Annotated in this window: 47 protein-coding genes, 1 rRNA gene, 2 pseudogenes and 1 riboswitch; of the genes and pseudogenes, 19 read left to right on the top strand and 31 right to left on the bottom strand. The window is 71.9% G+C overall.

Annotated features, from left to right (window positions below):
• A pseudogene (locus ACFWA7_RS24350) lies at positions 1-225 on the bottom strand (patatin-like phospholipase family protein); the annotation flags it as partial.
• A 130-nt stretch (positions 226-355) separates the two neighbouring features.
• On the bottom strand, positions 356-1,525 hold the full coding sequence (tuf, locus tag ACFWA7_RS24345; protein ID WP_385825175.1) for an elongation factor Tu: 1,170 nt from the start codon (positions 1,523-1,525) through the stop codon (positions 356-358).
• 785 nt (positions 1,526-2,310) lie between these two features.
• On the opposite strand from tuf, the gene ACFWA7_RS24340 reads away from it, so the two are divergent.
• Both ACFWA7_RS24340 and ACFWA7_RS24335 read left to right on the top strand, forming a co-directional pair.
• Positions 2,311-3,192 (top strand): TVP38/TMEM64 family protein, encoded by an 882-nt coding sequence (locus ACFWA7_RS24340; RefSeq protein ID WP_385825173.1) that lies wholly within the window; start codon positions 2,311-2,313, stop codon positions 3,190-3,192.
• A 120-nt stretch (positions 3,193-3,312) separates the two neighbouring features.
• Positions 3,313-4,191, top strand: coding sequence for an undecaprenyl-diphosphate phosphatase (locus ACFWA7_RS24335; RefSeq protein WP_385825171.1), 879 nt, complete (start codon positions 3,313-3,315; stop codon positions 4,189-4,191).
• A 22-nt stretch (positions 4,192-4,213) separates the two neighbouring features.
• Here ACFWA7_RS24335 and ACFWA7_RS24330 read toward each other — a convergent pair whose 3' ends face one another.
• Positions 4,214-5,011, bottom strand: coding sequence for a crotonase/enoyl-CoA hydratase family protein (locus ACFWA7_RS24330; RefSeq protein WP_385534813.1), 798 nt, complete (start codon positions 5,009-5,011; stop codon positions 4,214-4,216).
• A gap of 109 nt (positions 5,012-5,120) precedes the next feature.
• Here ACFWA7_RS24330 and ACFWA7_RS24325 point away from each other — a divergent pair, with 109 nt between their 5' ends.
• Both ACFWA7_RS24325 and lnt read left to right on the top strand, forming a co-directional pair.
• Positions 5,121-5,606, top strand: coding sequence for a nuclear transport factor 2 family protein (locus ACFWA7_RS24325; protein WP_385534811.1), 486 nt, complete (start codon positions 5,121-5,123; stop codon positions 5,604-5,606).
• 150 nt (positions 5,607-5,756) lie between these two features.
• Positions 5,757-7,361: an apolipoprotein N-acyltransferase gene (gene lnt / locus ACFWA7_RS24320; RefSeq protein ID WP_385825169.1), complete on the top strand. Its 1,605-nt coding sequence runs from the start codon at positions 5,757-5,759 to the stop codon at positions 7,359-7,361.
• Here lnt and ACFWA7_RS24315 read toward each other — a convergent pair.
• Positions 7,285-8,190, bottom strand: coding sequence for a Gfo/Idh/MocA family protein (locus ACFWA7_RS24315; RefSeq protein WP_385534807.1), 906 nt, complete (start codon positions 8,188-8,190; stop codon positions 7,285-7,287). The two genes, lnt and ACFWA7_RS24315, sit on opposite strands and share 77 nt — an antisense overlap.
• Before the next feature lie 149 nt (positions 8,191-8,339).
• On the opposite strand from ACFWA7_RS24315, the gene ACFWA7_RS24310 reads away from it, so the two are divergent.
• The 3 genes from ACFWA7_RS24310 (at position 8,340) to ACFWA7_RS24300 (ending at position 10,053) form a co-directional block, all read left to right on the top strand.
• Positions 8,340-8,861, top strand: a complete 522-nt coding sequence (locus ACFWA7_RS24310; protein WP_385825167.1) for a DinB family protein — start codon at positions 8,340-8,342, stop codon at positions 8,859-8,861.
• A 109-nt stretch (positions 8,862-8,970) separates the two neighbouring features.
• A complete protein-coding gene (locus ACFWA7_RS24305; protein WP_385534803.1) occupies positions 8,971-9,417 on the top strand; it encodes a hypothetical protein in 447 nt (148 codons plus the stop codon).
• Between the two features lie 162 nt (positions 9,418-9,579).
• Positions 9,580-10,053 (top strand): hypothetical protein, encoded by a 474-nt coding sequence (locus tag ACFWA7_RS24300; protein WP_385534801.1) that lies wholly within the window; start codon positions 9,580-9,582, stop codon positions 10,051-10,053.
• Between the two features lie 56 nt (positions 10,054-10,109).
• Here ACFWA7_RS24300 and ung read toward each other — a convergent pair whose 3' ends face one another.
• The 6 genes from ung to ACFWA7_RS24270 all read right to left on the bottom strand — a co-directional run bounded on the left by ung (position 10,110) and on the right by ACFWA7_RS24270 (position 15,732).
• Positions 10,110-10,793 carry a uracil-DNA glycosylase gene (gene ung / locus ACFWA7_RS24295; protein WP_385534799.1) on the bottom strand — a complete coding sequence of 228 codons (684 nt, stop codon included), beginning with the start codon at positions 10,791-10,793 and terminating at the stop codon, positions 10,110-10,112.
• A 109-nt stretch (positions 10,794-10,902) separates the two neighbouring features.
• Positions 10,903-12,438, bottom strand: coding sequence for an ABC transporter substrate-binding protein (locus ACFWA7_RS24290; protein WP_385534978.1), 1,536 nt, complete (start codon positions 12,436-12,438; stop codon positions 10,903-10,905).
• A 235-nt stretch (positions 12,439-12,673) separates the two neighbouring features.
• The gene (locus ACFWA7_RS24285; RefSeq protein ID WP_385825165.1) at positions 12,674-13,441 is read right to left on the bottom strand and encodes an SDR family oxidoreductase; all 768 of its coding nucleotides are present in this window, start codon (positions 13,439-13,441) and stop codon (positions 12,674-12,676) included.
• Positions 13,442-13,458: 17 nt separating this feature from the next.
• Positions 13,459-14,220 carry a 3-oxoacyl-ACP reductase FabG gene (gene fabG, locus ACFWA7_RS24280; protein WP_385534796.1) on the bottom strand — a complete coding sequence of 254 codons (762 nt, stop codon included), beginning with the start codon at positions 14,218-14,220 and terminating at the stop codon, positions 13,459-13,461.
• Positions 14,221-14,473: 253 nt separating this feature from the next.
• A complete protein-coding gene (locus ACFWA7_RS24275; RefSeq protein ID WP_067155391.1) occupies positions 14,474-14,857 on the bottom strand; it encodes a DUF3037 domain-containing protein in 384 nt (127 codons plus the stop codon).
• Positions 14,854-15,732: a HipA family kinase gene (locus tag ACFWA7_RS24270; RefSeq protein WP_385825163.1), complete on the bottom strand. Its 879-nt coding sequence runs from the start codon at positions 15,730-15,732 to the stop codon at positions 14,854-14,856. Before ACFWA7_RS24270 ends, ACFWA7_RS24275 begins: the two co-directional genes overlap by 4 nt.
• Before the next feature lie 64 nt (positions 15,733-15,796).
• On the opposite strand from ACFWA7_RS24270, the gene ACFWA7_RS24265 reads away from it, so the two are divergent.
• A complete protein-coding gene (locus ACFWA7_RS24265) occupies positions 15,797-17,890 on the top strand; it encodes a prolyl oligopeptidase family serine peptidase (RefSeq protein ID WP_385534792.1) in 2,094 nt (697 codons plus the stop codon).
• Between the two features lie 67 nt (positions 17,891-17,957).
• A complete protein-coding gene (locus ACFWA7_RS24260) occupies positions 17,958-18,446 on the top strand; it encodes a Rieske (2Fe-2S) protein (protein WP_385534790.1) in 489 nt (162 codons plus the stop codon).
• 19 nt (positions 18,447-18,465) lie between these two features.
• Here the strand turns inward: ACFWA7_RS24260 and ACFWA7_RS24255 are convergent, their stop codons facing one another.
• Complete coding sequence (locus ACFWA7_RS24255; protein WP_385825161.1) at positions 18,466-19,116, bottom strand: isochorismatase family protein; 651 nt, start codon at positions 19,114-19,116, stop codon at positions 18,466-18,468.
• A gap of 141 nt (positions 19,117-19,257) precedes the next feature.
• On the opposite strand from ACFWA7_RS24255, the gene ACFWA7_RS24250 reads away from it, so the two are divergent.
• Positions 19,258-19,752 carry a pyridoxamine 5'-phosphate oxidase family protein gene (locus tag ACFWA7_RS24250; RefSeq protein ID WP_385534786.1) on the top strand — a complete coding sequence of 165 codons (495 nt, stop codon included), beginning with the start codon at positions 19,258-19,260 and terminating at the stop codon, positions 19,750-19,752.
• A gap of 144 nt (positions 19,753-19,896) precedes the next feature.
• Here ACFWA7_RS24250 and ACFWA7_RS24245 read toward each other — a convergent pair whose 3' ends face one another.
• Positions 19,897-20,802 carry a LysR family transcriptional regulator gene (locus tag ACFWA7_RS24245; protein ID WP_385825159.1) on the bottom strand — a complete coding sequence of 302 codons (906 nt, stop codon included), beginning with the start codon at positions 20,800-20,802 and terminating at the stop codon, positions 19,897-19,899.
• Between the two features lie 74 nt (positions 20,803-20,876).
• On the opposite strand from ACFWA7_RS24245, the gene ACFWA7_RS24240 reads away from it, so the two are divergent.
• Positions 20,877-21,851 (top strand): DMT family transporter, encoded by a 975-nt coding sequence (locus ACFWA7_RS24240; protein ID WP_385825157.1) that lies wholly within the window; start codon positions 20,877-20,879, stop codon positions 21,849-21,851.
• A 28-nt stretch (positions 21,852-21,879) separates the two neighbouring features.
• Here the strand turns inward: ACFWA7_RS24240 and ACFWA7_RS24235 are convergent, their stop codons facing one another.
• Positions 21,880-23,211, bottom strand: coding sequence for an aminotransferase class I/II-fold pyridoxal phosphate-dependent enzyme (locus ACFWA7_RS24235; RefSeq protein ID WP_385825155.1), 1,332 nt, complete (start codon positions 23,209-23,211; stop codon positions 21,880-21,882).
• A 36-nt stretch (positions 23,212-23,247) separates the two neighbouring features.
• On the opposite strand from ACFWA7_RS24235, the gene ACFWA7_RS24230 reads away from it, so the two are divergent.
• Positions 23,248-23,910 (top strand): pyridoxamine 5'-phosphate oxidase family protein, encoded by a 663-nt coding sequence (locus ACFWA7_RS24230; RefSeq protein ID WP_385534778.1) that lies wholly within the window; start codon positions 23,248-23,250, stop codon positions 23,908-23,910.
• A 91-nt stretch (positions 23,911-24,001) separates the two neighbouring features.
• On the opposite strand, the gene ACFWA7_RS24225 is transcribed toward ACFWA7_RS24230, so the two are convergent.
• The 3 genes from ACFWA7_RS24225 to ACFWA7_RS24215 form a co-directional block, all read right to left on the bottom strand.
• The gene (locus ACFWA7_RS24225; RefSeq protein ID WP_385825152.1) at positions 24,002-24,961 is read right to left on the bottom strand and encodes a DMT family transporter; all 960 of its coding nucleotides are present in this window, start codon (positions 24,959-24,961) and stop codon (positions 24,002-24,004) included.
• 161 nt (positions 24,962-25,122) lie between these two features.
• Complete coding sequence (locus ACFWA7_RS24220) at positions 25,123-26,175, bottom strand: DMT family transporter (protein WP_385825150.1); 1,053 nt, start codon at positions 26,173-26,175, stop codon at positions 25,123-25,125.
• A gap of 31 nt (positions 26,176-26,206) precedes the next feature.
• Positions 26,207-26,749 (bottom strand): Clp protease N-terminal domain-containing protein, encoded by a 543-nt coding sequence (locus ACFWA7_RS24215; protein WP_385534772.1) that lies wholly within the window; start codon positions 26,747-26,749, stop codon positions 26,207-26,209.
• A 231-nt stretch (positions 26,750-26,980) separates the two neighbouring features.
• On the opposite strand from ACFWA7_RS24215, the pseudogene ACFWA7_RS24210 reads away from it, so the two are divergent.
• Together ACFWA7_RS24210 and ACFWA7_RS24205 are read left to right on the top strand one after the other, a co-directional pair.
• Positions 26,981-27,177 (top strand): annotated as a pseudogene (locus tag ACFWA7_RS24210) (hypothetical protein).
• 140 nt (positions 27,178-27,317) lie between these two features.
• Complete coding sequence (locus ACFWA7_RS24205; protein ID WP_385825148.1) at positions 27,318-27,746, top strand: SRPBCC family protein; 429 nt, start codon at positions 27,318-27,320, stop codon at positions 27,744-27,746.
• An 82-nt stretch (positions 27,747-27,828) separates the two neighbouring features.
• Here the strand turns inward: ACFWA7_RS24205 and ACFWA7_RS24200 are convergent, their stop codons facing one another.
• A complete protein-coding gene (locus ACFWA7_RS24200) occupies positions 27,829-28,425 on the bottom strand; it encodes a PadR family transcriptional regulator (RefSeq protein ID WP_385534766.1) in 597 nt (198 codons plus the stop codon).
• Between the two features lie 193 nt (positions 28,426-28,618).
• Between ACFWA7_RS24200 and ACFWA7_RS24195 the strand changes: the two genes are divergently transcribed.
• Entirely contained in the window at positions 28,619-29,434 is an 816-nt protein-coding gene (locus tag ACFWA7_RS24195) for a PhzF family phenazine biosynthesis protein (protein WP_385534764.1), read from the top strand.
• 98 nt (positions 29,435-29,532) lie between these two features.
• Here ACFWA7_RS24195 and ACFWA7_RS24190 read toward each other — a convergent pair whose 3' ends face one another.
• A complete protein-coding gene (locus ACFWA7_RS24190) occupies positions 29,533-30,336 on the bottom strand; it encodes a CPBP family intramembrane glutamic endopeptidase (protein WP_385825146.1) in 804 nt (267 codons plus the stop codon).
• Between the two features lie 162 nt (positions 30,337-30,498).
• On the opposite strand from ACFWA7_RS24190, the gene ACFWA7_RS24185 reads away from it, so the two are divergent.
• Positions 30,499-32,283 (top strand): substrate-binding domain-containing protein, encoded by a 1,785-nt coding sequence (locus tag ACFWA7_RS24185; RefSeq protein WP_385825144.1) that lies wholly within the window; start codon positions 30,499-30,501, stop codon positions 32,281-32,283.
• Between the two features lie 19 nt (positions 32,284-32,302).
• Here the strand turns inward: ACFWA7_RS24185 and ACFWA7_RS24180 are convergent, their stop codons facing one another.
• Positions 32,303-33,823 carry a glutamate--cysteine ligase gene (locus tag ACFWA7_RS24180; protein ID WP_385825142.1) on the bottom strand — a complete coding sequence of 507 codons (1,521 nt, stop codon included), beginning with the start codon at positions 33,821-33,823 and terminating at the stop codon, positions 32,303-32,305.
• Positions 33,824-34,312: 489 nt separating this feature from the next.
• On the opposite strand from ACFWA7_RS24180, the gene ACFWA7_RS24175 reads away from it, so the two are divergent.
• Both ACFWA7_RS24175 and ACFWA7_RS24170 read left to right on the top strand, forming a co-directional pair.
• Complete coding sequence (locus ACFWA7_RS24175; protein ID WP_385534756.1) at positions 34,313-34,900, top strand: hypothetical protein; 588 nt, start codon at positions 34,313-34,315, stop codon at positions 34,898-34,900.
• Positions 34,901-35,235: 335 nt separating this feature from the next.
• On the top strand, positions 35,236-35,442 hold the full coding sequence (locus ACFWA7_RS24170; protein ID WP_067155431.1) for a DUF5999 family protein: 207 nt from the start codon (positions 35,236-35,238) through the stop codon (positions 35,440-35,442).
• Between the two features lie 135 nt (positions 35,443-35,577).
• Here ACFWA7_RS24170 and gcvP read toward each other — a convergent pair whose 3' ends face one another.
• Positions 35,578-38,463: an aminomethyl-transferring glycine dehydrogenase gene (gcvP, locus tag ACFWA7_RS24165; RefSeq protein WP_385534753.1), complete on the bottom strand. Its 2,886-nt coding sequence runs from the start codon at positions 38,461-38,463 to the stop codon at positions 35,578-35,580.
• 195 nt (positions 38,464-38,658) lie between these two features.
• A riboswitch (glycine riboswitch) is annotated at positions 38,659-38,756 on the bottom strand.
• A gap of 112 nt (positions 38,757-38,868) precedes the next feature.
• On the opposite strand from gcvP, the gene ACFWA7_RS24160 reads away from it, so the two are divergent.
• Complete coding sequence (locus ACFWA7_RS24160; RefSeq protein WP_385825140.1) at positions 38,869-39,249, top strand: PRC-barrel domain-containing protein; 381 nt, start codon at positions 38,869-38,871, stop codon at positions 39,247-39,249.
• Here ACFWA7_RS24160 and ACFWA7_RS24155 read toward each other — a convergent pair.
• The 11 genes from ACFWA7_RS24155 to rrf form a co-directional block, all read right to left on the bottom strand.
• On the bottom strand, positions 39,162-40,658 hold the full coding sequence (locus ACFWA7_RS24155; RefSeq protein ID WP_385825138.1) for a DNA polymerase IV: 1,497 nt from the start codon (positions 40,656-40,658) through the stop codon (positions 39,162-39,164). The genes ACFWA7_RS24160 and ACFWA7_RS24155 overlap by 88 nt on opposite strands.
• Positions 40,659-40,715: 57 nt before the next feature.
• Positions 40,716-41,345 carry a MerR family transcriptional regulator gene (locus tag ACFWA7_RS24150; protein ID WP_385825136.1) on the bottom strand — a complete coding sequence of 210 codons (630 nt, stop codon included), beginning with the start codon at positions 41,343-41,345 and terminating at the stop codon, positions 40,716-40,718.
• Positions 41,346-41,531: 186 nt separating this feature from the next.
• Positions 41,532-42,005, bottom strand: coding sequence for a bifunctional nuclease family protein (locus tag ACFWA7_RS24145; protein WP_006123076.1), 474 nt, complete (start codon positions 42,003-42,005; stop codon positions 41,532-41,534).
• A 53-nt stretch (positions 42,006-42,058) separates the two neighbouring features.
• Positions 42,059-42,802, bottom strand: coding sequence for a MerR family transcriptional regulator (locus ACFWA7_RS24140; RefSeq protein WP_385534745.1), 744 nt, complete (start codon positions 42,800-42,802; stop codon positions 42,059-42,061).
• A gap of 56 nt (positions 42,803-42,858) precedes the next feature.
• A complete protein-coding gene (locus tag ACFWA7_RS24135) occupies positions 42,859-43,800 on the bottom strand; it encodes an FHA domain-containing protein (protein WP_385534976.1) in 942 nt (313 codons plus the stop codon).
• An 82-nt stretch (positions 43,801-43,882) separates the two neighbouring features.
• The gene (locus tag ACFWA7_RS24130; protein WP_385825134.1) at positions 43,883-44,773 is read right to left on the bottom strand and encodes a DUF881 domain-containing protein; all 891 of its coding nucleotides are present in this window, start codon (positions 44,771-44,773) and stop codon (positions 43,883-43,885) included.
• 5 nt (positions 44,774-44,778) lie between these two features.
• Positions 44,779-45,111: a small basic family protein gene (locus tag ACFWA7_RS24125; RefSeq protein ID WP_003970459.1), complete on the bottom strand. Its 333-nt coding sequence runs from the start codon at positions 45,109-45,111 to the stop codon at positions 44,779-44,781.
• Positions 45,108-46,031, bottom strand: a complete 924-nt coding sequence (locus ACFWA7_RS24120) for a DUF881 domain-containing protein (protein WP_385825132.1) — start codon at positions 46,029-46,031, stop codon at positions 45,108-45,110. The genes ACFWA7_RS24125 and ACFWA7_RS24120 overlap by 4 nt, the downstream gene beginning before the upstream one ends.
• A 95-nt stretch (positions 46,032-46,126) precedes the next feature.
• On the bottom strand, positions 46,127-48,622 hold the full coding sequence (locus tag ACFWA7_RS24115) for a sugar phosphate nucleotidyltransferase (RefSeq protein WP_385534739.1): 2,496 nt from the start codon (positions 48,620-48,622) through the stop codon (positions 46,127-46,129).
• 110 nt (positions 48,623-48,732) lie between these two features.
• Entirely contained in the window at positions 48,733-49,341 is a 609-nt protein-coding gene (locus tag ACFWA7_RS24110; protein WP_385534737.1) for a CDP-alcohol phosphatidyltransferase family protein, read from the bottom strand.
• Between the two features lie 154 nt (positions 49,342-49,495).
• Positions 49,496-49,586, bottom strand: a 5S ribosomal RNA gene (gene rrf, locus ACFWA7_RS24105); the annotation flags it as partial.

Raw genomic sequence — 49,586 nt, 5'->3', positions numbered from 1 at the left:
CGGGATCCCGCCCTCGCGCCGGGCGCGCACCCCCTCATCCAGCTGCGGCAGCCCGCTCCGCCCCGAGGTGATCTGCGCGGCGACCACCGAGCCCGCCGAGCTGCCGACCACCAGCTCGGCGCCGGTCACGTCGACGCCCGCCTCGGCGAGCCCGTACAGCATGCCGATCTCCCAGCCCACGCCGGTGATTCCGCCCGCGCCGAGCACCAGTGCCGTGTCTCCCATGCCCGAAGCATGGCGGAAGACGCGGGGCCCGCCTCCGCCGGGGGTACCGGAGGAGGCGGGCCCGTTCGGCCGCCGGTCGGAGTTCGGCCGCCGGTCAGAGTTCGGCCGCCGGTCGGAGTTCGGCCGCCGGTCAGAGGAGGCCGGTGACCGTCCCGGCGCCGACCGTGCGTCCGCCCTCGCGGATCGCGAAGCCGAGCCCGGGCTCCAGCGGAGTGTCCCGGCCCAGCGCGACGGTCATGGTGACCGTGTCGCCGGGGCGCGCCACCGCCGCCTCGCCGAGGTCCACGTCCCCGACCACGTCGGCGGTACGGATGTAGAACTGCGGCCGGTAGCCGGTGGCGACCGGGGTGGTCCGCCCGCCCTCGCGCGCCGACAGGACGTACACCTGCGCGGTGAAGCGGCGGCTGGGCGTGACGCTGCCGGGCGCCGCGACCACCTGGCCGCGCCGCACCGCGTCGCGGGGCACCCCCCGCAGCAGCAGCGCCACGTTGTCCCCGGCCTCGGCGGACTCCATCGGCTTGCCGAAGGTCTCCAGACCGGTGACGACCGTGTCCATGTCCGCGCCCAGCACCTCGACGCGATCGCCGACGCGGACCGTGCCGCGCTCGACGGCTCCGGTGACGACCGTTCCGCGGCCGGTGATGGTCAGCACGTTCTCCACCGGCAGCAGGAACGGCGCGTCGGTGTAGCGGACCGGCATCGGCACATAGGTGTCGACCGCGTCGAGCAGCGCCTCGACCGCCGCCGTCCAGCGCGGGTCGCCCTCCAGCGCCTTCAGTCCGGAGACCCGGACGACGGGCACCGAGTCGCCCCCGTACCCGTGCGCCGAGAGCAAGTCGCGGACCTCCAGCTCGACCAGGTCGGTCAGCTCCTCGTCACCCGCGTCGGCCTTGTTGAGCGCGACCACGATGTGGTCGACGCCGACCTGGCGGGCGAGCAGGACGTGCTCGGCGGTCTGCGGCATGATCCCGTCGAGTGCGGAGACGACGAGGATCGCCCCGTCCAGCTGGGCGGCGCCGGTGACCATGTTCTTGACGTAGTCGGCGTGCCCGGGCATGTCGACGTGGGCGTAGTGGCGGGTGTCGGTCTCGTACTCGACGTGCGCGATGTTGATGGTGATGCCCCGCGCGGCCTCCTCCGGCGCCCGGTCGATCCGGTCGAACGGGACGAAAGTACCGGTGCCGCGCGCGGCGAGGACCTTGGTGATGGCGGCGGTCAACGTGGTCTTGCCGTGGTCGACATGACCCATCGTGCCGATGTTGAGATGGGGCTTGGTGCGTACGTATGCCGTCTTGGGCATGGCTGTGTCCCTCGGATGCCGAATGACTCGAAGCTGCGACGGGACCCCTGGATCCGGCCGACCCTCCCCCTGCGGGGTCCGCCGGTCTCTCCGGGAAGGGTCAGCTTCGGGCGCCGCCGAGGGGCGCTGCGTCAGCGGCGATTGCCGCGATGGCGACGATGGCGGCGATTGCCGCTGCGGCGAGGGCAGCCTTCGGCGCGTCCGCGACTGCGGACGGCGCTGCGGGGAAGGCGTGCCGGAACATGCTGCCGATCATGCCCCGGCGCGGGGCGGCCGTCGAATGGTTTTCGGCGGCGGGGAGTCGGGGCGGGGGCTTGGGGGCGGGGGTTTGGCGGGGCGGCGCCGCTGTCGGCACCCGCGTCTGCCGGCGGGGGCACGGCTGCCGGGCCGCCCGCGTCGCGGCGCCATGGCATGCCCGGCGAAAGGGCCGAGCCCGGCGCCGCGTCCACGGCGCGGCCGGCGAGAGGGCCGAGCTCGGCGCGGCATCCACGGCGCGGCGCCATGGCATGCCCGGCGAGAGGGCCGAGCTCGGCGCCGCGTCCACGGCGCGGCGCCATGGCATACCTGGCGAGAGGGCGGAGCCCGGCGCGGCGCCATGGCATACCTGGCGAGAGGGCGGAGCCCGGCGCGGCGCCATGGCGTGCCCGGCGAGAGGGCCGAGCTCGGCGCGGGCGTCCCCGGCGGGGGCTCGTGCGTCTTGGATGTGGGCGCTGTCCGCCCCGCGTACGGCCATAAGGCGACGCCCGTTACGGCGATCACATGCCCCGGTCGGTTACTCTCCCCGGATGCTCGCCGACCTCGACGACCTAGTCGCCCGACCGTCCGCCGGGCTCGCCGTTCGCTGCACCAGGGCGCTGCTCTCGCCCTGGTCGCGGCTGGCCCTCCTGGTGCTGGTGCTCGCGGCGGCCGCCACGACCGTGCTGCTCCTCGAACCGCAGCGGCTGCTCGCCGACGGCTGGCCGCATCGGCTGAGCGGCGGCGCCGCGGTGGTCCTGTTCGGTGTGGCGTACGGCCTGTGCACCGCGGCGTTCGTCCCGCGCCCCCTGCTCAACCTGGCCGCGGGCGCGATCTTCGGGTCGCAGGCGGGCCTGCCGTCCGCGCTCGCCGGGACGGTGCTCGGCGCCGGGATCTCGTTCGGCCTCGGCCGGGCGCTCGGCCAGGACGCGCTCCGGCCGCTGCTGCGGGGCCGCTGGCTCAAGGCGGCGGACGGCCAGCTCAGCCGGCACGGATTCCGGTCGATGATGGCGATCCGGCTCTTCCCCGGTGTGCCGTTCGCGGCGGCCAACTACTGCGCGGCGGTCTCCCGGATGGGCTGGCTGCCGTTCCTGCTCGCGACGGGACTCGGGTCGGTGCCCAACACGGCGGCGTACGTGGTCGCGGGCAGCCGCGCCGCGTCCCCGACCTCGCCGGTGTTCCTGATCGCGATGGGGTTCATCGCGGTGTCGGGCCTGGGCGCGGCCGCGGTGGCGTGGCGCAAGCGGCACCGGTTCAGCGGGCGGGCGGAGACGCCGGAGGCACCCGCCCCGTCCGGGGCGCCCGCCGAGCCGGAGGCGCCCGCCGGGCCGGAGGCACCCGCCGCGTCGTGGGCGCCCGCCGGGCCGGGGGCCCCCACCCCCGCCACCACGCAGGTGCCCGTCGCCCCGCCCGCGCCCGACAGGACCGCATAACTCCCGCTTCATCTCGGGCCTGTACGCTGCCCTCCGACCGGCCGTCGATCACACCATCACACCGGCCGTCGGATCGTCGTGCCCGCAACCGTCTTCAGCACCCGGGATGGCCCACGCCCCATGTCTTGGTTCGAATCGTTCATACTCGGGCTTGTCCAGGGGCTCACGGAGTTCCTGCCGATCTCCTCCAGCGCGCACCTCCGCCTCACCGCGGCCTTCGCCGACTGGCAGGACCCGGGACCGGCGTTCACCGCGATCACGCAGATCGGCACCGAGACGGCTGTCCTCATCTACTTCCGCAAGGACATCGTCCGGATCATCTCGGCGTGGTTCCGCTCGCTCACCGACCGGCAGATGCGCGGCGACCAGGACGCCCGGATGGGCTGGCTGGTCATCGTCGGCTCGATCCCGATCGGTGTGCTCGGCATCGTCCTCAAGGACCAGATCGACACCACCTTCCGCGATCTGCGGGTCATCGCCACCACACTGGTCGTGATGGGCGTCGTCCTCGGCATCGCCGACCGCCGTGCCGCCCGGGACGAGGCGGGTGGCCGCCACCGCGCGGCCACGCAGCGCAAGTCGCTCCAGGACCTGAGCGTCAAGGACGGCCTGGTCTACGGCATGTGCCAGGCCATGGCCCTGATCCCGGGCGTCTCCCGCTCGGGCGCCACCATCAGCGGCGGCCTGCTGATGGGCTATACCCGTGAGTCCGCGGCCCGCTACTCCTTCCTGCTCGCCATCCCGGCGGTACTGGCGTCCGGCGTCTTCGAACTGAAGGACGCGGGCGGCGAAGGCCAGGCCCCGATGGCCGAGACGCTCTTCGCCACGGTGATCGCCTTCGGCGTCGGGTACGTGGTCATCGCGTGGTTCATGAAGTTCATCTCCAGCAAGAGCTTCATGCCCTTCGTGATCTACCGCATCCTGCTCGGCGTCATCCTCTTCTTCCTGGTCGGCGCCGACGTCCTCAGCCCGCACGCGGGGGAGGTCACGGGCGGCTGACCAGGGCCCGGGGAGGCGCGTCTCACTCCCCGAACACCCCATGCCGCCCCGCACCCCCCGCGAACCGGGCCGCCCCTTCCCCCGCCCGCTCCAGCGACCGCACGCCGTGCGCCAGTTCGTTGCGCAGGGCCTCCGGCTCGGGCAGGGGCTCCTGTTCCAGGAGGGAGAGGCGGTCCTCGCGGAGGCAGAGTTGGGGGAACGCCGCGATCTGCGACGCCAGCTTCTCGGCCGCCGCGCGGGCCGTCCCGTTCGGCACCACCCGGTCGGCCAGGCCGATCGCGAGCGCCTCGGCCGCGTCCACCGGGCGGCCGGTCAGGACCAGGTCCATCGCGCGGCCCGCGCCGATCAGCCGGGGCAGCCGTACCGTACCGCCGTCGATCAGCGGGACGCCCCAGCGGCGGCAGAAGACGCCGAAGACCGCGTCCTGTTCGGCCACCCGCAGATCGCACCAGAGCGCCAGCTCCAGGCCGCCCGCCACGGCGTGTCCGGAGATCGCCGCGATCACCGGCTTGGTCAGGCGCATCCGGGTCGGGCCCATCGGGCCGTCGCCGTCCTCGGTCACCGCGTTGCCGTGCTCGGTGCCGATCGCCTTGAGGTCGGCGCCCGCGCAGAACGTGCCGCCCTCGCCCCAGAGCACCGCGACCGCCGCCTCGTCGTCGGCCTCGAAGGCGCGGAAGGCGTCGGCGAGCGCGCGGGCGGTGGGACCGTCCACGGCGTTGCGCGCGTGGGGGCGGGAGAGCACCACGGTCGTGACGGGGCCGCTGCGCTCGCTGCGGACGGAAGCACGGGCGGAGGCGGCGGAATCGCTCGGTGCGGTCATGGCGCCCACCGGTAGCACGCGCCGCCCGACGCCCACAAGAGCGGGGCCGTCCAGGTTGTCGACCGCCGAGGCCCTTGGCCCCCCGCTCCCTCTGCCGGAGACTGTGGCGATGACCCAGCGTGTGGAACTCTCGACCGTGATGGACCGGCTCGCCATCGATGAACTCGTCACGGGCTACGCGGCCGCCGTCGACGACGCCGACTGGTCCGCGTACGGGGAGCTGTTCACCCCTGACGGGCGCGCCGACTACCGCACGGCGGGCGGTGTGGAGGGGCCGGCGGCCGAGGTGGCGGCCTGGCTCGCGGAGACCATGCGGCTCTTCCCGGTCCGCCAGCACCTGATCGTCAACCGGCTGCTCACCCTCCAGGACCTCGGCGGCTACCCGGGCGACCGGGCCCAGGTGCGGGCCGACTACCTCAATCCCATGCGGTTCGGCGCGCAGGACGACGGCGACGGCGGACCGGTGGAGCCCAACTTCGTCTCCGGCGGCCGGTACGCGTTCTCGGTGCTGCGTACCGACGCGGGCTGGCGGCTGCGCGAGGTGACCGTGCACGAGAAGTGGCGGCATGCGTCGGGGGCGCTCGGCACGGGCTGAACGGGGCGTACGGGCGCGCGACGGGGCGGACTCGCCGGGCGGGCGGGCCAGCTGGGCGGCGGCCGCCCCGCTGCCGCACACTGAGGGCGCACACTGGGGACACGCCCGGGCGGAGACCACTGCTCATGGGCGGGGGCGAGGAGGCGTGGCATGCGGGTTCCGGTCGGGCTGCGGCACGGTCTCACGGGGCTGCGGCACCGTCTGACGGTGTCGCGGTGGTGGCGGGGCACGGCGGCGCTGCTCGCCGGGGCGCTCCCGGCGCTGGCGTTCCCGGCGCCGGGCCTGTGGTGGTTCGCGTACGTCGCGCTGGTGCCGTGGCTGCTGCTGATCCGCTCGGCCCGCGACGGGCGGCGGGCCGCGCTCGACGGCTGGCTGGGCGGCACCGGGTTCATGCTCGCGGTGCACCACTGGCTGATGCCGAGCCTGACCGTCTTCATCGTCGTCCTGGCCGCGCTCCTGGGGCTGCTGTGGGCGCCGTGGGGCGTCCTCGTGCGCTCGGCGCTCGGCGGGCCCGGCGCGGGCAGGCCCTCGCCGCAGCGCGCGACCGCTGCGCTCGCCGTGCTGCCCTCGGGCTGGCTGATGGTCGAACTGGTCCGCTCCTGGCAGGGGTTGGGCGGCCCGTGGGGGGTGCTCGGCTCCAGCCAGTGGCAGGTGGTTCCGGCGCTGCGCCTCGCCTCGGTCGGCGGCGTCTGGCTGGTGAGCCTGTTCGTGGTGGCCGCCAACGTCGCGGTGACGTTGCTGCTCGTCTCCCGCCCGGCGCGTACGCCCGTGGTGGCCGCGGTGCTCGCCGGGGCCGTCGCCGCCGGAGCCGTCTGGGCGTGGGCGCCGCGTCCCGAACGGGCGGGCCGGGTGCGGGTCGCCGTCGTCCAGCCGGGCATGTACGAGGGCGCCGACGCCCGCTTCGCCCGCAGCGAGGCCCTGACCCGGGAGCTGGCGGGGCGGGACGTGGACCTGGTGGTGTGGGGCGAGAGCAGCGTCGGCTCCGACCTGACGGCCCGGCCGGACCTCGCGGCCAGGATCGCCTCGCTCTCGCGGGCGGTGGGCGCTGACATCCTGGTGAACGTGGACGCCCGCCGCGCCGACCGGCCGGGGATCTTCAAGAGCTCGGTGCTGGTCGGGCGGGACGGGCCGACGGGCGACCGCTACGACAAGATGCGGCTGGTGCCGTTCGGCGAGTACATCCCGGCCCGCTCGCTGCTCGGCTGGGCCACCTCGGTCGGCAAGGCCGCGGGCGAGGACCGGCGCCGGGGCTCGACGCCGGTGGTGATGACACTGCCGGACGGGCTGCGGATCGGCCCGGTGATCTGCTTCGAGTCGGCGTTCCCGGACATGAGCCGCCATCTGGTGCGCGAGGGCGCCCGGTTGATCGTCGCCCAGTCGTCGACGTCGTCGTTCCAGCACAGCTGGGCGCCCGCCCAGCACGCCTCGCTCGCCGCGCTGCGCGCCGCCGAGACGGGCCGCCCGGCCGTGCACGCCACACTCACCGGGATCAGCGCGGTGTACGGCCCGGACGGCGAGCGGATCGGCCAATGGCTCGGCACCGGGAGCAGCACGGCCGCGGTGTACGACGTGCCGCTCGCCGACGGCACCACCCTCTACGTCCGGTTCGGCGACTGGGCGGTGTACGCGGCGCTGCTGGTCCTCGCCGCCTACTGCGCCTTCACGGGGCGGCGCTCCCTCAGGAGGCCTGCTCCAAAGCCTCCCGTACCACCCGCTCGCACAGCTCGTGCGTCGCAAGAGCGTCCCGTGCACTGACCGGCTTCCCGGCCCGTACGGCGTCGAGGAAGGAGTGCACGGCCTGCTCGATGCCGCGCTGGCGGGCCACCGGCACCCAGTCGCCGCGCCGGCGCACGGTCGGCTGGCCCTTGTGGTCGACGACGTCGGCCAGGTTGAGCACCTGCCGCTTGGTGTCCTGTCCGGAGACCTCCAGGATCTCCTCGGTGGAGCCGTTCATCCGGTTCATCGTGCCGATGGCGGTGAAGCCGTCGCCGGAGAGCTGGAGGACGACGTGCTCCATCAGTCCCTCGCGCACCCGGGCCCGTACGACCGTGTGCTCGACGGGCCCCGGTGCCAGGAAGCGCAGGGTGTCCACGACGTGGATGAAGTCGTCCAGGACCAGCGTGCGCGGGTCCTCGGGGAGCCCGACGCGGTTCTTCTGCATCAGGATGAGCTCGCGCGGGTGCTCGGCGCACTGCGCGTAGCCGGGCGCGAGCCGCCGGTTGAAGCCGACGGCCAGGCTCACACCGCGCTCCTCGGCGAGCTCCACGAGCCGCTGGGAGTCGGCGAGTTCGTAGGCGAGCGGCTTGTCGACGTAGGTCGCCACGCCCGCTTCGAGCAGCCGGGTCACGATCGTCGGGTGCACGGCGGTCGGCGCGTGCACGAAGGCCGCGTCGAGGCCCTGCGCGAGGAGCGCGTCGAGCTCGGTGTGGCGCTGCGCGAGCGGGACGTGATGCGTGTCGGCGACCCGCGCGAGGGTGGCGGGGGTGCGGGTCTGCAGATGCAGCTCCACCCCCGGAAGGGTGGTCAGGACCGGCAGATAGGCCTTCTGCGCGATGTCCCCGAGTCCGATGCAGCCGACCTTCACGAAGTCTCCTGTCGCCGTCCGGCTTCCTGCTCCCGCTTCCTGCTTCCTTGCCTGGTCAGCATACGTGGGACGGAACGGCTGCCCGACGGCCCTGCACAGCGCCCGATAACCCGTGGCGGTGGCGGGGGCGATCCGTGAGGATGGCCGCCATGACGACGACCGAGACGCCCGAACGCCAGGAACCCGCCCTCGACGCCGACGAGCTGTCGATGCTCGTGGGCTGGCTGGAGTACCACCGCGAGACCCTCGCCCTGAAGTGTGCGGGGCTCACCGACGAGCAGCTCAGGACCGCTTCGATGCCGCCCTCCGGGCTCACCCTCATGGGCCTGATGCGGCATATGTCCGAAGTCGAACAGCACTGGTTCAGCAATGTCTTCGGCGGCGAGCAGGGCGCGCCGCACTACTACACCGACGAGGACCCGGACGGCGACTTCCACCCCGGCCCCGAGGACACCTTCGAGGAGGCGCTCGCCACCTGGCGCGGCGAGATCGCCAAGGCCCGCGCCCACGCCGAGGGACACGCCCTCGACGACCTGAGCGTCGGCACCTCGCGCGGCGGACAGCACTTCAACCTGCGCTGGGTCTACACCCACATGATCGAGGAGTACGCGCGCCACAACGGCCACGCCGACCTGCTGCGCGAGGGCGTCGACGGCGCGACCGGCGACTGACCCCGGCGCCGGCGGCGCCGCCCGGCGTCACCCTCCGCCGTCACTCGTGCGGGCCAATCCCGGCCCGCACGCGCCCACAACGGGCCCCGCACCCAGCAGAGTTGAGCGGGTGCACCGAACACGAACCACAGCGAGGCTCCTCGCCGGGGTGGCCGCCCTGGCCGTTTCCGGATGTGTCACCGTCCAGCACGGTCCCGCCCCGGGACCGCCCGCGGTGCCCGAGCGCCCGACGAGCGGGCAGGCCGACCGGAACGTCCGGCCGCAGATCGTCCAGGCCCCCGTCCGCGAGGCACTGGAGGCGGCACTGCCGCCCGCCCCGGCCCCCCGGGCCCCGGCCGCGCCACCCCCTTCCCCCGCCCCGCATCCGCACCCGCGCGCCCACCCGGCGCCGCCGCGCCCGCACCCCGCACCGCGCCCGGCCGTGCCGCGTGTGCCGCACGTGCCGACTCCCGCGCCGATCACCGGGGACGACGTCTGCGACCTGGGCAGGTCGCTGGGCGGCTGGCGTCCGGACAGCCCCGAGGCACGCATCTGCGAGGAGACGTACGGGAAGTAGGGGGCGCCCACGGGAAGTAGAGGGGACATACGGGAAGTAGCGGCGGCCTCCGGCGCGTCCGCGACAGGCCCGGGGGCCGCGCCGGAGCCTGAGCCGGATTGTCAGTGCGGGCGGCTAGCGTCGGGGCGACCGGATGCGTACGCAAGGCTCGCGGAGGCCGCAGTGACGGAGCAGCAGGAGGCGTCGGAGGACGTCGTCATGACCCGGATCGGGCAGGCGCTGATGCTCCTGCACGGCGGCGACCGGGAGGAGGCGCGCAACCGCTTCGGCGTCATCTGGGCGGAGATCGGCGAGCACGGCGACCCGCTGCACCGCTGCACGCTGGCGCACTACATGGCGGACGCGCAGGACGACGCGGGCGACGAACTCGCCTGGGACCTGCGGGCGTTGGCCGCCGCCGACGGGCTCGGCCAGGACCGGCTCGACGCACACCACCCCTCGCTCGCGGTCCGGGCCTTCTACCCCTCGCTGCATCTGAATCTGGCGGCGGACTATGTGAAGCTGCACCGCCCGGACGCCGCCCGTATCCATCTGGACCGGGCACACGCCGCCCTGGACGCGCTCGCGGACGACGCGTACGGGAACGGGGTCCGGGCGGCGCTCGACCGCCTGGAGCTGCGGCTCGACGGCGCCTGAGCGCTCGTGCCGACGGACACCTGCGGGTCCTGTCGGCGCGTGCGCCCCGGGGCGGGTCAGCCCAGGTCGGGGATGCGCCAGTCGATCGGCTCGTGGCCCTGTGCCGCGACCGCCTCGTCGATCTGGGTGAAGGGCCGCGAGCCGAAGAACCGCTTGGCCGACAGCGGCGAGGGGTGGGCGCCCTTCACCACGATGTGCCGCTCCTCGTCGATCAGGGGGAGCTTCTTCTGCGCGTAGTTCCCCCACAGCACGAAGACCGCCGGGTCCGGGCGGGTGGCGACCGCGCGGATCACCGCGTCGGTGAACTTCTCCCAGCCCTTGCCCTTGTGGGAGTTGGCCTCGCCCTCGCGGACGGTCAGCACCGCGTTGAGCAGCAGGACGCCCTGCTCGGCCCACGGCATCAGATAGCCGTTGTCCGGCACCGGGTGGCCGAGCTCCTCCTTCATCTCCTTGTAGATGTTCCGCAGCGACGGCGGCGTCTTTACGCCCGGCCGCACCGAGAAGCACAGCCCGTGGCCCTGGCCCGCGCCGTGGTACGGGTCCTGGCCGAGGACCAGGACCTTCACCTTGTCGTACGGAGTCGCGTCCAGGGCGGCGAAGACCTCCTCGCGCGGCGGATAGACGGGACCCCTCGCCCGCTCCTCCTCGATGAAGTCGGTGAGCTCCTTGAAGTACGGCTTCTGGAGCTCCTCGCCGAGGACGCCGCGCCAGGACTCGGGCAGCATGGCGATGTCGGTCACGTCAACAACCTCCGTGGGACGTTCGGTTCCCGCACCCTGCGGTGCGAGGTACCGAAAAACCTACCGGCCGCCACTGACAACGCCTCCCGCGCCCGTCCCCCCGGGCCTCCTACCAGCTGGTCTTGCGGTGCAGCTCCCACATGCACATGACCGTCTGGGGGTCGATGGCGCGCTCGCCGCCGGCGATCTCGTCGCTGGCCGCGACATAGAGCTTGCCCTGCCACAGCGGCAGCAGGCGCACGTCGTCGGAGAGCACGTCCTGGGCCCGCTCGAACTTCTTGCTGACCGCGCCCCGGTCGGAGACCTCACGGGTCTGCGGGATCAGCTGGTCCTCGATCTCCCTGGGCTCGTACGGGGTGCCGACCGCGTTCTCCTTGCCGACGAAGGGCGCGATGAAGTTGTCCGGGTCCGGGAAGTCGGGGAACCAGCCGCGCCCGAAGACGGGGTAGTCACCGGACTGCATCCCCTGGCTGTACGCCTTCCAGGGGCGGTTCTGCAGCGTCACCTGGAACAGCCCGGAGGCCTCCAGCTGCCGCTTGATCTCGGCGAACTCCAGCGCCGTGGACGAGCCGTACCGGTCGGTCGTGTACCAGAGGGTGAGCGGCACCGGGTCGGTGATCCCGGCCTTGCGCAGGATGTTCCTGGCCTTGGGGACGCTGGGCGCGCCGAAGGTGTCGAAGAAGCTCACCGTGTGCCCGGCCACGCCCTTGGGCACCATCGAGTACAGCGGTTCGGCCGTGCCCTTGTAGACCTTGGCCACCAGCGCGTCCCGGTCGACGAGCTGGGCGACGGCTCTGCGTACGGCCGGATTGGCGGCGAGGGGGTCCTTCGGGTTGAAGACCAGGAAGCGGATCTCCGTGCCGACCGTCTCGACCAGCTGGAGCTGCTTGCCCGCGGCCTTCTCGTTCTGGACGTCCACGACCTCGTCGGCGGTCAGGCCCCGGTAGGTGACGTCGATCTGCTTCTTCTTGAGGGAGTCCACCATGGCGGCGGAGTCCTTGAAGTAGCGGATCGAGACGGCGTCGTTCTTGAGCTGCGCGAACCCGGCGTAGTGGGAGTTCTTCTTCAGCTCGGCCCGGTCGCCCGCCTTGTACGACTCCAGGGTGTACGGGCCGGAGCCGGTGAGCCCGCCGTCGTCCCGCAGCGCGTTCGCCGGGTAGGACTTGGGGTCCACGATGGACATGGCGGGCGCGCCGAGCACGAAGGGGAAGGTCGCGTCCGGCTTGTTCAGATGGAAGGTGACCGTCCGCTCGTCGTCGGCGGTGACCCGGTCCAGGCTGGTGAGCAGGCCCTTGGGGCCCGCCTTCACATTGATCTTCACAATGCGGTCGATGGAGTACTTCACGGCCGCGGCGTCGATCTTGTCGCCGTTGGAGAACGCCAGGCCCTTGCGGAGCGTGCACTGGTAGGTACGGCTGCCGGCGCCCTTGAACTGGCAGCTCTCCGCCGCGTCCGGCTGGGGCGCGTTGCTGCCGGTCGGGAAGGACAGCAACGTCTGGAAGACGTTACGGAACAGTTCCCAGGAGCCGTCCCAGGAAGCGGCCGGATCGAGGGTGCTCGGCTCGCTCACCGTGCCGACCTTGATCGTCTGCTCGGTCTCCGAACCGCTCCCCGAGAGCAGTCCACACCCGCTCAGCAGGGACATCGCCGATATGGACGCAAGGGCCGCGGTGGTGCGCAGGCATATGGTCCGGTTGAACACGTGCACGCTCCTCGTTCCGCCATGAGTCGGCAGACCATACCGCAGCGCCCCGCCCGGTCAACTGAATGACCAGACGGGGCACTTGGGGCATTGAGGGGCAAACCGGGCGACTACCCACCGGTACCAAGATCACCCTACGCGACGCACGCGCGCGTACGCGCGTCGGCGCACCCGCGCGTCAGTGCACGCCCGCGCCGAGGAACAGTCCCCCGTCGACCACCAGCGTCTGCCCGGTCACCCAGGCGGACTGCCCGGAGGTGAGGAACGCGACCGCTCCCCCGATGTCGGAGGGCACCCCGAGGCGCTTGAGGGGGTAGGCCGCGGCGGCCTCCTCCTCGCGGCCCTCGTAGAGCGCCTGGGCGAACTTGGTCTTGACCACCGCCGGGGCGATGGCGTTGACCCGCACGTCCGGCGCGAACTCGTGCGCCAGCTGGAGGGTCAGATTGACCATGGCCGCCTTGCTCATCCCGTACGCGCCGATGAAGGGCGAGGGGGCGAGGCCGGCGACGGACGCGATGTTCACGATCGCGCCGCCGTTCTCCTTCTGCCAGGCCTTCCAGGTCTGCTGGGCGAAGCCGAGCGCGGAGATCACGTTGGTCTCGTACACCTTGCGCGCCACGTTCAGGTCGAGCTCCGCCATCGGGGAGTAGACCGGGTTGGTGCCCGCGTTGTTGACCAGGAAGTCGACCCGGCCGAAGGCCTCCATGGCGCGCTCCACCGCGACGGCCTGATGGGCCTCGTCGTGGGCCTTGCCCGCGACGCCGATGACCCGGTCCGCGCCGAGCCGCTCGACGGCCTCCTTGAGGGCGTCCTCGCCCCGGCCGGTGATGCAGACGCGGTCGCCGCGCGCGACCAGCGCCTCGGCGACGCCGTAGCCGATACCCCGGCTGGCGCCGGTGACCAGGGCGACCCTGCCGGAGAGCTCCGGGAGCTGAATGTCCGTCATGATGTTTTCTCCCGGCTTCAGTTGAGGGGTCCGCCGGCCACGTACAGCACCTGGCCGGAGACGAAGCCCGCGTCGTCGCCGGTGAAGAAGGCGATGGCGTTGGCGATGTCCTCGGGCCTGCCGACGCGCTGCACCGGGATCTGGGTGGCGGCCGCGGCCTGGAAGTCCTCGAAGCCCATGCCGACCCGGGCGGCGGTCTGCGCGGTCATCTCGGTGACGATGAAGCCGGGGGCGACGGCGTTGGCGGTGACGCCGAACTTGCCGAGCTCCTTGGCGAGGGTCTTGGTGAAGCCCTGGAGGCCGGCCTTGACCGCGGAGTAGTTGGCCTGGCCGCGGTTGCCGAGCGCGGAGGACGAGGAGAGCGAGACGATACGGCCCCAGGCGGCGTCCACCATGTGCTTCTGGACGGCCTTGGCCATCAGGAACGCGCCCTTGAGGTGCACGTTCATCACGAGGTCCCAGTCGGACTCGCTCATCTTGAAGAGCAGGTTGTCCCGCAGGACGCCCGCGTTGTTGACGAGGATGGTGGGCGCCCCGAGCTCGGTGGCGACGCGCGCCACGGCGGCCTCCACCTGGGCGCTGTCGGAGACGTCGCAGCCGACGGCGATCGCCCGGCCGCCCGCCGCCGTGATCTTCTCGACGGTGTCCTTGCAGGCCGCTTCGTCGAGGTCGAGTACGGCGACCGCGCGGCCCTCGGCCGCGAGCCGGACGGCGGTGGCGGCGCCAATGCCCCGGGCCGCCCCGGTCACGATGGCTACCCGCTGCTCGGTGGTGGACATGCTGTTCTCCTCGCCCTGGGGATCCGCGGCTCCTCGTCCCTGAGCAACCGCTTAGTAGCTTCAGCAGACGAGACGCTAGAAGCCCGGGCACCCGGTGTCAACGGCCCACGGATCCCCTGGCGAAGGTCACACCCGCGCGGGCCGCCCGTCAGGGCCTGTCCGGCGGATCCGGTCGGCAAGCGGGGGTCTGGCATGCCCATCTGCGGCGAGAGCGCACCCCGGACCGAGGCCGACCGGATCCGCCGGACAGGCTCTAGCGGACCAGCAGGTCGAGCAACCGCTCGGTCTCGGCCGCCGGATCCGCGGTGAGCCCGGTGTGCACCGGCCCGGGCTGCACCACCGTCGAACGCGGCGCGATCAGCCACCGGAACCGGCGGCCGGCGTCGTCGCCCGCCGCCTGCCCGGCCGCCTCGCCGCCGCCGCAGACCCCCTCGACGGCCCGCAGCGCCGCCCGCACCCCGACGACGTCCGCGTGCGGGTCGAGCGCCTTCAGCTTGGCCTCGTCCAGATGCGTACGGGCCGCGACGAACGACTTGGCCCGGCAGTAGACCAGCACTCCGGCGTTGAAGCACTCCCCGCGCTCGACGCGCGGCACCACGCGCAGCAGCGCGTACTCGAAGACATCGCGGTCGCTCACTTGCCGTCCTTCTCGCCGGGCACTGCGGATTCCGCGGGCTCGCTGTCCTTGGTGGGGTGCGGCCAGGGCTTGAGGTGGTCGGTGAGCCAGCCGGGGGCCCGCGACGGAGCGGCCTTGGCCGGCGCGTCCAGCGTGATCCGCTCGTGGATGTCGGCGGCGCGGGCGAGCAGCGGCGCCACGTACGCCCGGCGCAGCGCGTCCGTCGTGTCGAATCCGGGCTCGTCCACCAGCCACTCGTCGGGCACCAGCGCGGTGACCTCGGTCAGCAGTTCCTCGGTCACCAGCGGCGCCAACTCGGCGGCGGCGGAGGCCACATCGGGCCCGAACGGGGCGAGGGCGTGGTCCGAGGCGTTGTAGGGCTTGGCGGCCGAGGCCTGCGCGCCCGGCCAGTTGTGGTGCCAGATCATCGTGGCGCCGTGGTCGATGAGCCAGAGATCGCCGTGCCAGACGAGCATGTTAGGATTCCGCCACGAACGGTCGACGTTGTTGATCAACGCGTCGAACCAGACGACCTTGCCCGCCTCGGCCGAGCTCACTTGGTAGGCGAGCGGGTCGAACCCGATCGACCCGGGCAAGTAGTCCATTCCGAGATTCAGCCCGCCGCTCGCCTTCAGCAGCTCCTGCACCTCCTGGTCCGGCTCCGAGAGCCCGATGACGGGGTCGAGCTGAATGGTGACCAGTTCGGGGACGCGCAGAGCGAGCCGTCTGGCGAGCTCCCCGCAGATCACCTCCGCCACCAGGGTCTTGCGGCCCTGCCCGGCGCCGGTGAACTTCATGACGTACGTACCGAGATCGTCGGCCTCGACGATCCCCGGGAGCGAGCCGCCCTCACGCAAAGGCGTGACATAGCGGGTCGCTGTCACTTCATTGAGCATCTGTCCAGGCTACTGGGACGGATGCGACTGTTCGATCACTCAGACCCCGAAGGGACGCTTCGCCATGCCCACCGAAGAGAACACCGCCCAGGCCCCGGCCACCGAGGACTTCCCCCTCCAGTTCGCGCGCACCAGGCGCTTCTCGCTCGGCGCGCCCCGGAGCCTCACCGTCTCCCCCGACGGCGACCGGGTGCTGTTCGTGCGCACCGCCGACGGGCGTTCCCCGCTCAGCTCGCTGTGGCTGTTCGAGAACGGCCAGGAGCGCGTCCTCGTCGACCCGCTCGCGCTCGGCGAGGAGGACGAGGTGCCGCAGGCGGAGCTGATCCGCCGCGAGCGGGCGCGCGAGACCAGCGGCGGCATCGTCGGGTACGCCACCGACGCGGCCGCCCGCACCGTCGTCTTCGCCCTGTCCGGCGCGCTGTGGCTGGCCGGGACGGACGGGAGCGCGCCGCGCCGGCTCCCGACGGCGGGCCCCGCCGTCGACCCGCGCCTCTCCCCCGACGGCACGCTCGTCTCGTACGTGACGGGGCGCGCCCTGCACGTCGTACGCGCCGACGGCACCGGCGACCGGCAACTGGCCGCGCCGGAGGGCCCGGAGGTGTCCTATGGGCTGTCCGACCACGTGTCGGCCGAGTCCATCGGCCGCGCGCGCAGCTCCTGGTGGTCCCCGGACGGCTCAGCGCTCCTGGTCGTCCGCGTGGACAACTCGCCGGTCCAGCGGTGGTACCTCAGCGACCCCTCGGACCCGGCGAAGGCCCCGCGCGCGCTGGCGTACCCGGCGGCGGGCACGCCCAACGCGGAGGTGTCGCTGGCCGTCGTCCGCGTCGACGGCGAACGGGTCCCGGTGCGGCTGCCCCGGTCGGCGGACCCGGAGTCGCACCCGGCCGGCGTCTGGACCGACCCGGCCTTCGAGTACCTGGTGGAGGGCGGCTGGGACGGGGCGGGCGCGTACGCGACGGTCCAGACCCGGGACCAGCGCACCGCGTACCGCCTCGCCATCGACCCGGCGAGCGGCGCGACCGAGGTGACGTATCGTCACCATGACGACCATTGGCTGGAGTTCACGCCGGGAGCGACGGCGCTCGCCCGTTCCGGGGCCGCCCTCGGGGAGGGGCTTCCCGCCGGTCTGGAAGTGCGCGCGATACTCGGCTCGGCCGGTGACACGGTCTACTTCACGGCGAGCGATGAGCCCACCGAGACCCATGTCTGGGCGTACGCGCCCGAGTCCGGCTTCGCCCGTGTCACCGAGGAGCCCGGGGTGCACACGGCGACCCTCGGCGGCGACACGCTCGTCCTCGAAAGCCGCACCCTGCACCAGCACACCGTCACGGTCCTGTGCCACGGCAAGCCGGCGGGCCGGATCGGCGTGCTGACCGAGCGGCCGGTGGTGACGCCCGGACCGGTGTTCCTGTCGCTGGGCGAGCGCGGGCTGCGCACCGCGCTCTATCTGCCCTCCTGGCACCGCGAGGGCGCGGCCGGGCTGCCGGTCGTCGTCCACTCGTACGGCGGCCCCGGCACCCAGACCGTCGTACGGGCCAACGGCTGGCACCACGCGGTGAACCAGTGGTTCGCCGAGCAGGGGTTCGCGGTCCTGTCCGTCGACGGGCGCGGCACTCCGGGGCGCGGCGAGGCATGGCGCACGTCCATCCACGGCGACCAGCTCACCCCGGTCCTGGAGGACCAGGCCGACGCGGTGCGGGCGGCCGCCGAGCGGTACCCCGACCTGGACTTGGGCCGGGTGGGCATCCGGGGCTGGTCGTTCGGCGGGTATCTGGCGGCGGCAGCCGTGCTGCACCGGCCCGATGTGTTCCACGCGGCCGTGGCGGGCGCGGCCCCGACCGATCTCACGCTCTACGACACCCACTGGAAGGAGCGGTATCTCGGCCACCCGGACGTGCAGCCGGAGAACTACGAGCGCTGTTCGCTGGTCGCGCACGCCCACAAGCTGACCCGGCCGCTGATGCTCGTCCAGGGGATGGCGGACGACAATGTGGTGCCCGCACACATGCTGCGGTTCTCACAGGCGCTGGTCGCGGCGGGCAAGCTGCACAGCGTGGTTCCGCTGGTGGGCGAGAGCCACTTGGTCACCAAGGAAGGTGTGGCCGACACCCTGCTGTGGCTCAATCTCGACTTCCTGAAGAAATCCTTGAATGTCTGAACAAGCGGCAGCGCCCGGCCGTATCCCTTCACGCAGCCCCGTGTAGCAAGGTGAAGGGAAAGCCAGTATGAGCACCCAAGCTCTTCCGTCCGGGCCGGGCCCGGCCCGCCGTACCGTCGTCGCGGCGGTCGGCGGCGTCGGGCTCGCGGCCACGCTCGCCGCCTGCGGCGACTCGGACAAGTCCGGCGACGCCGCCAAGTCCTCCGGTGACGGGGGTACGGGAGGAACGGGCGGCAGCGCCGGAGGGGGCGACGCCGGGTCGGCCGGCGGCGGGGTGCTGGCGAAGACCGCCGACATCCCGAAGGGCGGCGGCAAGGTCTTCCCCGACCAGGGCGTGGTGGTGACCCAGCCGACGGCGGGCACCTTCAAGGCGTTCTCGGCCACCTGCACCCACCAGGGCTGCACGGTGAAGGACGTCGTCGGCGGCACCATCAACTGTCCTTGCCACGGCAGCAAGTTCGACCCGGCGACCGGCAGCGTCATGGGCGGCCCGGCGCCGCGGCCGCTCCCCGCGAAGGCGATCAAGGTGGAGGGGGACTCGATCAAGCTGGCGTGACAGGCGGCCGTTCAGGCGGTCACGCCCGTACGACCCGACGCGGCCGTTTCCAGCAGGCCACGATGGTGTCGGTGGTCGCGATGGTGGCGACCAGGGCCAGCGTGTTGCGGATCATCGCGGGGGTGTACTCGGCGGGCACCCCCGCGATGGCATCCGCGGGCACCACGGCGGTGTAGCCGAGGTTGACGGCGTCGAACACGGCGTTCGGAATGGCCACGTTCGCCGAGACACCGCTGACGATCAGGGTGCGGCAGCCGAGGTTGCGCAGCAGCGGGTCGACGTCCGTCCCCGCGATCGGCGATAGGCCGTGCAGCCTGCGGACCACGAGGTCCTCGTCCGCCACGTCGATGCCCTCGGCGATCCGTACCGCCGTGGTGCCGGAGTACTGCTGTACGGGCAGGCGTTCGGCGGCCCGGAAGAGTCGGGCGTTGCGGTTCGCGCCGCGCCCGTCCGGCCGCCGCTCGGCCACCGCGTGCAGGACCTGGACGCCGGTCTCATGCGCGGCGGCGACGAGCCGGGCGACGTTGTGAAGGGCGCCCGACGACCGCGCCGCCTTGGCGAGTTCGGGCAGCGCGCTGTCGGGCCCGACGACTCCCTGCTGGCACTCCACGGTCATCAGCACCGTGGAGGCGGGGTCCAGTTGCTCGGCCAGTTGTTCGTTCGTCGCCATGGCGCGGGAGGCTAATGGGCATTGCGCGAGGGGGGAAGGGCGCGCCATGATTTCTGACACCCAGTCAGTTCACCGGTGTCAGTTCACGGGTGCCGGCTCGTGGAGTCAGCTCGTGGAATCAGCTCGCGGGAGGAACCGCCGATGACCGCAACCCAGCGCCGGGGCCGCCGGATCATGATGACGGACGCCGAACGGGACGCGTTCCTCGCGGAACAGCGCACCTGCCGGGTCGCCACGGTCGCCCCCGACGGCCACCCGCACGTCGGCGCGCTCTGGTACGTCTGGGACGGGAGCGCGCTGTGGCTGTACTCGATCACCCGCAGCCTGCGCTGGTCGCAGCTGCTCAAGGACCCCAGGATCGCGGTGGTGGTGGACGCGGGAGAGTCGTACGGGGAGCTGCGCGGCGTAGAGCTGCGGGGCACCGCGGTCCCGGTCGGCGAGACACCCCGCACGGGCGAGCCGTGCGCCGAACTGGACGGCCCGGAGCGGCAGTTCGCGAGCAAGAACTTCGGCCTGAAGGAGATGATCCACGACGGCCGCCACGGGTGGCTGCGCCTGACACCGGAGACGATCGTGTCGTGGGACTTCAGAAAGATGAACAACCTCAGCGACAAATCCAGCCCCTCCGGCGTTTGAGGAGCGGGGGCCCGGGAGCAGAGCCCCCGGCAACGGCGCCCAACCCCCACCAGGCCGCCCGCCCAGGGATTTCGGGAAGGGGCGGGGCGGGGAACAAGCCCGCCGCGGGCGCCCCCACCCGCACCCCACCCCCGCCCACCCCCCTCACCCAGCCAAACCAACCCCCGCCGAAACCAACGCCTCCACCGCCGCCCGGATGGATGGCCGCCGGTCCGCATCCGCCCGCCACACCGCGTACACATGCCGCCGCATCGCATCCCGCACCGGCACCACCCGTACCCCCTCGGGCACCGGCCCCCGCCCGAGCCGGGGCGCGACGCACACGCCCAACCCGGCCTCCACGAGGGCGAGCTGCGTGGCATGCTCACGCGCCACGTGCCCGATGCGCGGCTCGACCCCCTTGCCCCGCAGCGTGAACATCAGCCACTCGTTGCAGAACTCGCCCTCGGGCCAGGTGACCCACTCGTCCGAGGCGAACTCCTCCAGGTCCACGGCCTCGCGCCCGGCGAGCCGGTGCCCCACCGGCATCGCCACATCCGCCAGGTCGTCGAGGAGCGACCGCTTCGCCAGCCCGTCGGGCAGCGGCAGCGGTTTGTTGTACCAGTCGAGGACGACCGCCAGGTCGAGGTCGCCGAGCAGCACGCCCCGCACCGAGTCCTCCGCCTCCAACTCGTCGGAGCGGACGGCCAGTTGGGGGTGGTCGGTGCGCAGTGCGGCGAGCGCCGCCGGGAACAGGCCGCGCGCGGCGGTGGCGAAGCCCGCGATCCGCAGCTCGCCCACGACCCGGCCGCGCTGGGCCTCCAGATCGGCCTGGGCGACCTGGACCTGGGAGAGGATCCGCGCGGCGTGCTCGGCGAGCAGCCGGCCCGCGTCGGTGAGCCGCACGCCGCGCCCGTTCTTGGCGAGCAGCGGCTGCCCGGCCTCCCGTTCCAGCTTCGCGAGCTGCTGGGACACGGCCGAGGTCGTGACGTGCAGATTGTCGGCGGCGCCGCCCACCGAGCCGTGGCGGGCCACCGCGTCGAGGGTCCGCAGGCGCTCCAAGTTCAACATGTAAGCGATGCTAACCGAACTACTCCACCTTTTCTCGCTTGTGCTACGAGGTTGAACAAGCGAGGCTTGCCGCCATGAGCACCGTCACCCCGCCCCGGTCCCTGTCGAGACCCTCCTCGTTCCTCTCCACCCACCGCCCGGCCCTCGACTGGCGGGTCCGGTTCGCGGCGCTCTCGCTGGTCTGGGGGTTCAGCTTTCTCCTGATCAAGGTGGGCACGGACGGCTACGCCCCGTTCCAGGTCACCTTCGGGCGGCTCTTCTTCGGTACGGCGGTGCTCGCCGTCGCGATGGCCGTCAAGCGGGAGCGGCTGCCGCGCGGCGCCCGCACCTGGCTCCATCTGGCGGTGGCCGCACTGCTCCTGAACGCGCTGCCGTTCTCGCTCTTCGCCTACTCCGAGCTGACGATCCCCTCGACCCTCGCCGGGATCTGCAACGCGACCTCGCCGCTGTGGGGCATGGCGCTTTCGCTGGTGGCGCTCTCCGAGGACCGGCCGACCCGGCGCCGCGTGGCGGGCCTCGGCCTCGGCTTCCTCGGGGTGCTCACGGTCCTGGGCGCCTGGCAGGGCTTCCACGGCCTGGATCTGACGGGCACCGCGATGGCCCTGCTCGCCTCGCTCTGCTACCCGGTCGGCTGGATCTACGTCCGCCGTACGCTCGCGGGCAGCGGCCACTCGAACCTGTCGCTGATCGGCTCCCAGCTGGGCCTGGCGACCGTTCAACTCACCCTGGTCACCCCTGTGTTCGCAGGCTTCCCGACCTCGTTCCCGGTCGTCCCGCTGCTCGCCGTCGCCGCGCTCGGCGCCCTCGGCACCGGCTTCGCGGTGCTCGTCCAGTACGGCCTGGTCAACGAGGTGGGCCCGACGACCGCGCAGATGGTCACGTACTTCATCCCGGTCATCGCCACCGCCGCCGGGGTGCTGGTCCTCGGCGAGAGCCTGAGCTGGAACACCCCGGTCGGCGCGGCGATCGTCCTCGCGGGCGCGGCCCTGACACAGAGCCGCCCGAGGGCGTCCCGGCAGCCCACCCCGGCGCCCGCCGACCAGCCGTAGCGCCCAGCCCGAGCTCCCGGCCGTACCGCTAGTCGTACCGCCGTCCCGGCGCCGGCACCGTGGCCGCCGCCACCGCGTCGGCGGCGGGGCCGATGTCGGCCGGGGCGAGCGTGGAGACGGTGAGGCGGATGCCCGGCGGAGCCGCCATCCGGAAGCGCGCGCCCGGCGCCACCGCCCATCCGGCATGCAGCAGCCGCGCGACCGCCGCCGTCTCGTCGGGCACCGCCACCCACACGCTGAACCCGCTCCGGCCGTGCGCCGCGACGCCCCGCGAGCGCAGTGCGCGCACCAGGGTGTCGCGGCGCTCCCCGTAGGAGCGGGCCACGGCCGCCGGGTCGAGGACGTCCGAGGTCCACAGGTGCACGACGGTCCGCTGGAGCAGCCGGCTGACCCAGCCGGGGCCGAGCCGCTGGCGCCCGCGCACCCGGTCGAGGGTCACCGCGTCCCCGGTGAGCATGGCGAGCCGCAGGTCGGGGCCGTACGCCTTGGCCACCGACCGTACGAACGCCCAGTGTTCGGTGGTCCGTGAGAGCGGGGAGAGCGGGACATCCACCATGCCGTGGCCGTGGTCGTCCTCGATCAGCAGGACCGAGGGATGCGCGGACAGCACCTCGCGCAGCGCGCGGGCGCGAGGCGCGCTCACGGCCGCGCCGGTCGGGTTCTGCGCGCGGCAGGTGACGACCAGCGCCCTGGCGCCCGCGGCGAGCGCGCTCTCGACCGCCCCGGGCAGCGGCCCCTCGTCGTCGAGCGCCACCGGCACCGGCCGCAGCCCGAGCGCCGGGACGAGGTCGAGCAGCGCGCCCCAGCCCGGGTCCTCGATGGCGACGGCGTCGCCGGGCCGCAGATGCGCGGCGAGCACCCGCTCGATCGCGTCGAGCGAGCCGGAGAGGACACCGACCGGGCCCGGCGGCACCCCGTCGGCGTCCAGGGCCGCGCGGGCCAGCCGCGCCAGCTCCGGGTCCACCGGTTCCTGCCCGTAGAGCGTGGGCCGCCCGGCGTGGTCGCGGGCGGCGGCCGCGAGCGCGTCGCCGAGCGGCGGCAGCAGGGCGGGGTCGGGGTTGCCGTCGGAGATGTCGCGCACGCCGACGGGCACGTCGATGCGCTGGGCGTCGCGGGCGGTGCTGGCGGGGCGCGGGCGGACCCGGCTGCCCCTGCGGCCGCCGGTCTCGATGACGCCCCGGTCCCGCAGGATCCGGTAGGCGGCCGCGACCGTATTGGGATTCACTCCGAGCTCGGTCGCCAACTCCCGCAGCGGCGGCAGAAGTTGCCCCGGCTCCAGCTCCCCGGCGCCCACCGCGCGCTCCACGTCGGCGGCGATCTCCGATGCGCGGCGCCCCACAATCCGATACTCTCCTAGCACAAACATGACTATGCACTAGTGCAATGGAGAACGCAAATGTCCGACACCGCCGCCTACGAGCCCACCGAGCGCACTGTGCCGACCCGCTCGCGCGAGCGGGCGTCGTACGCCCGCGAGCTGGTGCACGGGATACTGGACGAGGGATACGTCTGCCACCTCGGCTTCGTCCGCGACGGCGCCCCGGTCGTGCTGCCGACGCTGTACGGCCGGATCGGCGAGCGGCTGTACGTGCACGGCTCGACGGGTTCGCGGCCGCTGCGCATGACCGGCAAGGCAGACCCGGGGCTCGCGGTCTGCCTCACCGTCACACACGTCGACGGCCTGGTGCTGGCCCGCTCGGCCTTCCACCACTCGATCAACTACCGCTCGGTCGTGGTGCACGGCATCGCGTACGAGGTCACCGACCCCGAGGAGCGGCGCACCGCCCTGGACGCGATGGTCGACCAGGTGGTGCCCGGCCGTTCCTGCGACTCGCGGCAGGCCAACGCCAAGGAACTCGCCGCGACCGCGGTGATCCGGCTCGATCTCGACGAGGTGTCGGCGAAGGTGCGCACCGGCGGCCCCAACGACGAGCCCGAGGACAGCGCCCTGCCGCACTGGACCGGCGTGCTCCCGGTCATCCGGGGGTACGGGACGCCGGTCCCGGCCGACGACCTGGACCCGTCGGTGCGGCTGCCGGAGTACCTCGCGGCGCTGTGAGCGGCGGCGCGGCGCACCTGGAACGCCGGACGGGCGCGGGGAGATCCAGCCCGTCCGGCGTTTGAGGACGAGTCAGGCCGAAGGCCGACGATCAGGGGGTGACCACCGCGCCCCGGGCCCGCGCGGCGAGCCGCGCCTCGGCCCCGGCAAGCCCGACCACCGCGACCAGCAGCAACGACGTCCCCGCGACCGTGGCCGCGCTCAGCCGCTCACCCAGTACCGCCACCGCGAGCAGCGCCGCGCTCACCGGCTCCAGGAGCATGATCACGGAGACGGTGGTGGACCGGACGACGGCCGCGCCCGCGAAGTAGAGCGCGTACGCCAGCGCCGTGGGCACCGCGGCCACGTACAGCAGCAGCACGCCTACCCGCACCGGCTCGACGGTGTGCGGCACCATTCCCTCCGCGCCCGCCAGCGGCAGCAGCAGGACCGAGGCCACGGCGAACGCCCAGGCCGTGGTGGTGGAGGGGTCGGCGGCCGCGCCGTCCCGGCCGAGCCGGCGGGTGAGCAGCGTGATCCCCGCGTACCCGGCCGCCGAAAGCAGCGCGAGCAGCACCCCGGCGGGGCGGACGGCGCCGCCGCCGTTGCCGAGGACCAGGACCGCGAGCCCGGCGAGCGCCCCGGTCACGGCGGTCAGCCCGGCGCCGCCGATCCGCTCGCCCATGGTGAGCCGGGCGCCGATGGCGATGAGCACGGGGCCCGCGCCGAGGGTGACCACGGTCGCCACGGCAAGGCCGGTGGAGGCGACGGCGGCGAAGTAGGCGCTCTGGAAGACCGCGAGGCCCACGCCGTTGCCGAGGATCCGCGGCAGCCGCGCGGCGAGCGGCTCGGCGGGCCTGGGCACCGGGCGCCGCCGCAGTGCACGTACGCCGAGCAGCAGGACGAGCCCGCCGACGCACCGCCAGAAGGAGAGGGCGAGCGGGCCGAGGTCGCTGGCGTCGAAGACCAGCGCGGCCGCGCCGCCCGCGGTGCCCCAGGCGACACCGGCGAAGACGAGATAGAGCAGGCCGCGCCCGACGGGCAGGCCGGAGGAAGAGGAAGCGTTCGACACGTACGTACTCCGAAGAGGAAGACGGGAAAGGTCGCATGCCTGGAGTACGCGGGCAGCGACGAGCCGCTCGGGGACTGCCCGAGCCCGGTCTTCGTCTGGGGTGCGGCCGCCCGCGTTACGCGGCGGGAGGCGGCAGAACGGTCGAATGCATGATCGTCACCCTACGGGGCGGCCCGGCCGGCCGACAACCCGCCCTCGGGCGCGGGCGTCTCCTGCGTGGACGCCTCCTGCACAGGCGTCTCCTGAACGGGCGTCTCCTGGACCGGCAGCGGATGCCCTTCCCCGCCCGCCACGGGCCCGGAGGGTTCCTTCGGCGCCGAGGACTGCGCGATGAAGGCGCCGACCAGGACCACCGCGCCACCCGCGATCTGCGGCGCGGAGAGGTGCTCGCCGAGCAGCACCCAGGCCAGGACGGTCGCGATGACCGCCTCCAGACAGGCGACCACACCGGCCACCTGCGGCGACAGCTTGCGCACCGAGATCACCCCGGTGACGTACGCGATCACGGTCGCGATCAGCACGATCCAGCCGAGCAGCAGGGCCGCGGGCACATCCGTGCCGTTCATGTCGGCGCTGCCGCCGAGCACCGACCAGTCCATCCCCCAGGGGCGGGCGACGAGCGTGAGCAGGACGGAGCCGATGAGCAGGCCGTACGCGATGACGCCGATGGGGTCGGGTGCGTCGTCGGCGTTGCCGCCCTGGTCGGACAGGACGAAGTAGCCGACCTGGCAGCAGGCGGCGCCGAGGGCGAGCACCAGACCGACGAGGTCGAAGCTCAGCCCCGACCAGATCTCGACGACGGAGGCGAGGCCGCCGACGGCGAGCGCCACGCCGATGGCCGCCGCCCGGGTCACGGGCCTGCGCTGGACGAACCTGACCCAGCCGAGGACGAGCGCGGGCGCCAGATATTCGACGAGCAGGGCGACGCCGACGGGGATACGGGATATCGCCGCGAAGTAGCAGGCCTGGACACCGGCGACGGCGAGCAGGCCGAACCCGGCGAGCAGCGCGGGCCGGCGCACCAGCAGGCTCCGGTGGCGCCAGGCGACGGGCAGCATGACGAGCGCGGCGCCCGTCACCCGCAGCCACACCACGTGCAGCGGGTCAAGGCCCGCCTCGATCAGCGGCTTGGCCGCGACACCCGATCCACCGAATGAGAACGCCGAGGCCAGGGCCAGTCCCAGGCCGACGTTTCTCCCCTGAGACGCCTGCATCGGCACATCATGACAGGAGAAGTCAGGACCGTCACCCCTGTGACACCTGTCGAGACGGCGGGGCCTCGACGAGCCGCGCCGCGAGCTCCCCGGCGTCGACCCCGGCGTGGTCGAGGACCTCCACGGCCCGGCACTCCGGATCGGCCGCGAGCGCCGCCAGGAGGTCGGTGCCACCCACCCGTATATCGCCGCGGTCACCGGACCGGGCCAGGGCGCCCTCCATCGCGGTGACCGCGGCGGGCGACCAGCCGGGCTGGGCGAGCAGCGGCAGCGCCCCCGAGTCCTCCACCGACCCCTGCCAGCGCAGCCCGTACCCGATGGACCGCTGGACGAGATAGCCGAGCACCCGCGCCACCTGCGGCGCGCCGTCGAAGGCGGCCCGCACCTCCGGGTCCGTCTCCATCAGCGAGTGCAGCAGATGGGCGGTGTCGATCTGCCGGTCGCCGTCGCGCAGCGCCCTCCTGCGGGCGCCCGCGACCACCGAAGCCATCTCGTCGGTGAGCCGGGCTTCGAAGTCGGGGGCGGCGGGGGCCGGAGCCGGGGCGGCCGGAACCTGCGGAATCGGGAGGTGCACTCTCCTACCCCATCAGGCACGCGGCCCGGAGACATCCCCGCCGGGAAGCATTCCGCATCCGACGTTGGGTGGGCACGGATGACCGAGTTCTCCTCCTTGTGGATGAGATTTGCGGTTTACGCCTCAGGGGCGCACACCGCACGGCCGCACGCCCCCGCGCAACCACACCGCCGCCGGACACGTCCCCTCCCGTACGACACAGGCGCACCGGCAACCGCGGGAGGTGGCCCGATGTGCTGGATGGTCGCTCTGCTCGCCGAGGACGGGCTGCAGTACGTGTACCGCGTGTACGCCCCGGGGGACGCCCTGCGCGGCGATCCGTTCGGGCCGCCTTCCACTGCCACGACGAGTCCTCGCGCCCGCGCGCGTCCGACCTCTTCGACTCGGCGCGGATACGGGCGTTACCGGTGAGCGACGCAAGGATCTGACGGTTCATCAGTATTGAATGTTCACGGCACCCCGGCTACGTTCCGCGACACGTTCCCGACGCGCGTTCCGATGCGCGTTCCTGATTCGCGTTCCCAAGTCGCGTTCCCGAGTCGCGTTCCTTGGGTGAAGGGGTGGTCGCATGGCCGAGGTCAGCGCGGAGGCGCGCCTGGAGGCTCCGGCGGAGAAGGTCTGGGCCCAGCTGACGGACTTCACCGCGTACGGCGAGTGGAACGCCACCCACACCGGTTTTCCGCACGGCGGCCCCGAGAAGCTGGAGCTCGGCGCCACCTACGCCGAGAACATGAAGCTCATGGGCTTCCCCGCCGAAGTCATCTGGACCGTGGACGAGTTCGAGGCGGGCCGGCTCCTCGGCATCAAGGGCAACGGCCCGATGGGGGTGAGCGTCGGCAACCGCTACACGCTCACGCCCGACGGGGACGCGACGGTGGTCCGCGTCGAGGGCGAGTTCACCGGCGCCGCCGTCTCCCTGATGGCGGGCAAGCTCAAGGACTCGGCGACGGCCGCGCTGAACGAGTCGCTGCGCAGGCTCGGCGGACTGGTGGCCTGACCGGCCGGGGCTTCCCCCACCACCCGCGCGCACGGGAAAGCCCCGCGACCGGTGGTCGCGGGGCTCTCGGTGGCCGACGGGGTCAGTCCTCGTCGGCCAGGATCAGATACAGCTTCTTACGGGAGTCGTTGATGACCCCGAGCGCCTTCTGGCGCTGTTCGGCGGTACCGGTCTTCCAGACCTGGCCGAACGCCTCCATCAGACCGAACCCGGCCTGGCGGATCTCGTTCATGCTCTCCCAGTCGACCCCGCGCCCGGCCTCTTCCCACGGGGCCTCGGCCCCGGATCCGGCTTCGGTGCGGCCGGCGTCGGTGAGCGTGAACAGCTTCTTGCCGCCCTCGCTCTCACTGGTGATCAGACCCTCGTCCTCCATCATCTGGAGGGTCGGGTAGACCGAGCCGGGGCTGGGCTTCCACGCCCCGCCGCTGCGCTCGACGATCTCCTGGATCATCTCGTAACCGTGCATCGGCCGGTCCTTCAGCAGGGCCAGGATCGACGCGCGGACATCCCCGCGCCGCGCCCTGCCCCGCGGACCGCCCCGGCCGCCGCGACCGGGCCCGAACGGTCCGCCGCCGAAGCCGGGACCGAAGGGCCCGAAGGCGGCACGCCGCCCCTCGAAGTCACCCCGACCGCGATGGCCGGGTCCGTGCTGTCCGTGCCCATGTCCATGTGAACGCATCGCTACGCTCCTTCCATCGTTGATCTGTCGCGATGCCTCAAAGATATATCGGGACTGTTCGGTTAGCAACCCTCGCCCTTCTTCCGAATGCCGGATGGACGGGGCCGGAGGCGGCCGACCGGTCCACCGAAGGGGCCAATGAACCCGGATTGGCCTTGGCCCGTGGCCTGCCGCGGCCCGTACCGTCACGCCCATGCAGATGCGAATCGTCGACGCCTTCACCGACCGCCCGTTCGCCGGAAACCCGGCCGGAGTCCTGCTCCTCGACGCGTTCCCGGAGGATGCCTGGCTGCAGGACGTCGCCCGGGAGATCAACCTCTCCGAGACCGCCTTCGCGCACCCGCTGCCGCCCGGCGGCGAGGCCGACTGGGCGCTGCGGTGGTTCACCCCGGCCACCGAGGTGAGCATGTGCGGGCATGCCACTCTGGCCACCGCCCATGTGCTGCACACGACGGGCGCCGCGACCGGCACGGTCAGGTTCGCGGCCCAGTGCGGCATCCTCTCGGCGACCGCGCACGAGGACGGGTCGATCACGCTCGACTTCCCCACCTCGCCGCTGACCCCGGTGGAGATCCCGGACGGCATCCCCGAGGCGCTCGGGGCGCGGCCCCTGTCCGTCCACGACACCTCCGAGTTCGTCGGAGACCTGGTCGTCGAGCTGGCGGACGAGCGGACCGTGCGGACCCTGACGCCCGACTTCAAGGCGCTGGCCGCGCACTCCAGGCGCGGCGTCATCGCCACGGCCGCGGCCGAGGACCCCTCCCTGGGCTACGACTTCGTCTCACGGGGCTTCTTCCCGGGCGTCGGCATCGACGAGGACCCGGTGACGGGCAGCGCCCACACCGCGCTCGCGCCGTTCTGGTCGGCGCGCCTGGGCCGCACCGAGCTGACCGGCCTCCAGGCCTCCGCCCGGACCGGCCTGGTCCACACGTCGCTGCGGGGCGAGCGCACCCTGCTGACCGGTTCGGCGGTCACCGTCATCGAGGGCGAGTTGCTGACGGCGCCGTAGACATAGCCGTCACGAACTGCGGGGACGCGTAAGGGGCGTACGCAATAGCCGTACGCCCCTTACACCTTCATCTACGCGCGCGTGCGCAGCAGCGGAAGTCACACCGTCGGCAGCCAGCTCACCTTCCCCGCGAGCAGCGCGTACCCGACGAACGCCCCGATGTCGAGCAGGGAATGGGCCACGACCAGCGGCCCGACCCGCTGCCAGCGGCGGTAGAGCAGGACGAACACGACGCCCATCGCCATGTTGCCGAGGAAGCCGCCGATGCCCTGGTAGAGGTGGTACGAGCCGCGCAGGACCGAGCTCGCCGCCAGTGCCGCAAGCGGGGTCCACCCCAACTGGCCGAGCCGGCGCAGCAGATACCCGACGACGATCACTTCCTCCAGCACGGCGTTCTGCACCGCAGACAGGACGAGCACCGGGTACTTCCACCAGACGTCCGGCAGCGACTCGGGGACGACCGTCAGATTGCCCCCGACCGCCCGCGCCACCAGATAGAACCCGAGCCCCGCGCTGCCGATCCCAGCCGCGATCAGCGCCCCTCTGCCGAGGTCCGGCCAGGGCCGCCTGCGGTCGAAGCCGATCACCCGCAGACCGCCCGCCCCCTCCCGCAGCAGCAGGTGCGCGACGAGCGCCACGGGTACCAGCGCACTCGCGATGCCGAAGAGCTGCCAGGCGAGATCCAGCCAGGGCCGCCCAGGGGCGTACGAGGTGTTGAGTTTCGCCGCCTGATCCTTGAGGCCGCCCGGCTTGGTGAGCGATCCGACAAAGCTGATCAGCGCAGAAACACCGCTCGCGCCGAGCGAGAGGGCCAGCACGAGCACCGTCTCGGACCGCAAGATCCGCGGCGACACCCCCTGTTCGGGAAGAGAATCAGCCACACGCCCCGCCTCCACCTGCACACCTGCCTCCAGTTGACCGAACCCGTCCCATGCCCCCCACTGCCCCGCTAGGGTCTCGAATGAAAGTACGAAGATCGCGCGCGACAGGCCGGGGGGCGAGCGCCATTTCGATGGTGCGGTCCCTCTTTTCCTTGTTCAGGATTCAAGGAGGGCACCACCGCCATGGGACGTCACAGCTTGCCCGACGAGTACGCGAACGAGGGAACCCGGGGCCGTCCGGCCACCGGCCGCCGCCGTACGGTCGTCGTCGCCACCCTGCTCGTGCTCGTCGTGGCGGGCGGCGCGGCGGTCGCCGCCGGCAGCGGACTGCTCTCCTTCGGCGACTCGTGCCGGGACTCCGCGGTGCGGCTGGATCTCGTCGCCTCCCCCGATGTCGCCCCGGCCGTCCGGTCCGTCGCCGAGCGGGCGCGCGCCGGCAGGGTCACCTCCGACGGCTCCTGCATCGACGTCCGGGTCACCGCCCGCGAGTCGTACAAGGTGGCCGACGCGCTCGGGGCGGGCCGCGACCCCGACTTCGCGGTGTGGATACCGGACTCGGCGCTGTGGGTGGACCGCGCCAAGGAGGGCGGCGAGAGCGTCCCGGTCGCCACGGCGGGCCACGTCGCCGCATCCCCGGTCACGCTCGCGCTGGTGGCGCCCGCCGCCAAGTCCCTGGGCTGGCCGTCCAGGACGTACACCTGGGCCGAACTCGCCGCAGCCGCCACCCGCTCGGACGCGCTGCGCCTGGGCGCGGCCGACCCGGCCCGCTCGGCCGTCGGCCTCCTCGCGCTGAGCAGCATCGGGCGCTCCACGGCCCGCCAGGGCGCGGACGGCGACACCAGCGCGGCGGCCGTGGCCAAGTCGCTCTCGCAGCGCACCTCCGACACCGACGCCCAGGTCGTCGACACGCTCGCCCGGGACGGCTCGGGCACCGAGAGCGGCAACCCGCGCCGCAACCAGGCCGTCGTCCTCTCCGAGCAGGCAGCGTACGCGTACAGCACCGGCCGGGGCGCGGGACAGGGGCTCGGCCTCTTCTACCCGAAGGACGGGGCGCCGCTGCTCGACTACCCGTACACGATCGTCCGCGAGAACCGGCTGAGCACCGACCGCAGCCGGGCCGCGATGCGGTTCCTGACGCTGCTCGGCGAGCCGGAGTCCCGGCGGACCCTCACGAAGAGCGGCTTCCGCACACCGGGCGAGGCGGTGGACGAGGCGGCCGTGAAGAAGGCGGGCGGGGCCGCGCCGCAGCCCTACGCCACATCCACCGCCGAGGCCCCGTCCGCCAAGGAGCTCCAGGAAGCCCTCGGGATGTGGACGATCACTGTGCAGAGCGCCCGGCTCACCACCGTCGTGGACGCCTCGGGGTCGATGGCCGCGCCCGTGCCCGGCGCGGGCGGCCGGTCGCGGATGGACGTCACCAAGGCCTCACTGCTCCAGGCGCTGGCGCAGTTCACGCCCGAGGACGAGATCGGCCTGTGGGACTTCGCCACCCGCCTCGACGGCTCGCGCGACTACCGCGAGCTGGTACCGACCGCCCGCCTCGGCGACCCGGTCAAGGGCGGGCGCACCCAGCGCGACCGGCTGGCCGCCGCCTTCGGCGCGCTCCAGCCGGTGCCGGACGGGGCGACCGGTCTGTACGACACGACGCTCGCCGCGTACAAGCAGGCCGCCGCGGGCTACCGGCCGGGGAGGTTCAACGCGCTGGTGATCCTCACGGACGGCGCCAACGAGGACCCCGGCAGCATCTCGCGCGGCGAGCTCGTCACCCGGCTCCAGAAGCTCTCCGACCCGGCGAAGCCCGTGCCGATGATCGCCATCGCGGTCGGCCCGGACGCGGACGGGGAGGCGGTCAAGGAGATCGCCCGGGCCACCGGCGGCGCGGGGTACCAGGTCACCGACCCGGCCGAGATCCAGGCGGTGATCCTGAAGGCCATCATGACGGTGGGTCAGGGCGGCCGGGCGAGCTGAGGAGCCCGCCCGCGCCCCCTCACCCGCCCCTCACCCCCGGCGCCGGGAAACCCACCGGCCAGGTGTGGACCGGCTCGCCGCCGTGCATCAGGTCGCGGTAGCGCCGGGTGGTGGCCGCCAGCGCCGCCTCGCGGGTCAGACCCGCGTCGAGGGCGCGGTGGTACGTGTCGACCTGCCAGGACGCCCCGTTGACGCGGCGCCGGCAGCGCTCCTCGATGACGCCGAGGTAGTGGTCCCGGTCGGCCTGCTCCACCCCCCACGCGTCGAGCCCGGCGTGGGCCAGCGGCAGCAGCTCGTCCCGGACCAGCTTGACGGCCGGTACCCGCGCGACGCCGCCCGCCCTGCGCGGTACCGGCCACAGCAGTTCGGCGTCAATGCCCTGGCGGCACGCCGTCTCGAAGTTGGCGGCCGCCACCGCGAACGGCATCCGGGTCCACACCGGCCTGCTGTCCTCGGCGAGGGAGCGCACCAGCCCGTAGTAGAAGGCCGCGTTGGCGATGACGTCGGTGATGGTGGGCCCGGCCGGGAGCACCCGGTTCTCCACCCGCAGATGCGGCACTCCGTGCGCGATCCCGTACACCGGGCGGTTCCAGCGGTAGATCGTCCCGTTGTGCAGGACGAGTTCCTGGAGCGTGGGCACCCCGCCGGCGGACAGCACCCGCAGCGGCTCCTCCTCGTCGCAGATGGGCAGCAGCGGCGGGAAGTAGCGCAGGTTCTCCTCGAACAGCTCGTACGCGGAGGTCACCCAGCGCTCGCCGAACCAGGTGCGCGGGCGCACGCCCTGGGCGCGCAGTTCCGGCGGCCGGGTGTCGGTGGCCTGCTCGAACAGCGGCGGCCGCGACTCGCGCCACAGCTCCCGGCCGAACAGGAAGGGCGCGTTGGCCCCCACCGCGATCTGCACGGCGGCGACGGCCTGCGCCGCGTTCCACACCGCCGCGAACCGCGCCGGGGTGACCTGGAGGTGCAGCTGTACGGAGGTACAGGCGGCTTCCGGGGTGATGGAGCCGGAGGTGCAGACGAGGCGTTCGACGCCCTCGATGTCGAGGGTGAAATCCTCGCCGCGGGCCGCCACGATCTGATCGTTGAGCAGCACATAGCGATCGGAATTCGAAAGGTTCGCTGATACGAGGTCCTGCTGGCTGATCGTCGGGAGAATTCCGATCATCAGGATCCCGGCACCGACCTCGCCTGCTTTTCGCTCGGCGTACCCGAGGCCGGTCCGCAGCTCCTCGGAGAGCTGATCGAAAACCCGGCCGCCGAGCCGGTGCGGGGCGATATTCACTTCGAGATTGAACATCCCGAGTTCGGTCTGGAAATCCTTGCTCGCAATCCTCTCAAGAACCTCCGCGTTCATCATGCGCGGCATACCGTCGGGCCCCACGAGATTCAGCTCGATCTCCACGCCCATCAGATTCCTCGGACGATCGAACCTCCGTTCGGTCAGGAGCCGCCCCAGCCCCTCCAGGCACTGCTGGAGCTTCTGCCGGTACGCGTGCCGATCGGACAGGTCGAACTCGCCCGCCACGACCTTCTCACCCATCGGGGCGTCCCTCCTCGAATGGGCAGCCGGCCCGGCCGGCCGCGTGCGTCACGGTCGATAATGCCCAGGCTGGCTGATCCATAACGCCCCATGGAAGGGGGTCTGCCGGTAAGCTGGTACGAACCGTCCCCGGGCACATGCATTCGGCATACAGCAACCTGCACATACCATCACTTCGGGAATCGTGATAAACACCGACGGGTTTCGGCCTACCGCCGCCGCAGGACCTTTCCAGGCCAGTCCGGTACCCCGTTCCTCGAATCGGGATGAATGCCGCATCACAAGGACCGGAATGCGACTTGCCCGCAATACGGGCGACAGCTAGATGAAACACGCCCTGAACACGTGTCGTATAAACTTCGGGAGCGAGGCAGAGAGTTGGCGCCCCGGCCAATGTCCCCCGGCCCCCCTCTGACCCGTATCACCGCAGACAGCGCCGTCCGCACCGCCCACGCACCAACGTGTCTCCGAAGTGAGAGGCGACCCACCATGCCGCTGCATGTTCCCCCGGCCCCCGCGCCCGCCCTGCGCAGCGTCCTCGCGGCACTCGGTTCCCCCACCGCCGTCCGCGCGGCGCGCACCCCCGCCCTGCGATCCGCCCAAGGTCCGCTGACCCCCGAACTCCCGCTCCCCGTCCATGTGCTGGACCGGATCACCCCGAGCGCCCGCGCCCCGCGCAGCCGCCTGGCCGGCTGGCGCTTCCTGATCAGCGACGGAGAGCGCGCGGTCGCGGCCGCGGACACCATGCTCACCCCGGACGGCTGGGCCTTCTCGCACTTCTTCGAGGGCCCCTACATCGCCTCGACCCAGCACGCCCTGCGCCAGGCGGAGGCGCTGACCATGGACTTCGAGCCCCGGCTGCTCTCGGTGCCGGAGCTGTACATGCTCACCCTGTGGCTGCGGCGCGACAGAACGTCCGACCCCGCCTCCGGCGATCTGGACCCGGCCGACCTGCTGGTGCCGCTGGCGCCCGCCCCGCCCGGCATCTGCGCCCACCGCCCGCACCAGGTCTCCGAGCTGCTGCCGGTGATCACCCTGCGGCTCACCCCCGCGCCGCTGCTGAGCCAGCCGGTCTGACGCGCCGCCCGCCTGCCGGCAGGTACGCGCCCACAGCGCTCCGGAGCCCTCTTCGGCCCGGGGCGCTGTGCCGTGCGCCCGTGCGCGTCCTCCGTACGGGCTAGCCCGTAACGGTCACCACGAACCACCCGAAGAGGCTGGGCAGTTGAGTTGAACCGGCCGCACGAGTGATGCGTCAATATGCAGTAGGAAGTGGTGCCGCGAAATCCCTGCGGATTGACGCCCGTAGGGCAACACTGGGAGCGGACCGACCGACTTAGCAACGGGGGGCGGCCATGAACACCGCATCGAGCCGCAGGAAACTCACTACTACGACGCAGCGAAAGAACGCATCCATGTGCCAGCACCAGCCAGCCTGCCCGACAGCCGACTCCGCCGACCGGGAGGCCGCGCAGCTCGTGGCGCACCACCCGGAACAGGGCTGGAGCCTGCTGTGCAACGGCGTCCTGATCTTCGAGGACACCGGGGAGCTGCTGCCGGACGGGCGGATCATCGCCCCGCACCGGGCGCTGACAGCCGGACAGGTGGCGAAGGCCGCCTAGCGCGGCACCGCCGGCACGGACACGCACATCGCACAGCCGCACAGCCGCACAGCACGACACGAAAAGAAGGGGCCGGCCCGGGGAGAAACACCCCCGCACCGGCCCCGACGTATGTCAGCCGTAGACGGCTCTACATCAGTTGTCGTACTCGTCCAGCGGCGGGCAGGAGCAGACCAGGTTGCGGTCGCCGAAGGCACCGTCGATGCGGCGCACCGGCGGCCAGTACTTGTCGGCGGCCGAGACCCCGGCCGGGAAGACGGCCTCCTCGCGGCTGTACGCGTGGTTCCACTCGCCGCCGAGCGCCGCCGCGGTGTGCGGGGCGTTGGCGAGCGGGTTGTCGTCGGCGGGCCACTCGCCCGAGGCGACCTTCTCGATCTCGGCGCGGATCGCGATCATCGTCTCGCAGAACCGGTCGATCTCGTTCAGGTCCTCGCTCTCGGTCGGCTCGATCATCAGCGTGCCGGCCACCGGGAACGACATCGTCGGCGCGTGGAAGCCGTAGTCGATCAGACGCTTGGCGATGTCGTCGACGCTGACGCCGGTCGACTTCGACAGCGGCCGAAGGTCCACGATGCACTCGTGCGCCACCAGGCCGTTGGGGCCGGTGTAGAGCACCGGGTAGTGCGGCTCCAGGCGCTTGGCGATGTAGTTGGCCGCGAGCACCGCGACCTGCGTCGCGCGCTTGAGGCCCTCGCCACCCATCAGACGCACGTACGCCCACGAGATCGGCAGGATGCCCGCCGAGCCCCACGGGGCGGCCGAGATCGGGCCGACGCCCGTCTCGGGACCGGCCGTCGGCTGGAGCGGGTGGTTCGGCAGGTACGGCGCGAGGTGCGCGCGCACACCGACCGGGCCGACGCCGGGGCCGCCGCCGCCGTGCGGGATGCAGAACGTCTTGTGCAGGTTCAGGTGCGAGACGTCGCCGCCGAACTTGCCCGGCTTGGCGAGGCCCACCAGGGCGTTGAGGTTGGCGCCGTCGACGTAGACCTGGCCGCCCGCGTCGTGCACCTCGCCGCAGATGTCCGCGACGTGCTCCTCGAACACACCGTGCGTGGACGGGTAGGTGATCATGAGCACCGAGAGCTCGTCGCGGTACTGCTCGATCTTGGCGCGCAGGTCGGCGATGTCGACCTCGCCGTCGTCGGCGGTCTTCACCACGACGACCTTCATACCGGCCATCACGGCGCTGGCTGCGTTGGTGCCGTGCGCGGAGGACGGGATGAGGCAGACCGTGCGCTGCTCGTCGCCGTTGGCCCGGTGGTAGGCGCGGACCGCGAGCAGCCCCGCGAGCTCGCCCTGCGAACCGGCGTTGGGCTGGATCGACACCGCGTCGTACCCGGTCACCTCGGCGAGTCGCTCCTCCAGCTCGTGGATGAGCGTGAGGTAGCCCCCGGCCTGCTCGGCCGGCGCGAAGGGGTGCATCTGGCCGAACTCGGGCCAGGTGACCGGCTCCATCTCGGTGGTCGCGTTCAGCTTCATGGTGCAGGAGCCGAGCGGGATCATGCCGCGGTCCAGCGCGTAGTCGCGGTCGGCGAGCTTGCGCAGGTAGCGCAGCATCGCGGTCTCGGAGCGGTGCTGGTGGAAGACCGGGTGGGTCAGGACGTCGTCGGTGCGCAGCAGCGCGCCCGGCAGCGTGTCCGCGGCCGCGGTGTCCAGCGCCTCGATGTCGCCCTCGGCGCCGAAGGCGGCCCAGACGGCGGCGATGCGGTCGCGGTCGGTGGTCTCGTCGCAGGCGATCGAGACGGTGTCGGCGTCGACCAGGTACAGGTTGACCCCGCCGTCACGGGCGGCGGCGACGGCGTCGGCGGCCTTGCCGGGGACCTTGACGGTCAGCGTGTCGAAGTACGAGCCGTGCACGACCTCCACACCGGCGGCGCGCAGCCCCTCGGCGAGGATCACCGCGTACCGGTGGGTGCGGCGGGCGATCTGCCGCAGGCCGTCCGGGCCGTGGTAGACCGCGTACATGCCCGCCATGACGGCGAGCAGGACCTGCGCCGTACAGATGTTGCTGGTGGCCTTCTCGCGGCGGATGTGCTGCTCGCGGGTCTGCAGCGCCAGGCGGTACGCCCGGTTGCCGTCCGCGTCGACGGAGACGCCGACCAGGCGGCCGGGCAGGCTGCGGGCGAACTTCTCCTGGACCGCCATGTAGCCGGCGTGCGGGCCGCCGAAGCCCATCGGGACGCCGAAGCGCTGGGTGGTGCCCACCGCGATGTCCGCGCCGAGCTCGCCGGGCGAGGTCAGCAGGGTCAGGGCGAGCAGGTCGGCGGCGACGGTGACGATCGCGCCCAGCTCGTGGGCCTCGTCGATGACCGGCTTGAGGTCGCGGACCTGGCCGGAGGCGCCCGGGTACTGGAGCAGCACACCGAAGACACCGCGCTCGGCCACCTCGGCCGGGATGCCGTGGCTCAGGTCGGCGACGACGACCTCGACACCGGTCGGCTCGGCGCGCGTCTCTATGACGGCGACGGTCTGCGGCAGCGTGTCCGCGTCGACGAGGAAGACCCCGCCCTTGACCTTGCCGACCCGGCGCGAGAGCGCGAGCGCCTCGGCGGCCGCGGTGCCCTCGTCGAGCAGCGAGGCGCCGGAGGTGGGCAGCCCGGTGAGGTCGGCGACGACGGTCTGGAAGTTGAGCAGCGCCTCCAGACGGCCCTGCGAGATCTCCGGCTGGTACGGCGTGTACGCGGTGTACCAGGCCGGGTTCTCCATGACGTTGCGCAGGATCACCGGTGGGGTGAACGTGCCGTAGTAGCCCAGGCCGATCATCGGGGCCAGGACCTTGTTGCGGTCGGCGAGGGTGCGCAGCTCGGCCAGGACCTCGGCCTCGGTGCGGGCGCCGGGCAGACCCAGCGCCTCGGCGCTCTTGATCACGTCCGGCACGGCCGCGGCGGTCAGCTCGTCGAGCGAGCCGTAGCCGACCTGCGCGAGCATCTTCGCCTGGGCCTCGGCGTCGGGCCCGATGTGACGCTGCTCGAAGGGAATGCCACGCTCTAGCTCGGTGAGCGGCATGCGGTTGGCGGTCATTACGGAGGCCTCCTGGTCTGCACGACCTGCGAGGGGCACCACGGCGCGGGTGCCCGGACGGCCTCCCCCTCTGTCATCTCAACCTGAGAGTTTCACCGGGGCGCGTGGGGGCGTCCCGGCTTTCACCGTCGGTGAGGAAGGGGCGCGCGCACGGGCGTATGCCCGCACGTCCCCCGTCCTGCTTTCCAGAGTGACCTCGTCCGCGCGGTACGTGGGCCTGAGAGATTCCGGGGAGGATTTGCTCCTTCGGCGCCTCCGGACTTCTTTCCGGAGGACTCTCCCGCGCGGGGTCAGCAGCCATCGCCAGGGTACCAGCGCGTTCAGGCCCTGATCCTTCGAGTGGCCGATGCCCGCGATGTGCACTTTCGTAGTGCTTACGAGCAGCTGCGACCAGTTGGAGGGACCGTGCAGACCGATATCGATCCGCGCAGCCTGATCGGCCGCAAGGCGTTCGACCGCAACGGCAACAAGATCGGCACGGTGGACGAGGTCTACCTCGATGACGCCACCGGAGTGCCCGAGTGGGCCGCCGTACGCACCGGCCTGTTCAGCCGGGACGCCTTCGTCCCGCTGGAGCCCAGCACCCTCGTCGGCGAGGCGCTGCACATCCCCTACGACCGGGCGCTGATCAAGGACGCTCCCGACTTCGGAGTCGGCCGCCACCTCTCCCCCGAACAGGAGCTGCAGCTCTACCACCACTACGGTCTGGACATCGCCGCCCCCGATCCGCTCCCCGGCCCCGACCGGGACTTCGGACGGCTCGCGGGCGAGGAGGACGACACCTGACCCTCCACGTCACCCGCCTCCCCGGCCCCGGCCTCCGTCTCCGTCTCCGTCTCCCCGGGCCCGGCCACCAGCGGCAGCGGCTCGGACGGCTCCAGGTCGGGGTCGTCCACCCGGAACGTCCGCACCCGTCCGGGCGCGGACGCCGTGGGCGTCTCGAACCGGACGGTCACCCGCCCCACCCCGCTGCCCTGCACCCAGCCGGGGCCGAACTCGCGGTGGCACACATCGTGCCCGGCCACCCAGCGCCGCTCGGCCGGATCCGCCGCGGCCGCCTGCTCGGGGGCGGCGGCCGGAGCCGACTCCTCCTCGGCGGCCTCCTCCCCTGCCTCCCGCTCACCGGCCGCCTGGGCGAAGAGGTCCTCCTGCGTGAAGTCCGCGAGGCCGCTGACCCCGACCCCGAGGAGGCGCACGCCACCCGTCGTGTCCACGGAGTCGAGCAGACGGCCGGCCGCCTCGCGCACCACCGCGGGGTCGTCCGTGGGCCCCCTGAGCGTCTCCGACCGGGTCAGCGTCGAGAAGTCGTACCTGCGGACCTTCAGGACGATCGTGCGGCCCGAGTGCCCGGACGCCCGCAGTCGCTGCACACACCGGTCGGCGAGCCGCCCCACCTCGTTCATCACCCGCACCCGGTCGTGCAGATCCACGTCGAAGGTGTCCTCGACCGACACCGATTTGGTGTCCCGCTCGGCCACCACCGGCCGGTCGTCGAGCCCGAGCGCCATCCGGTGCAGCGACGCCCCGTGCGCCTTGCCGAGCAGCCGTACGAGCTCGTCCTCGCCCGCCTCGGCCAGATCCGCGACCGTGGTCATCCCGGCCCTGCGCAGATGCTCCCCGGTCGCGGGCCCCACACCCGGCAGCGTCCTGACCGTCATCGGGGCGAGCAGCGCCCGCTCGGTGCCGGGCTCTATGAGCACCAGCCCGTCGGGCTTGGCCTCCTCCGAGGCGATCTTCGCCAGCATCTTGGACCCGGCGAGCCCCACCGACCCCGTCAGACCCGTCGCTGCCCGGATGTCCTCCCGCAGCCGCTGACCGGCCTCACGGGCCGACTGGGCGTCCCACGCGACTCCCCCGGCCTCCAGGTCCACGAAGGCCTCGTCGAGGCTCAGGGGCTCCACCAGAGGCGACAGCCGCCCCAGCAACTCCATCACCTGTTCGCTGATCGAGCGGTAGAAGCCGAAGCGCGGCACCAGATACGCGCCATTGGGACACAGCCGTCTCGCCTGAGCCATCGGCATCGCGGAACGCGCACCGAAGCGCCGTGCCTCGTACGACGCGGTGGCCACCACACCGCGCGGTCCGAGGCCGCCCACGATCACGGGTTTTCCGCGCAGGCTGGGCTTCGACGCCTGCTCTGCGGCGGCGAAGAAGGCATCCATGTCCAGATGCAGAATGGTCGGCGCGGCTCTCACACCACCGATGCTGCCTCACGCCACTGACAATCGGCCCCGCGGCAGCCCCGCGGCCCCTCAGACCGCGCGGTTGCGGCGCCGGGCGAGCTCGTCGGCGGGGTTCTGCCCGACCAGCGTCTCGCCGGTGTCGACCCGCTCTCCGTGCAGCTGGGACAGGGCCGCCTCGACGTCGTGCCACACCACGCCGACCGCGATGCCGAAGACACCCTGGCCGCCCTTGAGCAGGTCCACGACCTCGTCGGGCGATGAGCACTCGTAGACGGTGGCCCCGTCGCTCATCAGCGTCATCCGCTCCAGATCGCGGAAGCCGCGCTCGCGCAGGTGCTGGACGGCGGTGCGGATGTTCTGGAGGGCGACCCCGGTGTCCAGGAAACGCTTGACGATCTTGAGGACGACGACGTCCTTGAAGCTGTAGAGCCGCTGGGTGCCCGATCCGTACGCCGGACGCACACTGGGCTCGACCAGGCCGGTGCGCGCCCAGTAGTCGAGCTGCCGGTAGGTGATCCCCGCCGCCGCGCACGCCGTCGGCCCCCGGTATCCGACGGTGTCGGTGCCGGCGTCCTCCACCGCACTGTGAGGGGGGTACCCACCGCTAGAGCTCGGCCGAGAGCCTGGGGGCGGGTACGGCCCGCTCTCCCCCGGACGTCCGGGGGCCTCCCCTGCCGTACTGTCGCCGCTGCTTCCCACGCCGACCCTCCGTCCTAGAACTGCCCTCACGACGGTAGGCAGTCACTCGGGGTGCGTCAACGATCGCCACACTCGGCACGCCGAGTGATAATCACCCTGAGAGTGGTTTCGCGTACCCCTCTTCGGGGAAAGGCTACTCGAATGCGCCGGAGCCGCCCCGGTGCTCGGGGCCCCCGGCGCAGCGGCTCACTGACTGTTGGTGCCGAAGTCCTCGGGCGAGATCTGGTCGAGGAACTCGCGGAACTTCTCCACCTCGTCCTCCTGCTCGTCCGGGATCGCGATCCCCGCGTCGTCGAGCACCCCGTCGCTGCCGTAGATCGGCGTTCCGGTGCGCAGCGCCAGCGCTATGGCGTCGGACGGACGCGCGCTCACCTCGACACCACTGGCGAAGACCAGCTCCGCGTAGAAGACACCCTCCCGCAGGTCCGTGATGCGGACCTCGGTCAGCTCCTGGCCCACGGCCTCCAGCACGTCCTTGAAAAGGTCGTGCGTCAGCGGCCGCGCCGGAGCCATCCCCTGCTGGGCGAAGGCGATCGCGGTCGCCTCCCCTGGACCGATCCAGATGGGGAGGTACCGATCGCCTCCCACTTCACGCAGGAGCACGATCGGTTGGTTGGAGGGCATTTCCACCCGGACACCCACGACGTCGAGCTCGTTCACACAGCAACCCTAGGACGTGCCCGGCAGGTTTGGGTAGTCGGGGACCCCCTGGCTCAGTGCAGCCGGACCCCGAGAGCGGTCTGGACCAGGGCGGCGTGGAGCCGCACGGACAGCGCCGCCAGCTCCCTGACGGTCGCCTCCGCATGCGCCCTGGTCTGCGGGTTGCGGTGCAGCCGCAGGGGTGCGACCACCTGTTCGATCAGACCGGCCTCGCGGTCGGCCGCCGCCTTCATGGCGCGAAGATGCCGCGGTTCCAGACCGAATCGGCCCAGGTCCGCCACGAGACGCGCCACGTTCACCGACTCCGCGTCGTAGCCGCCCTCGGGGCCGGCCTTGAGCAGCCCGTAGGACTCCCAATCGGTCAGCTCCGCCTCGGTGACCTCGGCGCCCACCAACAGCTCCGTACGCCCCACACGGGACGCCGTGCGGCGCTCCGGGTCCCCCTCGGCCCCGCCGTCCGGGAGATCGCCCGCGCCGCCCGGAGCGGGCAGCACGGGCTGCTCCCCCCGGCTCAGCGCGTCGAGGTGCTCACGGATGACCTTCAGCGGCAGATAGTGGTCCCGCTGCATCCGCAGCACCTGGGCGAGCCGCTCCACGTCCTCGGGGCTGAACTTGCGGTACCCCGACGGCGTACGCCGGGGCTCCACCAGGCCTTCGGACTCCAGGAAGCGGATCTTGGAGATGGTGACTTCGGGGAACTCCTCGCGCAGCTGGTTCAGCACGGTGCCGATGCTCATCAGCCGGTCGCCAGCGGTGGCGGTGCCGTTTCCGGCACCGCCCCTCGGTGTGTGCAGCATGGGCCTTCCCTGGATGGTTCTTCCCCTGAGGGGCCCCCGAACGGAATCTGGAGAGGTCAGACGCCGCGCTGGCTCGCGTAGAACACCAGCCGGTACTTCCCGATCTGCACCTCGTCGCCGTTGGACAGGTCGATCGAGTCGATCCGCTCCCGGTTCACATACGTACCGTTGAGACTGCCGACGTCCGAGACGGTGAAACGGCCGTCCGCGCCCCGACGGAACTCCACATGGCGGCGCGACACGGTCACGTCGTCGAGGAAGATGTCGCTCTGCGGATGCCGGCCCGCCGTGGTCAGCTCGCCGTCCAGCAGGAAGCGGCTGCCCGAGTTCGGCCCGCGGCGCACCACCAGGAGGGCGGAGCCCAGCGGCAGCGCGTCGACGGCGGCCTGCGCCTCCGGCGACAGCGACGGCAGCGCCGTCTGGCCCGTCACCTCGGAGTCGTACGCCTCCAGGCCGGAGATCGAGATCGTCGACGTGGTCTCCGCGGCACGCTCGGGAACCGCGCCCGGGCGCAGCGGCGCGCCACAGTTGGAGCAGAAACGGCTCGCCGCCGCATTGCTGTGCCCGCACCTCGTACACACCGGCATGGACGGATCCTCCTGCCCGGGCTGGACCGCGTGGGCGCTGGTCGCATACGGATCGCGCGCAAACCCTCCACCCGTACTTGATGGTTCCCCGAAACCTATGCGGCCGGGACCGGCAGGGTCAACAGAAGACGCGCCCGGACCGCCCGGAATGTCACCACCGGGGCGGCCCACCTCATCGCGGAACAGCGGGCGCTCGCCGCCCTGCTCCTCCGCCTGTCCACGGCCTCGGGCACGATGCCGGGCGGAGCCGTTGGCACCGTCCTCACGTGCGCTCTTGCCGAACAACTTCGCAAACAACTTCACGGGCGATTCCCCTTGACCGAAACAGACCCGCCCGTGGGGCAGGACGAACCCAGAATCAACACACCGGCCGACCCGGACATCCTCACAACGTCCGTATCCGCCAAACAGTTTCCACCACGCACCACGAGTTGGGTGCGCCGACCCCCCGCAAGCTCATGCCCTTGTGCGGTCGCTCGCATGCGGCCCCGCGTCACCGCGAGGACGACCGAGCGTAGTCAGGCCGCTTCGCAGGTCGCAAGGCATCCACGACGATCTTCCCGGAACGGACCACTGTGGCCGTGGCCTGCTCCTTCTCCAGAGTCTGCACCACGCCGCCGGGGATGTTGAGCGCGGGTTCGAGATCCTGTGGCTTTCCGATCACCTTGAAGACATAGGGAGCGGTGACCTTCCGGCCGTCGACCTCGATGCCCCCGTCTGCGTCCGAGAAGTACGTGTTGGCGACCACCCGGACGTCGTTGACCTGGATCGCCTCCGCGCCCGCGGCACGAAGCTCCTGGATGGTGTCCAGCAGTTTGTCCGCCTCGACCGCCTTCTTGGAGTCGGTGATGGTCAGCGTGATACCGGGGCCCTGCGCCGCGACCGTACCGGCCAGGATCCCCAGCTGACGCTCCTTCTCCAGGGTCTGCTTACGCGCCTCCGCCGCCTGGTTCGAGCTCGTCTCCAGCTCGGTGCGCTGGCCTTCCAGCCGCTGCTTCTCGTCCTCAAGACGCTTGGTACGGGAGTCCAGCTCGTCCAGGATGCGCACCAGGTCCTCCTGGCGGGCCCCCCGCAGCGCGCTGTTGTCGCTGGTGGAGCGGACCTGGATGGCCAGTCCCAGGCCGAGCACGAACAGCAGCAGGGCGACGATCAGTTGGGCCCGGGTCACCCGCGGCGGCCACAGCCCCGCGGCCAGCCGCTGGCGGCCCGTCTGCTGCGGCCCCGACGGCTCCTGGGGCGCGGGGGCGGGCATCTCGGGCGCCGGGGGCGTCGCGGGCGCCTTCGGCGTGTCGGCCCGAGGGGGCTCCGGCACGGAAGGAGTGCCTCCGGCGGCGGGTCCCGGGGTGCGCTCCGGGCCCTGCTCTGGGGTGTCTTCGCTGCTCATCGGCCTCACGCCCGGAAGACGTGCCGGCGGATGGCCGCGGCGTTGGAGAAGATCCGGATGCCGAGCACGACGACCACACCGGTCGACAGCTGCGCGCCCACGCCCAGCTTGTCACCGAGGAACACGATCAGCGCAGCCACGACGACGTTCGACAGGAAGGACACCACGAAGACCTTGTCGACGAAGATGCCGTCGAGCATGGCCCGCAGACCGCCGAAGACCGCGTCCAGCGCGGCGACGACGGCGATGGGCAGATACGGCTCGACCACCGCAGGCACCTCGGGCCGGACCAAAAGTCCGACCACGACTCCCACGACGAGGCCAAGTACGGCGATCACGATGTGCCTTTCCCTGTGGCGGCCGCGCCCCTGCCGGCGCCCGTGGCCTGCGGCTGTGCTGTGCGTACGATCAGGCTCGGCGCGGCCGGCAGGCGCACCTCGCCCTGGTCCGAAATGCTGGTACGGATGCCGTAGTTCTCCTGGAGCACATGGAGATACTGACCGTCGGCGCTGTCCTGGAAGGCGGTGCTGAGCTTCTTCCCGTCCCCCACCGCGAGCACCGTGTACGGCGGCACCAGCGGCCTGTTGTCGACCAGTATGGCGTCGCCGGCCGCCCTGATCGCCGAAAGAGCGGTCAGCCGCTGCCCATTGATGGCCACGGCCTCGGCGCCGGACTGCCAGAGCCCGTTGACGATGCGCTGCATGTCGCGGTCGCGGACCCGGCCGGTGTCCGAGAAGCTGCTGTTCTCGCGCGGACCGCCGCCCCCGCCCGACTCGGTGCTCTTGGCGTCGTCGACGACCAGCTTCACACCGGGGCCGTACACCTCGGTCGCTCCCGACAGCAGCGCGACCAGTTCACCCTGGTCACCGCCGTGCTTCTCCAGCGCCCTGCGCTGGCGGTCACCGACCTCGTCGCGCAGCGAGTCGACCTCTTTCTGGAGGTCGTCCGCCGCCTTGGTCTCCGCCTCCACACGCCCGATCAGCTCCTGGCGCTCCTTGGCGACCACCGGTGCCGTTATCCGCGCCTGCGCGGCGCCGATCGTCACCACCACGGCGGCGAGCACCAGACCGGCGGCCAGCCCGAGCTTCGCGCGCAGGGTGCGGGGCATGCCCTCCTGGCCCTCGGCCTTGCGCCGGGCCGTCGCCTCCGCGTACCCGTCGTCGAGCGCGTGGTCCATCACATTGGTCAGCAGCGACATGGACGCGTCGGGGCGGGACGGCGGAGAAGGTGTGCTCCGAACGGGGGGCTGCTGCGACATGCCGCACATCGTCGCACGTCGGCGCCCCTGCCGCCGAATGGCCCCACCGGTGCGCCGGGCGGCGTCCCACGACCCCGCCCGGCGCCCCCGGGACCTCAGTGACCTGCGCTGTCCACGATCACGGACCACTCGTCGAGCAGCGCCTGCGCGGAGGCGTCGTCGGGCCCCTCGGCCCACAGATGGGTGACCGCCTCGGCCGGGTCGGGCAGCACCATCACCCAGCGGCCGTCGGCCTCGACGACCCGTACACCGTCGGTCGTGTCCACCGACCGGTCCCCGGCCGCCTCGACCACCCGCCGCATGACCATGCCCTTGACCGCCCACGGCGTCGCCAGGTCCCGGCGCAGTACATGCGCACGCGGTATCCGCGAATCGATCTGGCTGAGCGTCAGCTGCGTCCGCGCCACCAGGCCGATCAGCCGTACGAAGGCGGCGGCGCCGTCGAAGACGCTGCTGAACTCGGGAATGATGAACCCGCCGCGTCCGTCGCCGCCGAAGATGGTCGACTCCTCACGGCCCACACGCGTGAGGTCGTCGGGCGACGTGGTCGTCCACTCCACCTGCGTACCGTGGTACGCGGCGACCTGCTCGGCGATACGGGTCGTGGTCACCGGCAGCGCCACCCGCCCGCTGCGCCGCTCGGCCGCCACGAGATCGAGCATCACCAGGAGCGCCCGGTCGTCCTCGACGATCCGCCCGCGCTCGTCGACCAGCGAGAGCTTCTCCCCGACCGGGTCGAACCGCACCCCGAACGCGGCCCGGGCCGAGGCCACGATCTCCCCGAGCCGCACCAGACCGGCCCGCCGCCCGTCCGCCGTCTCGGTCGGCCGCGACTCGTCGAGCCCCGGGTTGATGACGAGCGAGTCCACCTGGAGCCGACCGAGCAGACTGGGCAGGACCAGCCCCGCGCTGCCGTTGGACGCGTCGACCACGACCTTGAGTCCGGCCTCCGCGACACCCGTCGTATCGACCTTGCGCAGCAAGGAACCGGTGTACGAGTCGAAGACGCTGTTCGGGAACTGCAGGTCCCCGATCTCGCCGGGGAACGCCCGCCGGTACTCCTGACGTGCGTACACCCGGTCCAGCTTGCGCTGCCCGGCCTGCGAGAGGTCCGCGCCCCGCTCGTCGAAGAACATGATGTCCACGGAGTCCGGCACACCGAGCGAGGTCCGGATCATGATCCCGCCGGCACTGCCCCGCGCGGTCTGCTGTCTGGCCACCGGCAGCGGTACGTTCTCCAGGTCCCGGACGTCGATGGCACTGGCCTGGAGGGCCGAGATCACCGCCCGCTTCAGGGCGCGCGCGCCACGCGAGTGATCACGGGCCGTCGTGACGGTCGCACCCTTCTTCAGGGTCGTGGCGTAGGCACCGGCCAGCCGCACCGCCAGCTCCGGAGTGATCTCCACATTGAGGATGCCGGAGACACCGCGCGCCCCGAAGAGATGGGCCTGGCCGCGCGACTCCCAGATCACCGAGGTGTTGACGAACGCACCCGCCTCGATGGTCTTGAACGGATAGACCCGGACATTCCCCTGAATGATCGATTCCTCACCGACCAGGCACTCGTCCCCGATGACGGCGCCGTCCTCGATCCGGCACGACCGCATGATGTCGGTGTTCCGGCCGATCACGCAGCCGCGCAGATTGCTGTGCTGCCCGATGTAGACGTTGTCGTGGACGACGGCCTTGTGGAGGAAGGCCCCCGTCTTGACGACGACATTGGACCCGATGACCGTGTGCTCGCGGATCTCCACATCGGCTTCGACCTTGGCGTAGTCGCCGATGTACAGCGGGCCGCGCAGCACCGCGTCCGGATGGACCTCCGCGCCCTCGGCGACCCAGACGCCGGGCGAGATCTCGAAGCCGTCGATGTCGACGTCGACCTTGCCTTCGAGCACGTCGGCCTGCGCCTTCACATAGCTCTCGTGCGTGCCGACGTCCTCCCAGTAACCCTCCGCGACATAGCCGTAGATGGGCTTGCCCTCCTTCATCAGCTGAGGGAAGACATCACCGGACCAGTCGACGGACACATCGGCGTCGACGTAGTCGAAAACCTCCGGCTCCATCACATAGATTCCGGTGTTCACCGTGTCCGAGAAGACTTGGCCCCAGGTCGGCTTCTCCAGGAAGCGCTCGACCTTTCCCTCTTCGTCGACGATGGTGATGCCAAATTCCAGCGGGTTGGGCACCCGGGTCAGGCACACCGTGACCAGTGCGCCCTTCTCCTTGTGGAAGTTGATGAGATCCGTCAGATCGAAGTCGGTGAGGGCATCACCCGAGATGACGAGAAAGGCGTCGTCCTTCAGGGCCTCCTCGGCGTTCTTGACGCTGCCCGCGGTACCGAGGGGCTTCTCCTCGTTGGCATAGGTGAGCTCCATCCCGAGCTCCTCGCCGTCGCCGAAATAGTTCCTGACCAGCGAGGCCAGGAACTGCACGGTTACGACGGTCTCATTGAGCCCATGCCGCTTGAGCAACCGCAGCACATGCTCCATGATCGGCCGGTTTACCACCGGCAGGAGCGGCTTGGGCATGCTCGAGGTCATGGGGCGAAGGCGTGTTCCTTCGCCGCCAGCCATCACAACGGCCTTCATGTCGGAAGCGTCCTCCTTGACGAGATGACGGTCTAGCCGACTGCACCCGTCCGGGTGGGCCCCCTGGCCTCATGCGCGGATCCCTCTGCTCCGAAGGACCGCCGACGAGCTCAATCGGCCGCTGAGTCCGCCTTGACCAGTCGGCGGACCTGAACCACATACAGGATCCCTGCCCACCAATACAGACTTGTACCCCATCCAGCGAACGCCCATCCGAAAATCGCCGCCAGATCGGCGAGCCATCCGCTTCCGTCGCTCAGCAGAAGCAACGGGAAGGCGTACATGAGGTTGAACGTGGCCGCCTTACCCAGGAAGTTCACCTGCGGCGGCGGATAGCCGTGCCTGCGGAGGATTCCCACCATCACCAGAAGCATCAGCTCCCGGGCCAAAAGGGCAGCGGTCAGCCAAACCGGCAGGATCTCCCGCCAGGTGAGACCCACCAGCGTGGAAAGGATGTACAGCCGGTCGGCCGCCGGGTCAAGGAGCCGGCCGAGACTGCTGATCTGGTTCCAGCGCCGGGCGAGCTTCCCGTCCAGGTAGTCACTGACACCGCTCAGCAGCAGTACGAGCAATGCCCAGCCATCGCTCTTGGGCCCGCCGAACTCGGGTCGGAGGATCAGCCACAGGAACACGGGTACGCCGACGAGGCGCGCCATGCTGAGGATGTTGGGGATGGTGAGCACCCGGTCCGTCTGAACGCGAGTCTCCTGGACCTCCACCCGGGGGCCTCCTGTGAAAGTGCCAACGATGCCCCCTGACCTTACCGGCAGCGGACGGGCACGAGTGCACAGGGGTACGGGTCGGATAAGGCCCTGAACGCAAAAATGCCTCAACCCCCGGCCCAAAAGAGCACGGGGGTTGAGGCTAAAGATTGTTCGGCGGTGTCCTACTCTCCCACAGGGTCCCCCCTGCAGTACCATCGGCGCTGAAAGGCTTAGCTTCCGGGTTCGGAATGTAACCGGGC

Source organism: Streptomyces sp. NPDC059994 (genome assembly GCF_042737755.1).
Taxonomy (GTDB): Bacteria; Actinomycetota; Actinomycetes; order Streptomycetales; family Streptomycetaceae; genus Streptomyces.
Note: the sequence above shows the minus strand (reverse complement) of the source record. Positions and strands in the feature narration are given on the sequence as shown.

What these genes read in the sequence shown, in the direction of transcription:
- tuf (WP_385825175.1), bottom strand. Translation starts at nt 1,525, where the DNA reads ATGCCCAAGACGGCATACGTACGCACCAAGCCCCATCTCAACATCGGC.
- ACFWA7_RS24340 (WP_385825173.1), top strand. Translation starts at nt 2,311, where the DNA reads ATGCTCGCCGACCTCGACGACCTAGTCGCCCGACCGTCCGCCGGGCTC.
- ACFWA7_RS24335 (WP_385825171.1), top strand. Translation starts at nt 3,313, where the DNA reads ATGTCTTGGTTCGAATCGTTCATACTCGGGCTTGTCCAGGGGCTCACG.
- ACFWA7_RS24330 (WP_385534813.1), bottom strand. Translation starts at nt 5,011, where the DNA reads ATGACCGCACCGAGCGATTCCGCCGCCTCCGCCCGTGCTTCCGTCCGC.
- ACFWA7_RS24325 (WP_385534811.1), top strand. Translation starts at nt 5,121, where the DNA reads ATGACCCAGCGTGTGGAACTCTCGACCGTGATGGACCGGCTCGCCATC.
- lnt (WP_385825169.1), top strand. Translation starts at nt 5,757, where the DNA reads ATGCGGGTTCCGGTCGGGCTGCGGCACGGTCTCACGGGGCTGCGGCAC.
- ACFWA7_RS24310 (WP_385825167.1), top strand. Translation starts at nt 8,340, where the DNA reads ATGACGACGACCGAGACGCCCGAACGCCAGGAACCCGCCCTCGACGCC.
- ACFWA7_RS24290 (WP_385534978.1), bottom strand. Translation starts at nt 12,438, where the DNA reads ATGTCCCTGCTGAGCGGGTGTGGACTGCTCTCGGGGAGCGGTTCGGAG.
- ACFWA7_RS24285 (WP_385825165.1), bottom strand. Translation starts at nt 13,441, where the DNA reads ATGACGGACATTCAGCTCCCGGAGCTCTCCGGCAGGGTCGCCCTGGTC.
- fabG (WP_385534796.1), bottom strand. Translation starts at nt 14,220, where the DNA reads ATGTCCACCACCGAGCAGCGGGTAGCCATCGTGACCGGGGCGGCCCGG.
- ACFWA7_RS24270 (WP_385825163.1), bottom strand. Translation starts at nt 15,732, where the DNA reads ATGCTCAATGAAGTGACAGCGACCCGCTATGTCACGCCTTTGCGTGAG.
- ACFWA7_RS24265 (WP_385534792.1), top strand. Translation starts at nt 15,797, where the DNA reads ATGCCCACCGAAGAGAACACCGCCCAGGCCCCGGCCACCGAGGACTTC.
- ACFWA7_RS24260 (WP_385534790.1), top strand. Translation starts at nt 17,958, where the DNA reads ATGAGCACCCAAGCTCTTCCGTCCGGGCCGGGCCCGGCCCGCCGTACC.
- ACFWA7_RS24255 (WP_385825161.1), bottom strand. Translation starts at nt 19,116, where the DNA reads ATGGCGACGAACGAACAACTGGCCGAGCAACTGGACCCCGCCTCCACG.
- ACFWA7_RS24250 (WP_385534786.1), top strand. Translation starts at nt 19,258, where the DNA reads ATGACCGCAACCCAGCGCCGGGGCCGCCGGATCATGATGACGGACGCC.
- ACFWA7_RS24245 (WP_385825159.1), bottom strand. Translation starts at nt 20,802, where the DNA reads ATGTTGAACTTGGAGCGCCTGCGGACCCTCGACGCGGTGGCCCGCCAC.
- ACFWA7_RS24240 (WP_385825157.1), top strand. Translation starts at nt 20,877, where the DNA reads ATGAGCACCGTCACCCCGCCCCGGTCCCTGTCGAGACCCTCCTCGTTC.
- ACFWA7_RS24230 (WP_385534778.1), top strand. Translation starts at nt 23,248, where the DNA reads ATGTCCGACACCGCCGCCTACGAGCCCACCGAGCGCACTGTGCCGACC.
- ACFWA7_RS24220 (WP_385825150.1), bottom strand. Translation starts at nt 26,175, where the DNA reads ATGCAGGCGTCTCAGGGGAGAAACGTCGGCCTGGGACTGGCCCTGGCC.
- ACFWA7_RS24205 (WP_385825148.1), top strand. Translation starts at nt 27,318, where the DNA reads ATGGCCGAGGTCAGCGCGGAGGCGCGCCTGGAGGCTCCGGCGGAGAAG.
- ACFWA7_RS24200 (WP_385534766.1), bottom strand. Translation starts at nt 28,425, where the DNA reads ATGCGTTCACATGGACATGGGCACGGACAGCACGGACCCGGCCATCGC.
- ACFWA7_RS24195 (WP_385534764.1), top strand. Translation starts at nt 28,619, where the DNA reads ATGCAGATGCGAATCGTCGACGCCTTCACCGACCGCCCGTTCGCCGGA.
- ACFWA7_RS24185 (WP_385825144.1), top strand. Translation starts at nt 30,499, where the DNA reads ATGGGACGTCACAGCTTGCCCGACGAGTACGCGAACGAGGGAACCCGG.
- ACFWA7_RS24180 (WP_385825142.1), bottom strand. Translation starts at nt 33,823, where the DNA reads ATGGGTGAGAAGGTCGTGGCGGGCGAGTTCGACCTGTCCGATCGGCAC.
- ACFWA7_RS24175 (WP_385534756.1), top strand. Translation starts at nt 34,313, where the DNA reads ATGCCGCTGCATGTTCCCCCGGCCCCCGCGCCCGCCCTGCGCAGCGTC.
- ACFWA7_RS24170 (WP_067155431.1), top strand. Translation starts at nt 35,236, where the DNA reads ATGTGCCAGCACCAGCCAGCCTGCCCGACAGCCGACTCCGCCGACCGG.
- gcvP (WP_385534753.1), bottom strand. Translation starts at nt 38,463, where the DNA reads ATGACCGCCAACCGCATGCCGCTCACCGAGCTAGAGCGTGGCATTCCC.
- ACFWA7_RS24140 (WP_385534745.1), bottom strand. Translation starts at nt 42,802, where the DNA reads ATGCTGCACACACCGAGGGGCGGTGCCGGAAACGGCACCGCCACCGCT.
- ACFWA7_RS24130 (WP_385825134.1), bottom strand. Translation starts at nt 44,773, where the DNA reads ATGAGCAGCGAAGACACCCCAGAGCAGGGCCCGGAGCGCACCCCGGGA.
- ACFWA7_RS24120 (WP_385825132.1), bottom strand. Translation starts at nt 46,031, where the DNA reads ATGTCGCAGCAGCCCCCCGTTCGGAGCACACCTTCTCCGCCGTCCCGC.
- ACFWA7_RS24115 (WP_385534739.1), bottom strand. Translation starts at nt 48,622, where the DNA reads ATGAAGGCCGTTGTGATGGCTGGCGGCGAAGGAACACGCCTTCGCCCC.